Genomic DNA, 57,671 nt, shown 5'->3' with positions numbered 1-57,671 from the left:
GAATGCGGTGGACGACGTAACTCAGCACACGACCATGACCGACACAACCGGCCGGGACTCCGGGAGAGAGGAACCCGCCTTCCGTCTGGAAGGCCTGCACAAGGTCTTCGGGGACTACACGGCCGCGCACCAGGTGGACCTCACCGTCCGGCCCGGCTCCTTCTACGGACTCGTCGGACCGAACGGCGCCGGAAAGACCACCACCCTCTCGATGGCCGTCGGCCTGCTCCGGCCCGACGCGGGCACCGCCCGCGTGCACGGCGTCGACATCTGGCAGGACCCGCTGGAGGCCCGCCGCCTGCTGGGCGTGCTGCCCGACGGGCTGGCCATGCCCGAGCGGCTGACCGGCCGTGAACTCCTCACCTACCTGGGCCAGTTGCACGGCATCCCCGCCGACGAGGCGGACCGCCGCGCCGACGAGCTGCTCGCCGTGATGGAACTCGACGGCTCCGCCGAACGCACCCTGGTGGTGGACTACTCCACCGGTATGCGCAAGAAGGTCGGCCTGGCCACGGCCCTGCTGCACGCCCCGAAGATGCTGGTGCTGGACGAGCCCTTCGAGGCGGTCGACCCGGTCTCCGCCGCCACCATCAAGCGGATCCTGCGGCGCTTCGTCGACCACGGCGGCTCGGTGCTGATCTCCAGCCACGTCATGGCGCTCGTCGAGGAACTCTGCGACACCGTCGGAGTGATGGCCCGCGGTCGCGTCGTCGCCGAGGGACCGCTGGACGAGGTGCGCGGCGGCCGCTCCCTCGAGGAGACCTTCGTCGACCTGGTGGGCGTGACCATCGGCGGCGGGGAGGGGCTGTCGTGGTTGGCGTCCTGATCCGCATGAAACTGGCGGTGCTGCGCCACAGCACGTCGGACTCCAAGATGGCGATGAACAGCCTCGGCTGGTCCGTCGGAATCTGTCTCGCCGTCACCACCGTCATCCTGGCCTTTCTCGACTTCTCCCAGCCGCGGATGCTGATGGACGTCCTCGCGGTGACGTTCGCGCTGTGGGCGCTGGGCTGGATCGTCGGCCCGATCTTCGCGGGCGAACCCCCGCTGAACGGCGAGCACTTCCACCGCCAGCCGATCCCGCGCCGCACCCTGGCCATGGGCCTGCTCGCCGCCGCCATGGTCGCCGTCACCACCGCCGTCACCGTGGTGGCGTTCGGGGCGACCATCGCCTTCGCGGCCCGGCTCAGCTGGCAGGCCGTCGTGGTGTCGGTGCCGGCGGTGGTGCTGCTCCTGCTGCTGGTGGTGCTGCTGTCGCGGGTGGTCACCCTGCTGTTCCGCGCCCTGTCCCGGTCGCGGACGGGCGGTGTGATCACCGCGACGGTCACCGCCGCGATCGTCTCGCTGTGCTCGTTCTCGTGGGTCCTGATGATCGGGGTCTACCTGCTGCTGGAGTACGGCTTCCCACCCACCTTCTCCACCGTGGTGCGGGCCCTGCCGTCCAGCTGGGGGCTCCTCGCCGTGGAGGCGGCGGGACGCGGCGACTGGCTGTGGACGGCGGCGCCGCTGGCGGCGCTGGCCGCCCTGGTCGCGGCGCTGTTCGCCGCCTGGACGGCGCTGCTGGGGCCGCAGCGGCTGGCCCGCCCGGTCGTCCGGGGTTCCTCCGCGCGCGACGCCGTGCGGCGCCGCCGGCTGTTCGGCAGCGACGTGGGCGTGATCTGCCTCAAGGAGCTGCGGACCTGGTGGCGCGACCCGATGCGCACCCAGAGCATCGTGCTCGGCCCGGCCTTCGCGGTCATCACCGCGCTGTTCCCGCTGATCTTCGACTTCACCGCCGCGTTCCCGTTCGTCGGTGCGGCCGGAGCGCTGATGGCCGCCGCGACCTGCGCCAACCTCTACGGCCAGGACGGCACCGCGCTCTGGCTGACCCTCACCGTGCCCGGCAAGGAGAAGGCCGACGTCCGCGCCCGCCAGCTCGCCTGGCTGATCGTCTTCGGCCCGCTCACGCTGCTGCTGACGATCGCCGGATCCCTGCTGCACGGCGACACCGCCCTGCTGCCCTGGGCGCTCGCCGGCAACCTCGCCGCGCTGGGCGGCGGCTCCGGCCTGCTGATCTGGGCCTCCGTCGCGGTCCTGGTCCCGGGCCCGGACCCGCACCGGAGCAAGAACTCGCCGATGGACCACGGCGACGTCACCGGGCAGTCGTTCATGATGTTCTTCCTGGTCGCGCTCGCCATGTGCCCGGCGCTCGGGGTCGCCTGGGCGGGCCACGCCACGGAACAGCCCGCGCTGCTGTGGGCGAGCGTCCCGGTCGCCCTGCTCACCGGCGTGCTCAGCCACGTGCTGCTCGGCTCGGTGGCGGCGCGGAAGCTGCGGGACAACGGCCCGGAGCTGCTGCACCTGATGCGTTCCGGAGCCCCGGCGTCGGCCCCCGCCGACGAGGACGAGGTGGGCAAGTCCCCGTTCGAGACGATGTCCGCGGGACGCCAGACGCTCATGTGGGCCGCCGCGGCGGTCGGCATCGTCGGCCTGTTCCCGCAGGGCCTGGTGGCCATGGGCATCAAGCTCAACGGCTCCCCCGACAAGGTCTGGTTCCTCGCGCTCCACGTCCCCGACCCCTGGCAGTGGCCGGTGATCGTCGCCATGGTCCTGATCGGCCTCGCGGGCTTCTGGACCGCCTACCTGGTCTACCGGGCCGAGAAGGCGCGGACCGCCGTCCAGGTGGCCACGTGAGCCGCGCCGCCCACGCCGGCCGACCCTGAGCCGGCCGTGCGGCCGCCCTCTGGCCAGGTGGTTTAGGGGCGGCTGCACGGCGGCTAGGGGTTGGCCGCCCCGTCGGCCGCTGGCTAGCGTCCGGAGTGCTTCAGTCGAGGAAGCAGCCGGACCACACGGCGGGCACCCGCGCCCGCCCCGGCCGTCGGCCGGACATGGTTCCGGTGAAACTCGCGACGTCGAGTGATTCGGGGCATTCATGTCGGATACGTACACCGGTGGTTCCGAGGCCGTGGCGATCATCGGGTACGCGTGCAGGCTGCCCGGCGCACCCGGCCCGGCGGCCCTGTGGGAGCTGCTCGCCGCGGGCGCCGACGCCGTCACCGAGACCCCCGCCGACCGCGCGCGCGTGCCCGGCGTCCCCCGCGGCGGATTCGTCGACCACGTCGCCGACTTCGACGCCGCCTTCTTCGGCATCTCCCCCCGCGAGGCCGCCGCCACCGACCCCCAGCAGCGCCTGGCCCTCGAACTCGCCTGGGAGGCGCTGGAGGACGCCCGGAGCGTCCCGGCCGACCTACGGGGCAGCCGCACCGGAGTCTTCCTCGGCGCGATCTGGGACGACTACGCCACCCTCCTGCACCGCGAGGGCGACGACGGCGTCGACCGCCACACCATGCCGGGCCTGCAGCGCGGCGTCATCGCCAACCGCGTCTCCTACACGCTCGGCGTGCACGGCCCCAGCCTGACCGTCGACGCCGGCCAGTCCTCCTCCCTGGTCTCCGTCCACCTCGCCTGCGAGAGCCTGGCGCGCGGCGAGTCCGACCTGGCCCTCGCCGGCGGAGTCAGCCTCATCCTGGCGCCCGACAGCACCGTCGCCGCGCTGCGGTTCGGCGGACTCTCCCCGGACGGCCGCTGCTTCACCTTCGACGAACGCGCCAACGGCTTCGTACGCGGCGAGGGCGGCGGCGTCGTCGTCCTCAAGCCGCTCGCCCGGGCCCTCGCCGACGGCGACCGCATCCACGCCGTCGTCCACGGCAGCGCCGTCAACAACGACGGCGGCGGCCCCAGCCTCACCGCGCCCAGCGCCGCGGCCCAGGAAGCCGTCGTCCGCGCCGCCCACGCCCGCGCGGGCGTCGCCCCGGACGCCGTCGGCTACGTCGAACTGCACGGCACCGGCACCCCGGTCGGCGACCCCGTCGAGGCCGCGGCCCTCGGCGCGGCCCTCGGCGCCGCGCGCACCGCGCCGCTGCCCGTCGGCTCGGTCAAGACCAACATCGGGCACCTGGAGGGCGCCGCCGGCGTCGCCGGCCTGCTGAAGGCCGTGCTCACCGTCGAGCGGGGCCTCGTGCCGCCCAGCCTCAACTTCCGTTCCGCGCCCGCCGGCATCCCCCTGGAACGGCTCAACCTGCGGGTGCAGACCGAGACCGGCGCGCTGGGAGGCGAAGGCTTCGCCGGAGTCAGCTCGTTCGGCATGGGCGGCACCAACTGCCACCTGGTGCTCGGCCCCGCCCCCACCGCCTCCCCCGCGACCGCCGCCTCCCCCGCGACCACCACCTCCCCCGTGCCCGCCGCTACCTCCGTGCCCGCCGCTTCCCCCGCCCCCGCCCCCGCCGCCGACGGCGAGGCGCTGCCCACGCCGGTGGTGGTCTCCGGCCGCACCGCGCAGGCGCTGCGCGCCCAGGCCGCCCGGCTGAGGGACGCGGTCGAGGAGTCGGACCTGGCCGTCGCCGACGTGGCGCACTCGCTCGCCACCACCCGCACCCGCTTCGCCCGGACCGCCGTGCTCCTCGCCGAGGACCGCGAGCAGCTGCTCGAGCAGCTCGGCGCGGTCGCCGCCGGACTGCCCGCGCCCGGCGTCAGCGAGGCCACCGCCCGCACCGGACGCCTGGCCATGCTCTTCTCCGGCCAGGGATCCCAGTGGCCCGCCATGGCCGCCGGGCTCCTCGACGCCGACGAGGTGTTCACCCGCACCGTCCACGCCTGCGAGGCGGCGCTCGCCCCGCACACGGACTTCTCGCTGACCGACGTCCTGCGCGGCGCCGAGGGCGCCCCCACGCTGGACCGGGTCGACGTGGTGCAGCCCGCGCTCTTCGCCGTGATGGTGGCCCTCGCCGAGACCTGGCGGTCCCTGGGCGTCGAGCCCGACGCCGTCGCCGGGCACTCCCAGGGGGAGATCGCCGCGGCCTGCGTGGCGGGCGCGCTGTCCCTGGAGGACGCCGCCGCGGTGGTCGCCCTGCGCAGCCGTGCCCTGCGGGCCCTCGCCGGGCAGGGCGGCATGCTGTCCGTGCAGGCGGGCGCGGACCGGGTCCGCCAGTGGCTGGACGCCACCCCCTCGCTCTCCCTCGCCGCCGACAACGGGCCCGCCGCCGTCGTGGTCTCCGGCCCGGACGGCGACCTCGACGCCCTCGCGGCACGCTGCGCGTCGCACGGCGTCGCGACCCGGCGCATCCCCGTGGACTACGCCTCCCACTCGGCGCAGGTCGAACGCATCCGCGAGGAACTGCTGTCGGCCCTGGCCGGCATCCGGCCCCGCACCTCCGACGTGCCGTTCCTGTCCACCGTCACCGGCGAATGGACCGACACGGCCGGCCTGGACGCCGCCTACTGGTACCGGAACCTGCGCTCCACCGTCGAGTTCGCCGGCGCCGTCCGGCGACTGGCCGAGGAGGACTTCCGCTTCCTCGTCGAGGTCACCCCGCACCCGGTCCTGGTCCCCGCCGTGCGCGACACCCTGGCCGAACTGGACGTGACCGGCACCGCGGTCGTCGGCTCGCTGCGCCGCGGCGAGGGCGGCCCGGCCCGGCTGCTCGCCTCGGGCGCCGAACTGCTCGCCCACGGCCTGGACGTCCGGCTGCCCGCCCCGCCCGGCGAGGTCGTGGACCTGCCCACCTACGCCTTCCAGCGCGAACGCCACTGGCGGCCCGGCCCCGCCGCCGAGCGCTGGAACGGCACCACCGAGCCCGGCGGGAACACCGCCGCGGACGGGACCGCCGCCCACCCGACCGCTACGGACCGGACCGTCGCAGCCCCGGCCGTCGCGGCCCCGGCCGTCGCGGCCCCGGCCGCCGCAGGCCCGGAGGACGCGCTGCGCGAGCGACTGCGCTCCGCCTCCCGGCAGTCCGCCCGCGGCACCGTTCTCGAACTGGTCCGCTCCCACGCGGCCGTGGCCGGCGGGTTCGCCGACGCCTCCGCCGTCGACCCGGAACTCACCTTCAAGGACCTCGGGCTCGCCTCCCTGACCCTGGTCGAACTGCGGGACCGGCTCGCCGCCGCCACCGGCCTCACCCTGCCGCCCACCTACCTCTTCGACCGCCCCACCCCGGCCGAGGTCGCCCGCCACCTGTGCGACGCGCTGCGCGGCGAGGACACCGACGGCACGCCGCCCGGCACCGCCGCCCGCAACCCGGTGGACCCCGGCGAACCCGTCGCCATCGTCGCGATGGCCTGCCGCTTCCCCGGCGGCATCGACTCGCCCGCGGCGCTGTGGGACGTGCTGAGCGAGGGCCGCGAAGTGCTCGGCGGCCTCCCCGCAGACCGGGGCTGGCAGCCGTACCTCGACGCACTGGACACCGAACTCCCCGCCGCCGGCGGGTTCCTGGCGGACATCGCGGGCTTCGACGCCGGCCTCTTCGGCATCTCCCCCCGCGAGGCCCAGGCGATGGACCCGCAGCAGCGGCTCCTCCTGGAGACCTCCTGGGAGGCCCTGGAGAGACTCGGCACCGACCCGGCCGCCCTGCGCGGCAGCCGCACCGGCGTCTTCGTCGGCGCCACCGCCATGGACTACGGCCCCCGGATGCACGAGCCTGGCGAGGGCGCGGAGGGCTACCTGCTCACCGGCTCGACCGCCAGCGTGGCCTCCGGCCGCATCGCCTACACCTTCGGGTTCGAGGGCCCGGCCGTGACCGTGGACACGGCGTGCTCCTCCTCGCTGGTGGCGCTGCACCTGGCCGCCCAGTCGCTGCGCGCCGGGGAGTGCTCCACCGCCCTCGCGGGCGGCGTCACCCTGATGGCCACCCCCGGCGTCCTCGCCGAGTTCGCACGACAGGGCGGCCTCTCTCCCGACGGCCGCTGCAAGGCCTTCGGCGCCGAGGCCGACGGCACCGGCTGGTCCGAGGGCGCCGGCGTCCTCGTCCTGCGCCGCCTGTCCGACGCCCTCGCCGACGGGCAGCGCGTCCTCGCCGTGGTCCGCGGCTCCGCCGTCACCTCCGACGGCGCGTCCAACGGCCTCACCGCCCCCAACGGCCTAGCCCAGCAACGCGTCATCCGCGACGCCCTGGCCTCCGCGGGCCTGACGCCCTCCGACGTCGACCTCGTCGAGGCGCACGGCACCGGCACCCGCCTCGGCGACCCCATCGAGGCGCAGGCACTGCTCGCGACCTACGGCCAGGGCCGGGACCCCGAGCAGCCCGTGTGGCTGGGGTCCGTCAAATCCAACATCGGGCACACCCAGGCCGCCGCCGGCGTCGCCGGCGTCATCAAGGCGGTCATGGCGCTGCGGCACGGCGTGCTGCCCCGCACCCTCCACGCCGACACCCCCTCACCGCACGTCGACTGGTCGGCCGGCGCGGTGCGGCTGCTCACCGAGAACGTCCCCCTGGCCCCCGCGGACCGGCCCCACCGGGCCGCCGTCTCCTCCTTCGGCATCAGCGGGACCAACGCCCACGCGGTCATCGAGGCGGCACCCGCACCGGCCGGCCCCGCGACCGAGGAACCGGCAGCCGGACCGGCGCTGCCGGTGCTCCTCTCCGGACGCGGTGACACGGCGCTGCGCGCCCAGGCCGCCCGGCTCCGGAGCTTCCTGGACACCGAACCGTTCCTGCCGGTGACCGCGATCGCGCGGTCCTCGGCCACCACGCGCTTCACCCTGGACCGCCGCGCGGCCGTGTTCGCCGCCGACCGGGAGGAGTTGGCGGCACGCCTCGACGCGCTGGCCGCCGGCCACGACTCGGCGGGCCTGCTGAGCGGCGTCGCCGCACCGGGGCGCGTGGGGTTCCTGTTCTCGGGTCAGGGAGCGCAGCGGGTCGGGATGGGGCGCGAGCTGTACGAGGCGTTCCCCGTCTTCGCCGAGGCCTTCGACGCCGTGTGCGCGCGGGTGGAGCTCGAACTTCCGTTGCTGCGTGACGTGGTGTTCGGCGACGATGCGGAGCTGTTGGCGCGGACGGTGTACACGCAGCCCGCGCTCTTCGCGGTCGAGGTGGCGCTGTTCCGGCTGGTGGAGTCCTGGGGTCTGGCCCCCGACGTGCTGGTCGGTCACTCCATCGGTGAGCTGGCCGCCGCGCACTGCGCCGGGGTGTTGTCGTTGGAGGATGCCTGCCGGCTGGTGTCGGCGCGCGGCCGGTTGATGGACGCGCTGCCGTCGGGCGGCGCGATGCTGGCCGTGGAGGCCGCGGAGGACGGCCTGGAACTGCCCGACGGGGTGGACCTGGCGGCCGTCAACGGGCCCACCTCCGTCACGGTGTCCGGTGACGCCGAAGCGGTCGACTCGCTGGAGGAGCGGCTGCGCGCCGAGGGCGTGCGGGTGAAGCGGCTGACCGTCTCGCACGCGTTCCACTCGCGGCTGATGGAGCCGATGCAGGCCGAGTTCGCCGCCGTCGCCGAGTCGCTGACCTACCACGCCCCGGCGATCCCGGTCGTGACCACGGCCCCCGGAGACATCGCCACCCCTGCCTACTGGGTAGGCCAGATCCGCGAGCCCGTCCGCTTCGCCGACGCGATCGCCTCCCTCGGCGACACCCGGACCTTCCTCGAACTCGGCCCCGACGGCACCCTCTCCGCCCTCGTCCCGCTCGTCTCCGACGACGCCACCGCCGTGCCGCTGCTGCGCCGTGACCAGGACGCGGCCGGGTCGGCGCTCACCGCCGTCGCCGCCCTGTGGACGCGGGGGGTCGCGCCGGACTGGGCGGCCGTCGCCGGTCCGGGCGGAGGCCACCCCGTCGAGCTGCCGGCCTACGCCTTCCAGCGCACCCGCTACTGGACCTCCCAGGTCCCCTCCACCACCGCACTGGCCGGCGCCGGCCTCGCCGTGGCCCATCACCCGCTGCTGGGCGCCGAGGTGCCGCTGGCGGGCGACGGCGGACAGGTCTGGACCGGCGTCATCGGGCTCGCCACCCACCCCTGGCTGGCCGACCACGTCGTGCACGGCCGCGTCGTGCTGCCCGGCACCGCCTACGTCGACCTCGCCCTCCACGCGGGACGGCAGGCAGGACTGCCCGGACTCGCCGAGCTGATCGTGCACGAGCCCCTGGTCCTGCCCGAGCGGGGCGGCTGCCAGCTCCAGATGACCGTGAGCGGGCACACAGTCGAGATCCACAGCCGGCCCGACGGCGACAGCGGGGCGCGCTGGACCACTCACGCCGTCGGCACGCTGGAGCCGGACCGCCCGGCCGGGGAAGCCCCCCGCCCCGACGACGCCTGGCCCCCCACGTCCCCGTCCGTGGCACCCGAGTACGACGCACTCGCGGCCGCCGGCCTCGCCTACGGCCCCGGCTTCCGCGGCCTGCGCGCCGCCTGGCGCGAGGGCGACACCGTGCACGCCGAGGTCGAGCTGCCCGAAGGGCCGCAGGCCGTGCTGTACGACGCCGCGCTGCACGCCCTCGGCGCCACCGGACTGCTCCGCGAGGACGGCTCCGCTCTGCTGCCGTTCGCCTGGTCGGGCGTGACCCGGCACGCCGTCGGAGCCACCGCGCTGCGCGTCGCCCTGACCCGCCGCGGCCCCGACGAGTACACGGTGCGGCTCGCCGACCCGGCCGGCCGGCCCGTGCTGACGGCGCGTTCCCTGGCGTTCCGGCCCGTGACCGCCGACCGGTTGGGCGACGCGGCCACGGGCGTGCTCCACGGCATCGACTGGACGCCCGCCACCGAGGGAGAGGAAACGCGCGAGGCGCCGCTCGCGGCGCTGCCCGTGTGCACCGCCGATCTCCTCGACACCGTCGCGGGGGTGACCCGGTTCCCCGACCTGAAGGCCTGGGCCGAGGAGGGCGCCCACCCCGGCGTCGTCCTCGCCTGCGTGGGCTCCGGCCCGGAGCCGGCCGCGGTGGGCGCCGCCCTCGCGCGACGCACCCACGCCACGGTCGACGCCGTCCTCGCCCTGCTCCGCGACTGGGCGGACGACGAGCGGTTCGCCGACGGCCGGCTGGTCGTCGTCACCCGGAACGCCGTGGCCACCGCCGACGGCGAGCCGGTCGACCCGGCCGCCGCCGCGGTCTGGGGCCTGGTGCGTTCCGCGCAGACCGAACACCCGGGCCGCTTCGGCCTGGTGGACCTGGACGGCACGCCCGCGTCGGCCCAGGCGCTCGCCGGCGGCCTGCCCGGCGACATCCCGCAGACCGCTCTCCGCTCCGGCACCCCGCTGACTCCCCGCGCGACGCGGCTGCGCGGCGGCACCACGCCGACGTGGGGCCCGCGCGACACGGTCCTGATCACCGGCGGCACCGGCGCGCTCGGCGCCCGCGTCGCCCGCCACCTGGCCGCCGAGCACGGGGTCGCGGGACTGGTCCTGCTCTCCCGGAGCGGCCCCGACGCGCCGGGCGCCGGCGAACTGGTCGCCGAACTCACGGCCCACGGCGTCACCGCGACGGTCGTCGCCGGCGACGCCGCCGACCGGCGCGTCCTCGACCGCGTCCTCGCCGACCACCCGGTCACCTCCGTCGTCCACACCGCGGGCGTCCTCGACGACGGCCTGCTCACCTCGCTCACCCCCGAACGCCTCGCCGCCGTGCTGCGCCCCAAGGCCGGGACGGCGGCACTCCTCGACGAGGCGACCCGCCACCTCGGCCTGACCTCCTTCGTGCTGTTCTCCTCCGTGGCCGCCTCCTTCGGCACCGCGGGCCAGGCCTCCTACGCCGCCGCCAACGCCTTCCTCGACGGCCTCGCCGCCCGCCGCCGCGCCGAAGGACTGCCCGCCCTCTCGGTGGGCTGGGGTCTGTGGGGCGGGGCCGGAGGCATGGCCGACGGCCTCGGCGCGGCGGACCGCGCCCGCTTCGCCGCCCTGGGCGGCGCCCTCGAACCCGACCAGGGCGTGCGGCTGCTCGACGCGGCCGCCGCCGCCGGACCCGCGCACGTCCTGGCCATGGCCGCCCAGCCCGTCCCCGACGCGACCACCACCACGCCGCTGCTGCGTCACCTGGTCCGCGCCGAGCTCCGCCCGGCCGCGTCCGCCGCGTCCGCCGCGGACCCCGGCGGCCTCACCGCGCTGCCGGAACGCGAGCGGGCACGCGCCGTCGAGGAACTGGTACGGACCACGGTCACGGCCGTCCTGGGGCACTCCTCCGGCACCCGCCTGGACCCCGACCGGACCTTCAAGGACCTCGGGTTCGACTCCCTCACCGGCGTCGAGCTGCGCAACCGGCTCGCCGCCGCCACCGGGCTGCGGCTGGCCGCCACCCTCGTCTTCTCCCACCCCAGCCCCGCCGCGCTCACCGCCCACCTCCTCCAGGAACTGGGCGGAACGGCCACCACCGCCGCCGTGGCGCGGAGCCCCCGGCGCACCGCCACGACGGACGAGCCGATCGCCATCGTCGCGATGAGCTGCCGCTATCCGGGCGGCGTGGACAGCCCGGAGGAGCTGTGGCGGATGGTCCGCGAGGGCCGCGACGGCATCACCGGCTTCCCCACCGACCGGGGCTGGGACCTCGGCCGCCTCCACGACCCCGACCCGTCCCGCCCCGGCACCACCTACGCACGGCACGGCGGCTTCCTGCACGACGCCGCCGCCTTCGACGCCGGACTCTTCGGCGTCTCCCCGCGCGAGGCGCTCGCCATGGACCCGCAGCAGCGTCTGCTGCTGGAGCTGTCCTGGGAGACCTTCGAACGCGCCGGCATCGACCCGGCCACCCTCCGCGGCAGCGAGACCGGCGTCTTCGCCGGCGTCATGTACCACGACTACGCCGCCGCGGCCGAGACCCTGCACGAGACCGAGGGCTACCGGGCCACCGGCGGCGCCGGCAGCGTGGTGTCCGGCCGGATCTCCTACACCTACGGGCTCGAGGGCCCGGCCGTCACCGTGGACACCGCCTGCTCGTCGTCCCTGGTCGCCCTGCACCTGGCCGCCCGCTCGCTGCGGGCGGGCGAGTGCTCGCTGGCCCTCGTCGGCGGCGTCACCGTGATGTCCACGCCCAGCGTCTTCGTGGACTTCAGCAAGCAGCGCGGCCTCGCCCCCGACGGCCGCTGCAAGTCCTTCTCGGCGGACGCGGACGGCACCGGCTGGTCCGAGGGCGCCGGCATGCTCCTCGTCGAGCGGCTCTCCGACGCCGTGCGCAACGGCCACCGCGTGCTGGCCCTGGTCCGCGGCTCCGCCGTCAACCAGGACGGGGCCTCCAACGGCCTCACCGCACCGCACGGCCCCTCCCAGGAGCGCGTCATCCGCGCGGCCCTCGCCGACGCCGGCCTCACCCCCGGCGACGTGGACATGGTCGAGGCGCACGGCACCGGCACCAAGCTGGGCGACCCGGTCGAGGCCGAGGCACTGCTGGCCACCTACGGACGGGGCCGCAACCCCGAACAGCCCCTGTGGCTCGGATCGTTGAAGTCCAACATCGGGCACACCCAGGCGGCCGCGGGCGTCGGCGGCATCATCAAGACCGTGATGGCGCTGCGGCACGGCGTACTGCCCCGCACCCTGCACGCCGACGTGCCGTCGCCCCACGTCGACTGGTCGGCGGGCGCGGTGGAACTCCTCGCCGAGGAGCGGCCCTGGCCGGAGACCGGGCGGCCCCGGCGCGCGGCGGTCTCGTCCTTCGGCATCAGCGGCACCAACGCGCACACCATGATCGAGCAGGCGCCGGCCGAACCCGTCGCCGGTGAGCCGGTGCCCCGCGACCCGGACACGCTGATCCCCTGGGTCCTGAGCGGAGCCACGCCGGAGGCCCTGCGCGCCCAGGCGGCCCGGCTGCGCTCCTCGGCCACGGCCGAGGACCCGGCCGACGTCGGCCTCTCGCTCGCGACCCGGCGCGCGGCGCTGGAACACCGGGCGGTGGTCCTCGGGGCGGGACGCGAGGAACTCCTCGCCCACCTGGACGAGCTCGCGACGGGACGCGGCAACACGCCGACAGGCGTCGCCGTCTCCGGACGCACCGGGTTCCTGTTCTCGGGTCAGGGCGCGCAGCGGGTGGGGATGGGGCGTGAGCTGTACGAGGCGTTCCCCGTCTTCGCGGAGGCGTTCGACGCGGTGTGCGCGCGGGTCGATCTCGAACTTCCGTTGCGGGGTGTGGTGTTCGGGGACGACGCCGCGCTGCTGGCGCGGACGGTGTACACGCAGCCCGCGCTGTTCGCCGTCGAGGTGGCGCTGTTCCGGCTGGTGGAGTCCTGGGGGGTTACCCCGGACGTGCTGGTGGGCCACTCGATCGGTGAGCTGGCCGCCGCGCACTGCGCGGGCGTGCTGTCCCTGGACGACGCCTGCGCTCTCGTCTCGACGCGTGGCCGGTTGATGGACGCACTGCCGTCGGGTGGCGCGATGCTCGCCGTCGAGGCTTCCGAGGACGGTCTGGACCTGCCGGAGGGCGTGGACCTCGCGGCCGTGAACGGCCCGACCTCGATCACGGTGTCCGGTGACGCCGAGGCGGTCGGCGCGCTGGAGGAGCGGCTGCGTGCCGAGGGCGTGCGGGTGAAGCGGCTGACCGTCTCGCACGCGTTCCACTCGCGGCTGATGGAGCCGATGCAGGCGGAGTTCGCCGCCGTCGCCGAGTCGCTGACCTACCACGCCCCGGCGATCCCGGTCGTGACCACGGCCCCCGGCGACCTCGCCACCCCGGACTACTGGGTCGGCCAGATCCGCGAGCCCGTCCGGTTCGCCGACGCGATCGCCTCCCTCACCGACACCCGGACCTTCCTCGAACTCGGCCCCGACGGCACCCTCTCCGCCCTCGTCCCGCACATCACCGACGACGCCACCGCCGCACCCGCCCTGCGCCCCGAGCAGGGGGAGCACGCCAGGCTGCTGCGCGCCGTCGCCGAGGTGTACGTGCGGGGCGCCGCCGTGGCCTGGGAGACGTTCTTCGCGCCGCTCGGGGGCCGCCCCGTCGAGCTGCCGACCTACGCCTTCCAGCACGAGCGCTACTGGCCCGACGCGGTGGCCGACGCCGGGGCCGCGACCGCCCGCGACGAGGCGGAGGCCGACTTCTGGACGGCCGTCGCCGGACAGGACGTCGACCGGCTCGCCGACGCCCTGGGACTGCCCGACGACGACGCCCGGCGCGGACTGGCCGGACTCATGCCGCACCTCTCGTCCTGGCACGACCGCCGGCGCACCGAGGCGACCGTCGGCTCCTGGTACCACCGGGCGGTCTGGCGCCCCGTCGCACCGGCGCCCGCCGTGCTCGACGGCGTCTGGCTCCTGGTCGGCGCCGACCTCGACGAGGGACCGGGCGCGCGGATCGCCGACGCGCTACGACGCGGCGGCGCCACCGTCCTCGGCCTGCCGGACCCCGGCGACGACCGGACCGCCCTCGCCGACCGGCTGCGCGGGTACGGAGACCTGGCGGGCGTCGTCTCGCTGTGCGGAACGGACACCACCGCGCTGCGGGACGGCGGCGCCCTCGGCCGGGGACTCGCCGCCACCCTCCTGCTCACCCAGGCCTGTGCCGACGCCGACGTCCCGCTCTGGGCCCTCACCCGGGGAGCGGTGTCGACCGGCCGCGCCGACGGCCCGCCGGACCCCGCCCAGGCCCAGATCTGGGGATTCGGCCGTGTCGCCGCCCTGGAACTGCCGCACGTCTGGGGCGGGTTGATCGACCTGCCCGAGACCCTGGACGACCGCGCCGGGAACCGCCTGTGCGCCGTCCTCGCCGCCGGCAGGGACCGTGACGGCGACGGGGACGTCGAGGACCAGCTCGCGGTCCGGGCCGACGGCGTCTCCGCACGCCGTCTCGTCGCCGCCCCCGCGCCCCCGCCCGCCACCGGTCCCGGACCCCGCACCGACGGCACCGTGCTGGTCACCGGCGGCACCGGCGCGCTCGGCGCCCAGGTGGCCCGGCTGCTCGCCGCACGCGGCCACACCCGGCTGCTGCTCGTCGGCCGACGCGGACCGGACGCTCCCGGCGCGGCCGAACTGGTCGCCGAACTCGCCGCTGCGGGCGCCACCGCCACGGCCGTCGCCTGCGACGCCGCCGACCGCGACGCGCTCGCCGCGCTGCTCGCCGGCATCCCCGAGCAGCATCCGCTCACCGCCGTCGTCCACGCCGCCGGCGTCCTCGACGACGGCGTGCTGGACGCCCTGACCCCGGACCGCTTCGAACAGGTGCTCCGCGCGAAGACCCTGGCCGCCGAGAACCTCGACGCCCTCTCCGGGGACCTCCCGCTCGACTCCTTCGTCCTCTTCTCGTCCTTCACCGGCGCCGTCGGCACGGCGGGCCAGGCCAACTACGCCGCCGCCAACGCCCACCTCGACGCACTCGCCGAGCGCCGACGCGCCCGCGGACTGCCCGCCACCTCGATCGGCTTCGGGCCGTGGGCCGAGACCGGCATGGCCGAGGACGAGGCCCTCACCCAGCGCCTGCGCCGTTCCGGCCTCACCCCCCTCGACCCGGACCTCGCCATCGGCGTCCTCGGCCGGACGCTCGACGGCACGGACGCGACGGCGGACGGCGCGGCCGTCGTCGTCGCGGACGTCGACTGGCGGCGGTTCGCGACCGGGTTCACCGCCGCCCGCCCCAGCCGCCTGCTCCGCGAACTCGTCCCCGCCGGCCGGCCGGACGAGGCCGGGGACCCGGCCGGAGCCACCGGCCTCGCCGCCCGCCTCGCCGCCGCCGGCGAGGGCGAGCGGCGCCGGATCACCGAGGACCTGGTGCGCACCCTGGCCGCCTTCGTGCTCGGCCACGGCACGGCCGCCACCGTCGCGCCCGACAAGGCCTTCCGTGACCTGGGCTTCGACTCCCTCACCGCCGTCGAGCTGCGCAACGCCCTGCGCGCGGCCACCGGCCTCCCCCTCCCGGCCGGCCTGATCTTCGACCACCCGACGCCGGCCGCGCTCGCCGCCCGCCTGCGCGCCGACCTCACCGGCGCCACCGAGGCCGTCGCCCCCGCCGGAGCCCCCGGCCCCTCCGCGTCCGCCGCCGCCGACGACCCCGTAGCCGTCGTCGCGATGGGCTGCCGGTTCCCCGGGGCGGCCACCCCGGAGGAGTTCTGGGAGGTGCTGACCCAGGGCCTCGACCTGGTGGGCGACCTCCCCGCGGACCGGGGCTGGGACCTGCGCGACGCCCCCGACTTCGCCCGCCGCGGCGCCTTCCTGCCCGACGCCGCCGGATTCGACGCGGACCTCTTCGGCGTCTCCCCGCGCGAGGCGCTCGCCATGGACCCCCAGCAGCGGCTGATGCTGGAGACCTCCTGGGAGACCTTCGAGCGGGCCGGACTGGACCCCGCCACCCTCCAGGGAAGGCGCATCGGCGTCTTCGCCGGCACCAACGGACAGGACTACGCCGGTCTGTTCCCGGCCGTCGGCTCGGGCGTGGAGGGCCACGTGGCCACCGGCAGCGCGGCCAGCGTGCTGTCGGGCCGGATCTCCTACACGTACGGCCTGGAAGGCCCGGCGATCACCGTGGACACGGCGTGCTCGTCGTCCCTGGTCGCCCTGCACCTGGCGGCGCAGTCACTGCGGTCGGGCGAGTGCTCGATGGCGCTCGCGGGCGGCGTCACGGTCATGACCGGGCCCACCGCGTTCGTCGAGTTCGCCCACCAGCGCGGACTGTCGGCCGACGGGCGCTGCAAGGCGTTCGCCGCCTCCGCCGACGGCACCGGCTGGGGCGAGGGCGTCGGACTGGTGCTGCTGGAGCGGCTGTCGGACGCGCGGGCCAACGGCCGACGTGTCCTCGGACTGCTGCGGGGCAGCGCGGTCAACCAGGACGGCGCGTCCAACGGCCTCACCGCCCCCAACGGCCCCGCGCAGCAGCGGGTGATCCGCGCCGCCCTGGCCTCCGCCCGGCTGTGGCCGTCGGAGGTGGACGCCGTCGAGGCGCACGGCACCGGCACGCGGCTGGGCGACCCGATCGAGGCGGAGGCGCTCCTCGCCACCTACGGCAAGGACCGGACGGAACCCCTCCACCTCGGCTCGGTGAAGTCCAACATCGGCCACACCCAGGCGGCGGCGGGCATCGCCGGCGTCATCAAGATGCTCCTGGCGATGCAGCACGGCGTGCTGCCCCGCACCCTGCACGCGGCGGAGCCGACCCCGGCCGTCGACTGGGACACCGGCAGCCTGCGGCTGCTCGACGAGGCAACCCCGTGGACGCCACGGGACGGCCGGCCGCGCCGGGCGGCCGTCTCCTCCTTCGGGATCAGCGGCACCAACGCCCACGTCGTCCTGGAACAGGCCGACGACGCCGCACCGTCGGCGCCCGACCAGCGGTCCGTGCTGCCCTGGGCCTTCTCGGCCCACTCCGGCACGGCCCTGCGCGCCCGGGCGGAGGCGCTGAAGGCGCTGTGCGACACCCCCGGAACCTCCGCCGTCGCCACCGGACGGACGCTCGCCACGACGGCACGCGGACAGGCGCACCGCGCCGTCGTCCTGGCCGAGGACCTCACCGGCTACGCCACCGGCCTGACGGCCCTGACGGCGGACGAACCCGCCGCCGGGACCGTACGGGGCACCGTGCGCGAGGGCCGCACCGGCTTCCTGTTCTCGGGTCAGGGCGCGCAGCGGGTGGGGATGGGTCGTGAGCTGTACGAGGCGTTCCCGGTGTTCGCGGACGCCTTCGACGCGGTGTGCGCGCGGGTGGACCTGGACCGGCCGCTGCGTGAGGTGGTGTTCGGAGACGGCGAGGCGCTGAACCGGACCGTGTACGCGCAGGCCGGGCTGTTCGCTCTCGAGGTGGCGCTGTTCCGGCTGGTGGAGTCGTGGGGGGTGACCCCGGACGTGCTGGTGGGCCACTCCATCGGCGAGCTGGCCGCCGCGCACTGCGCGGGCGTGCTGTCCCTGGACGACGCCTGCCGGCTGGTGTCGGCACGCGGCCGGCTGATGGACGCGCTGCCGTCCGGCGGCGCGATGCTCGCCGTCGAGACCGCGGAGGACGGCCTGGAGCTGCCCGACGGGGTGGACCTCGCGGCCGTCAACGGCCCGACCTCGATCACGGTCTCCGGCGACGCCGACGCGATCGGCACGCTGGAGGAGGGACTCCGGTCCGAGGGCGTGCGCGTCAAGCGGCTCACCGTCTCGCACGCGTTCCACTCACACCTGATGGAACCCATGCAGGCCGAATTCGCGGCCGTCGCCAAGGCGTTGACCTACCACACCCCGTCCGTGCCGGTCGTGACCACGGCCCCCGGCGACATCGCCACCCCCGACTACTGGGTGGACCAGATCCGCGAGCCCGTCCGCTTCGCCGACGCGATCGCCTCGCTCACCGAGCACACCCGCTTCCTCGAACTCGGCCCCGCGGGCGCCCTGAGCGCGCTCGTCCCCGGCGCGGTCCCCGCGATGCGCCGCGACCGCCCCGAGGCGGAGTGCCTGTTCGCCGCCCTGGCCCGGCTGTGGGTCGAGGGCACGGACGTGGACCTGGCGGCCGCGTTCCCGCAGGCGCCGCCCGTCACCCTGCCGCCCTACCCGTTCCAGCACACCCGCTTCTGGCCCGAGGCGACCCCCGCCGCCCACCGCGCCGCGCCCGACCGGGGCCGGTACGAGGTGATCTGGACCCCGGTGGCCGAAGGAGCCGCACGGCCGGCCGGCACCTGGCTCCTGGTCACCCCGCCCGGCGGGGGCGCCCGGGCCGACGTCGCCGCCGACCGGGTGGGCCGCGCGCTGGAGGGCGCCGGCGCCCGGGTCGTCGCCGTCCCCGGCGGCACCGACCGCGCCGCCCTCACGGCGCGGCTGCGCGCCGCGACCGAGGGGAGCACCCCGGCCGGGGTGCTGGCACTGGCGTCCGGCGCGGGCTCCCTGCCCTCCGTGGTGGTCCTCGCGCAGGCGCTCGACGACGCCGGCGTGCCGGGACCGCTGTGGTGCGCCACCCAGGGCGCCGTGCGGGTCTCCACCGACGACCCCGGGCCCGACCCGGACCAGGCCGCCGTCTGGGGCTTCGGCCTCACCGCGGCCCTGGAGATGCCCCGCACCTGGGGCGGACTGGTCGACCTGCCCGCCGAGTGGGACGACCGGACCGGCACACGCCTGGCCGCACTGCTCGGGTCCGCCGACGCCGAGGACCAGGCGGCGATCCGCCGGACCGGCGTGCTCGGCCGCCGTCTCGTCCAGGACGCCCCCCGGCGCGCGGACGGCACGCCCGACGGATGGCGGCCGACCGGCACCGTGCTGATCACCGGCGGCACCGGCGCGCTCGGCGCGCACACCGCCCGCCGCCTCGCCCGGCGGGGCGCCCCCCATCTGCTGCTCGTCGGACGCCGCGGCCCGGACGCCCCCGGCGCCGCCGAACTGGCCGCCGAACTGACCGCGCTCGGCAGCCGCGTCACCCTCGCCGCCTGCGACACGGCCGACCGCGACGCGCTCGCCGAACTGCTCGCGCACCTCCCGGAGGACCTGCCGCTCAGCGGCGTCGTCCACGCGGCCGGGACGGTGCACGACGGAGTGATCACCTCGCTCACCCCCGACGGCGTCGCGGACCTCCTCGACACCCGACTGGCCGCCGCCCGCCACCTCGACGAGCTGACCGCGGAGCACCGGCTCGACCACTTCGTGCTCTTCACCTCCTTCGCCGGTGTCGTCGGCAACCTCGGGCAGGCCGCCTACGCCGCGGGCAACGCCGCGCTGGACGCCTTCGCCCAGCGGCGCCGTGCGGCCGGACGCGCCACCACCGCCCTCGCGTGGGGCCCGTGGGCCGGTACCGGAGTGGGCGCGGCCACGGCGGCCGGTGAGCAGCAGCAGCGCACCGGCGTGACACCGCTCTCCCCCGACGAGGCCCTCCTCGCGTTCGACGAGGCCCTCGCCGAGGACCGGACCACGGTCTGCGTGGCCGGCATCGACTGGAACCGCTTCGGCTCCCTGCTGCGGGCCGGGCGCGGCGGGCGGCTGCTCGACCTGCTGCCCGCCGCACCCCGGCCCGCCACGCCCGCCACCGACGGGCAGGGGCAGGGGCAGGAGCAGCCGGACCTCGCCGGACGGCTCGCCGGGGCGTCGCGGGCCGAACAGGAGCGCGTCCTCGTCGACCTGGTCGTCTCCAGGACCGCCGCCGCGCTCGGCCACCGCACCACGGCGGCCATCGACCCGGACCGGCAGTTCCGCGCCCTGGGCACCGACTCGGTGATGGCCGTCGAGCTCCGCAACCTGCTCGACGCCGCCACCGGGCTGTCCCTGCCCGCGACCCTCGTCTTCGACCACCCGACCCCCGCGGCTCTCGCCGCCCACCTGCGCGGGCGCCTCCTCGGCGAGGACCCGGCCACCGACCCGGCGGACACGGAGAGTGCCGTCGTCCGGCTGGAGAAGTTCGAGCTCGGGCTCCTCGAGACCCCGCCCGACGCGGAGGAGACGGCTGTCCTGCTCGCCCGGCTCCGCGACCTCACCGACCGGCTCCGCTCCGCGGCGGCCCCCGCCCCGGCCCGTTCCGGGCCCACGGGCGCGGCCGACGAGATCGATCTGGAGGCGGCGAGCGCGTCCGACCTCTTCGATCTGATCCACAAAGAATTCGGCAAGTCCTGACATGTACGGTCCCGCCTGCTGGGAGTCACGCTGATGGCGAATGAAGAGAAGCTGCTCGACCACCTGAAGTTCGTCACGGGTGAGCTCCGACAGGCGCACCAGCGGCTGCGCGAACACGAGGAGCGGGACACCGAGCCCATCGCCATCGTGGCCATGGCCTGCCGCTTCCCCGGCGGGGTCCGCACCCCGGAACAGCTGTGGGAGCTGGTCACCGAGGGCCGGGACGCCATCGGTCCCTTCCCGGCGGACCGGGGCTGGGACCTGGACGCGCTGCTCGACCCCGACCCCGAGCGGCCGGGCGGCAGCTACGCCCACGAGGGCGGATTCCTCCACGACGCCGCCGAGTTCGACGCCGGGCTCTTCGAGATCTCGCCGCGCGAGGCCGTCGCCATGGACCCGCAGCAGCGGCTGCTGCTGGAGACCTCCTGGGAGGCCTTCGAACGCGCGGGCATCGACCCGAAGTCGCTGCGCGGCAGCCGCGTCGGCGTGTTCGCCGCGACCAACGGCCAGGACTACGCCGCCGCGCTCGCCGCCGACCCGGCGGCGGCCGAGGGCTACCTCGCCACCGGTGCGGTCGCGAGCGTCCTGTCCGGCCGCCTCTCCTACGTCTTCGGCCTCGAAGGCCCCGCCCTCACCGTGGACACCGCCTGCTCGGCGTCCCTGGTGGCGCTGCACCTCGCCGTGCAGTCGCTCCGCAGGGGCGAGTGCACGATGGCGCTGGCGGGCGGCGTCACGGTGATGGCCACCCCCGCCGCCTTCGTCGAGTTCAGCCGCCAGCGCGGGCTGGCCGCCGACGGCCGCTGCAAGGCCTTCGGCGACGGCGCGGACGGCACCGGCTGGGGCGAGGGCGTCGGCGTGCTCCTGGTCGAACGGCTCTCGGACGCCGTGCGCAACGGCCACCAGGTGCTGGCCGTCGTGCGCGGCTCGGCCGTCAACCAGGACGGCGCGTCCAACGGCCTCACCGCCCCCAACGGGCCCTCCCAGCAGCGGGTCATCCGCGACGCGCTGGCCTCCGCGGGCCTGGCGCCCTCCGACGTGGACCTGGTCGAGGCGCACGGCACCGGCACCCGCCTCGGCGACCCCATCGAGGCGCAGGCACTGCTCGCGACCTACGGCCGCAACCGTCCCGCCGACCAGCCGCTGTGGCTGGGATCGGTCAAGTCCAACATCGGGCACACCCAGGCCGCCGCCGGTGTGGCCGGCGTCATCAAGGCGGTCATGGCGCTGCGGCACGGCGTGCTGCCCCGCACCCTGCACGCCGACCGGCCCTCCCGGCAGGTGGACTGGTCGGCCGGCGCCGTCCGGCTGCTCGCCGACAACCGGACCTGGTCCGGCTCCGGCCGCACCAGACGCGCCGCCGTCTCCTCGTTCGGGGTGAGCGGCACCAACGCGCACACCGTGCTCGAGCAGGCCCCCGAGCCCGACCCCGCGTCCGAGGAGGCCCCCGCCGCGCCGTCCCCCACGGCCGCCGAGCCGCCGCTGATCCCGCTGCCGCTCTCCGCCCGCACCCCGCGCTCCCTGCGCGAGCAGGCGGCCGGTCTCCGCGCGCTCCTCACCGAGCGGCCCGGGACCCGGCTGGCCGACCTCGGCCACTCCCTGGCCACCACCCGCGCGTCGCTGGCCGCCCGCACCGTGGTGCTGGCGGCAGGACACGACGACGCGCTCCGCGCCCTCGCCGGGCTCGCCGAGGGCACGGTCCCGCCGGAGGCCGAGTCCGGCATGGTGGTCCCCGGGCGCACCGCGTTCCTGTTCTCCGGTCAGGGCGCGCAGCGGGTCGGGATGGGGCGTGAGCTGCACGACGCGTTCCCCGCGTTCGCCGAGGCCTTCGACGCGGTGTGCGCGCGGGTCGACCTCGAACTGCCCCTGCGGGACGTGGTGTTCGGCAACGACGCCGAACTGCTGGCGCGGACCGCGTACACGCAGCCCGCCCTGTTCGCCGTCGAGGTGGCGCTGTACCGCCTGGTGGAGTCCTGGGGCCTCACCCCGGACGTACTGGTCGGCCACTCCATCGGGGAGCTGGCCGCCGCGCACTGCGCGGGCGTGCTGTCCCTGGACGATGCCTGCCGGCTGGTGTCGGCGCGCGGCCGGCTGATGGACGCGCTGCCGTCCGGCGGCGCCATGCTCGCCGTCGAGGTCGCCGAGGACGGCCTGGAACTGCCCGACGGCGTGGACCTCGCGGCCGTCAACGGCCCCACCTCGATCACCGTCTCCGGTGACGCCGACGCGGTCGACGCGCTGGAGCGGCGCCTGCGCGCCGAGGGCGTCCGCGTGAAGCGGCTGACCGTCTCGCACGCGTTCCACTCGCACCTGATGGAGCCGATGCAGGCGGAGTTCGCCGCCGTCGCCGAGTCGCTGACGTACCACGCCCCGACCGTCCCGGTCCTGACCACCGTCTCCGGCGACCTGGCCACCCCCGGCTACTGGGTCGGGCAGATCCGCGAGCCCGTCCGGTTCGCCGACGCCGTCGGCCGGGCCCACCAGGCCGGAGCCACCCGCTTCGTCGAACTCGGCCCGGACGGCACGCTGTCCGCCCTTCTCCCGCACATCGTCGACGACGTGACCGCCGTCCCCACCCTGCGTTCCGGCCGCGACGAGGCCACGGCCCTCCTCCACGGCATCGCGCGCGCCCACGTCCACGGCGCGCCCGTCGACTGGTCGGCCCCCCTGGCCGCCGCCGGCGCCCGGCCCGTGGAGCTGCCCACGTACCCGTTCGAGCGGCAGGCGTACTGGCCGAGCGCCCGCATCGGCACCGGGGACCTGACGTCCGCCGGGCTGGGCGCGGCCGGCCACCCGCTGCTGGGGGCCGCCGTGTCGCTGGCCGCCGGCGGCGGGGTGCTCCTCACCGGCCGGATCACCGCCGCCACCCACGGCTGGCTCACCGACCACACCATCCACGGCAGCGTCCTCCTTCCGGGCACCGCCTTCGTCGAACTGGCCTGGCAGGCCGGGGAGTACGTCGGCTGCGGCACCGTGGAGGACCTCACCCTCACCGCGCCCCTCGTGCTGCCCGCGCGCGGCGGCGTGCAGATCCAGGTCAGCGCCGGGGCCGAGAACGAGGACGGCACCCGCCGCCTGGAGATCCACTCGCGCCCCGACGGCGAGGAGGAGTGGACCGGCCACGCCGTCGGCGTCCTCGCCGCCACCGCGGCCGACCCGGCCGGCGCACCGATGGTGTGGCCGCCGGACGCCGAGCCGGTGGACCTCGACGGCTTCTACGGGCGGGCCGCCACGGCCGGCTTCGCGTACGGCCCCGTGTTCCAGGGCCTCAAGGCCGCCTGGCGGTCCGGCGAGGAACTGTACGCCGATGTGGAACTGCCCGCCGCCGCCCACCGCGACGCCGGCCGCTGCGGACTGCACCCCGCCCTCCTCGACGCGGCGCTGCACCTGACCGGTCTCGACCCCGACCGGGCCGGGCTGCCCTTCGGTTGGGAGGGCGCCACCCTGCACGCGACCGGCGCCACCACGGTCCGCGTCCACCTGGCGCCCACCGGGACGGACACCTGGACGCTGCGGATCAGCGACCCCGAGGGCGGCCCCGTCGCCACCGTCGAGTCGCTCACCCTGCGCGCCGCGACCGCCGTCGGCCCGCGCCACGACTCGCTGTTCACCCTCGACTGGACGGCCGTGCCCGTGCCGGAGCGGACCGGCACCCTCGCCACCGCCGCCGACGGCCTCGAAGCCTTCCTGGCCGGGCACAGCGGCCCGGCGCCCGACGCCGTCGCCTGGCCCGTGCCGGACGCGGACGTGGCCGCCGGCACCGCCGTCACCGGCACCGCCGCCGTCGGCACCGCCGTCGCCGGGGTCCTGGCCGGCCTCCAGGCATGGCTCGCCGACGAACGGTTCACCGGCTCCCGCCTGGTGCTGGTCACCCGCTCCGCCGTGGCCGCCGCGACCGGCGACGACGTCACCGGTCTGTCCGGCGCGGCCGTCGGCGGACTCGTGCGCTCCGCGCAGGCCGAACACCCCGACCGGTTCGTGCTGCTGGACGCCGACACCACCCCCGACGACGCCCTGCTCGCCGCGCTCGCGCACGGCGACGAACCCTGGCTCGCCCTGCGCGGCGGCGCCCTGCTCGCCCCCCGGCTGGCCCGCGCGTCGGCGTCCGGCGCCCTCGCCGTCCCCGACACCGGGGCGTGGCGGCTCACCTCCGACCGCGCGACCGGATCCCTGCGCGACCTGGCCCTCACCCCCGCCCCCGGGACGGCCGCGGAGCTCGCGCCGGGCGAGGTGCGGGTCGCGGTCCGCGCGGCCGGCGTCAACTTCCGCGACGTGCTCATCGCGCTCGGGCAGTACCCCGACCCGTCGGCCCTGATGGGGTCGGAGGGCGCCGGCGTCGTGGTCGAGGTAGGCCCCGGCGTCGGCGACCTCGCACCCGGCGACCGCGTGTTCGGCCTCTTCGCGGGCGGCTTCGGACCCCTCGCCGTGGTCGACCGGCGGATGCTCGCACCGGTGCCGCCGGAGTGGACGTTCACCGACGCGGCGACGGTGCCGATGGCCTTCCTGACGGCGTACTACGCCCTGGTGGACCTGGCCGGCCTCGAGCCCGGCGAACGGGTGCTGATCCACGCCGCCGCCGGCGGCGTCGGCATGGCGGCCGTACAGATCGCACGGCACCTCGGCGCCGAGGTGTACGGAACGGCCTCGCCCGCGAAGTGGGCGGCCACCGGCCTGGACACCACCCACCTCGCCTCCTCCCGCGACCTGGGCTTCGAGGCGGCCTTCGCCGAACGCACCGCCGGACGCGGCGTGGACGTCGTCCTCAACGCGCTGGCCGCCGAGTTCATCGACGCCTCGGCACGGCTGCTCGCCCCCGGCGGCCGGTTCGTCGAGATGGGCAAGGCCGACCTGCGCGACCCGGAATCCTTCGGCGACCGCAGCTACCGCGCCTTCGACCTCGGCGACGCGGGACCGGACCGCCTCCAGCAGATGCTGCTGGAGGTCCTCGACCTGTTCCGCGCCGGCAGCCTCACCCTGCTGCCCGCGCGGACCTGGGACGTCCGTCAGGCACCCGACGTCTTCCGCCACGTCGGCGCCGGCCGGCACGTCGGCAAGAACGTGCTCACCCTCCCGCGCGCCCTCGACCCGGACGGCACCGTCCTCGTCACCGGCGGCACCGGCGTCCTCGGGCAGCGGCTCGCCCACCACCTGGTCGAACGGCACGGCGTCCGCCACCTGCTGCTGGTGAGCCGCAGCGGCCCCGCCGCGCCCGGCGCCCAGGAACTCGTCGACCGGCTCGGCGCGCTCGGCGCACAGGTACGGGTGGCGGCGTGCGACGTCGCCGACCGGGAAGCACTGTCCGCACTCCTGGCCGGCCTCCCCGCCCGGCACCCCCTCACCGGCGTGGTGCACGCGGCCGGAGTCGCCGACGACGGCGTCGTCGACGCGCTGACACCCGAGCGGATCACCGCGGTCCTGCGCCCCAAGGCGCACGCCGCGCTCGCCCTGCACGAGCTGACCGCCGGCCACGACCTGGCCCTGTTCACCCTGTACTCCTCGGCGTCCTCCGCCTTCGGCTCACCCGGCCAGGCCAACTACGCCGCCGCCAACGCCTTCCTGGAGGCCCTCGCCCAGCACCGCCGCGCCCGGGGACTCGCCGGAACCGCGCTCGGCTGGGGCCTGTGGGCGGAGGAGAGCGCCATCAGCGGCGGCCTCGACACCACCGGTGTCTCCCGCGCCACCCGCGTCGGCGGCGCGCTCACCACGGACGAAGGGCTCACCCTCTTCGACGCCGCCCACGACACCGGGCTGCCCCACCTGCTCCCGCTGCGCTTCGACCTGTCCGCGGCCCGGACACTGCGGCCCGTGCCCGCCCTGCTCCGCGGCCTCGTCCGCGCGCCCGCCCGCCGCGTCGCCGGCGCGGTCACCGGCGGCTCCGGGCTCGCCGAACGCCTCGCCGCGCTCCCCGCCGCCGAACAGCACCGCCTGCTCACCGGGCTGGTGCGCGCCGAGGCCGCCGCCGTCCTCGGCCACTCCGGCGTCGACGCGGTCGCCCCCGACCGGGTCTTCCGCGAACTCGGCTTCGACTCGCTGACCTCCGTCGAACTCCGCAACCGCGTCAACGCGGCCACCGGGCTGCGACTGCCCGCCGGCCTCGTCTTCGACTTCCCCACCCCCGCCGCCCTCGCCGCCCACCTGCGTGAACTCCTCACCGCCGGCAGCGGCGACGCGCCCGTCGCCGCCACCGTCGCCGCCCCCGCCGACGAGCCCATCGCCGTCGTCGGCATGGCCTGCCGCTTCCCCGGCGGGGTGGGCTCGCCCGAGGACCTGTGGCGGCTGGTCTCCGAAGGCGGCGACGCCATCGGCCCGTTCCCCACCGACCGCGGCTGGGACCTGGGATCGCTGTACGACCCGGACCCCGACCGCGTCGGCACCACCTACGCCCGCGCCGGCGGATTCCTCTCCGACGCCGCCGAGTTCGACGCGGGCCTCTTCGACATCTCGCCGCGCGAGGCGCTGGCGATGGACCCGCAGCAGCGCCTGCTCCTGGAGACCTCCTGGCAGACCTTCGAACACGCGGGCATCGACCCCCACCAGCTGCGCGGCAGCCGGGCCGGCGTCTTCGTCGGCGCCGCCTCGTCCGGCTACGGAGTGGGCGTGCGCCTGCCCGAGGGCGTCGAGGGCCACTTCCTCACCGGCAGCTCCACCAGCGTCGCCTCCGGCCGCCTCGCCTACACGTACGGGCTCGAGGGCCCGGCCGTCACCGTGGACACCGCCTGCTCGTCGTCCCTGGTCGCCCTGCACCTGGCCGTGCAGTCGCTGCGCAACGGCGAGTGCACCATGGCGCTGGCCGGCGGCGTCAGCCTGATGGCCACGCCGGCGATCTTCACCGAGTTCTCCCGCCAGCGCGGCCTGTCCGTCGACGGCCGCTGCAAGTCCTTCTCGGCGGAGGCGGACGGCACCGGCTGGAGCGAGGGCGTCGGCATGCTCCTCGTCGAGCGGCTCTCCGACGCCGTGCGCAACGGCCACCGCGTGCTGGCCCTGGTCCGCGGCTCCGCCGTCAACCAGGACGGCGCGTCCAACGGGCTCACCGCGCCCAACGGGCCCTCCCAGCAGCGGGTGATCCGCGCCGCGCTGGCGTCGGCGGGGCTGGAGCCCTCCGACGTGGACGCGGTGGAGGCGCACGGCACCGGCACCCGGCTCGGCGACCCCATCGAGGCGGAGGCACTGCTCGCCGCCTACGGCCAGGGCCGCGACCCGGAACAGCCCCTGTGGCTCGGCTCGGTGAAGTCCAACATCGGCCACGCGCAGGCCGCCGCCGGTGTCGGCGGCATCATCAAGACGATCGAGGCGCTGCGCCACGAGGTGCTGCCCCGCACCCTGCACGCCGACCGGCCGACCCCGCACGTGGACTGGTCCGCCGGCGCCATGGCGCTGCTGACCGAGGCCCGCCCCTGGCCGTCGACCGGACGGCCGCGGCGCGCGGGCGTGTCCTCGTTCGGCGTGAGCGGTACCAACGCGCACGTCATCATCGAGCAGGCGCCCGACCAGCTCGCACCGGCCGCACCGGCCGCGGTGCCCGACGCGCCCGGGGCGCCCGAGCTCGCGCGCCCCGTGCTGGTGACGCTGTCCGCACGGTCCGCACCCGCACTCGCCGGCCAGGCCGACCGGCTGCTCGGCCTGCTGGAGCGCGACGACACGCTGCGCCCCGTCGACCTGGCCCACTCCCTGGCCGTGTCCCGCCCCGCCCTGGACCACCGCGCCACCCTGGTGGCCACCGACCGCGCCGAACTCGTCGCGGAACTGACGGCACTCGCCAGGGGCGAGGCCCGCACGGACGTCGCACGCGGCGGCGGCACCGGCTTCCTGTTCTCCGGTCAGGGCGCCCAGCGCGTCGGGATGGGGCGTGAGCTGTACGAGGCGTTCCCCGTCTTCGCCGAGGCGTTCGACGCCGTGTGCGCGGCGGTGGAGCTCGAACTGCCACTGCGTGACGCGGTGTTCGGGGACGACGCGGAGCTGCTGGCGCGCACGGTGTACACGCAGCCCGCGCTCTTCGCGGTCGAGGTGGCGCTGTACCGCCTGGTGGAGTCCTGGGGCCTCACCCCGGACGTGCTGGTCGGGCACTCCATCGGTGAGCTCGCGGCCGCCCACTGCGCGGGCGTGCTGTCACTGGAGGACGCCTGCCGGCTGGTGTCGGCACGCGGCCGGCTGATGGACGCGCTGCCGTCCGGCGGCGCGATGCTCGCCGTCGAGGCCGCCGAGGACCGCCTGGAACTGCCCGACGGCGTGGACCTCGCGGCCGTCAACGGTCCCACCTCCGTCACGGTCTCCGGCGACGCCGAAGCGATCGACACCCTTGAGCAGCGCCTGCGCGCCGAGGGTGTGCGGGTGAAGCGGCTGACCGTCTCGCACGCGTTCCACTCGCATCTGATGGAGCCGATGCAGGCGGAGTTCGCCGCCGTCGCCGAGTCGCTGACCTACCACGCCCCGACCGTCCCGGTCGTGACCACGGCCCCTGGCGACATCGCCACCCCTGCCTACTGGGTCGGCCAGATCCGCCGGCCCGTCCGCTTCGCCGACGCCATCGCCTCCCTCACCGAGCACACCCGCTTCCTCGAACTCGGCCCCGACGGCACCCTCTCCGCCCTCGTGCCGCACAGCGTCGAGGCCACCACCGTCGTCGTCCCCGCCCTGCGCGACGGACACGGCGAGACGGCGAGCCTGCTGCGCGCCCTCGCCCGGCTGCACAGCCACGGCGCACCCGTCGAGACCACCCGCCTCACCGCGGGCGGACGCCTGGTCGAGCTGCCCTCCTACGCCTTCCAGCGCGAGCGGTACTGGCTCGACGCCACGCCAGCCCAGGCCGTGCGCGGCACGACCGGTGAGGCCGAGGAACGGTTCTGGGACGCCGTCGACGCGGCCGACCGGGACGCGGTGGCCGCCGCGCTCGACCTCCACGACGGCGACACGGGCCTCGACACCGTGCTGCCCGCGCTCACCGCCTGGCGCCGCGAGAGCCGCAAGCGCTCCGTGGTCGACACCTGGCGGTACCGCACCGCCTGGACGCCGCTGGAGAGCCTGCCCGACACCGCGCTCACCGGCACCTGGCTGCTGGTCGGCGAACCCCTGCCCGACGTGGCCGACGCGCTGCGGGCCGCCGGGGCCCGGGTGACCGAGTGCGCGCCCGCCGACGTCCGCCCCGAACTGTTCCTCGCCGACGACCTGGCCGGAGTCCTGGCCCTGAACCCCGACGCGGGCGGCCTGCTGACGCTCCTCCAGGCGCTCGCGCAGGCGGACGACACCGGCGCGCGCTGCTGGGCCGCCACCCGCGGCGCCGTCTCCACCGGACGCCTCGACCCGCTCACCGACCCCGCCGCCGCCCGGGTCTGGGGGCTCGGCCGGACCGCCGCGCTGGAGCACCCCGGCCGGTGGGGCGGACTCGTCGACCTCCCCGAGACCCTCGACCGCCGGGCGGGCGCCCGGCTGGCCGCCGTCCTGGCCGGCGCCGGCGACGAGGACCAGCTCGCCGTCCGCGACGCCGGTGTCTTCGCCCGCCGACTGCGTCACGCCGCGCCCGAGCCGGCCGCCGCGCCCTGGCGGCCGGACGGCACCGTCCTCATCACCGGCGGAACCGGCGCCCTGGGCTCCCACCTCGCCCGGACCCTCGCCGCGCGCGGCGCCCACCGCCTGATCCTCACCGGCCGCCGGGGCCCCGACGCCCCCGGCGCCACCGACCTCGTGGCCGAACTGCGGGCCACCGGAGCCGAGGCCGAGGTCGTGGCCTGCGACGCCGCCGACCGCGACGCGCTCGCCGCCCTGCTCGCCGGCATACCCGCGGCCCACCCGCTCACCGCGGTGGTGCACGCCGCGGGAATCGGCGACGACACCCCCCTCACGGACCTCACCGAGGAGCGCCTGGGCGCCGTACTGCGCGCCAAGGCCGACGCCGCCGACGTCCTCGACGAACTCACCACCGCACTCGGCACCGTCACCGCCTTCGTCACCTACGCGTCCATCTCCGGCATCTGGGGCAGCGGCGGCCAGGCCGCCTACGCCGCCGCCAACGCCCACCTCGACGCCCTGGCCGAACGCCGCCACGCCGCCGGACTGCCCGCCACCTCCATCGCCTGGGGCCCCTGGGCGGAGGCCGGCATGGCCGCCGGCGACGAGGCGGTCGCCCACCTGCGCCGCCGCGGACTGCGCCCCCTCGACCCCGAGCTGGCCGTCACCGCGCTCGACCGTGCCGTCGCCTCCGGCGACGCGTGCGTGACCGTCGCCGACGTGGACTGGGAGCGATTCGCCGCCACCTTCACCGCCACCCGGCCGAGCCCCCTGCTCACGGACATCCCCGAAGTGGGCGACACCGCCACCGCCGTCGCGCCCGCGGCCGGCGCGGCCCTCCGCGACCGGCTCACCGCACTGCCCGCCGCCGAACGCGAGCGGGCCCTGCTCGACCTCGTGACCGGCACGGTCGCCGGAGTCCTCGGACACCGTGACCGCGCCGCCGTCGACCCCGAGGCCGCCTTCCGCGACCTCGGCCTCGACTCGCTGACCGCCGTCGAACTCCGCGACCGGCTCACCGCGGCCACCGGACTGCCCCTGCCCGCCGCCCTGGCGTTCGACCACCCCACCGCGTTGCTGCTCACCGCCCGCCTCCGGGACGAACTGCTCGGCGACACGGGCACGGACACGGCGGCGCTCCCGCACGCCGGGCCCATCGGCACCGACGAACCCCTCGCCATCGTCGCCATGAGCACCCGGCTGCCCGGCGGCGTGCGCTCGCCCGAGGACCTGTGGCGGCTCGTCGCCCAGGGCGGCGACGGCATCTCCGGCTTCCCGACCGACCGCGGCTGGCACCTGGACGGCCTCGACCACACCACCGAGGGCGGCTTCCTCCACGACGCCGCCGAGTTCGACGCCGAACTCTTCGGCATCTCGCCGCGCGAGGCGCTCGCCATGGACCCGCAGCAGCGGCTGCTGCTCGAGGCCTCCTGGGAGGCGTTCGAACGGGGCGGCATCGACCCGACCTCGCTGCGCGGCCGCCACGCCGGCGTCTTCGTCGGCGCCTCCAACAGCGGATACGGCACCGGCGGCACCCCGCCGGAGGAGGTCGGCGGCCACCTGCTGACCGGCACGTCCAACAGCGTGCTGTCCGGACGCCTCGCCTACACGTACGGGCTGGAGGGCCCCGCCCTCACCGTGGACACGGCCTGCTCGTCGTCCCTGGTCGCCCTGCACCTGGCCGCGCGTGCCCTGCGCGCCGGCGAGTGCGACCTCGCCGTCGTCGGCGGCGTTGCCGTCATGCCCACCCAGGCGGGCTTCAGCGAGTTCGCCAAGCAGGACGGCCTCGCCGCCGACGGACGGTGCAAGTCCTTCGCCTCCGCGGCCGACGGCACCGGCTGGTCCGAGGGCGTCGCCGTCCTCCTGGTGGAACGGCTCTCCGACGCCGTCCGCGACGGCCACGAGGTCCTCGCCCTGGTACGCGGCTCGGCCGTCAACCAGGACGGCGCGTCCAACGGGCTCACCGCCCCCAACGGCCCCGCACAGCAGCGCGTCATCCGTACCGCACTGTCCTCGGCGGGACTCGAGCCCTCCGACGTCGACGCGGTGGAGGCGCACGGCACCGGCACCCGGCTCGGCGACCCCATCGAGGCGGAAGCCCTGATCGCCACCTACGGCCGCGACCGGGACCCGCGACGCCCCCTGCTGCTCGGCTCCCTCAAGTCCAACATCGGCCACACCCAGGCCGCCGCCGGACTGGCCGGCGTCGTCAAGATGGTCATGGCGCTGCGCCACGCCGAACTCCCCAGAACCCTGCACGTGGACGAGCCGACGCCGCACGTGGACTGGTCGGCCGGCACGGTCGCCCTGCTCACCGAGCACCGGCCCTGGCCCGAGACGGACCGGCCCCGCCGGGCGGCCGTGTCGTCGTTCGGCATCAGCGGCACCAACGCACACGTCGTCGTCGAACAGGCGCCGGACACCGCGCCGGACACCCCGGCCGGTGCGCCGGACGGGGGGCCCGCGCCGGTCGCCGTCCCGCCTGTGCTCGCGTGGCCCGTCTCCGGGCGGACCCCCGCCGCACTGCGCGCCCAGGCGGCCCGACTGCGCCAGGCCCTCGACGAGCGCCCCGAGGCCGACCTCGTCCGCCATGCCCGCGCCCTGGCCGCCGGCCGGGCCGCCCTCGACCACCGTGCCGTCGTCCTCGGCTCCGGCCGGGACGACCTCCTCGACGGCCTCACCGCCCTCGCGGAGGACCGCACGTCCCCGGCCGTCGTCCGAGGCGCCGACGGTTTCGGCCGGGCCGCCTTCCTGTTCTCGGGTCAGGGCGCGCAGCGGGTGGGGATGGGGCGTGAGCTGTACGAGGCGTTCCCGGTGTTCGCGGACGCCTTCGACGCGGTGTGCGCGCGGGTGGACCTGGACCGGCCGCTGCGTGAGGTGGTGTTCGGGGACGGTGAGGCGCTGAACCGGACCGTGTACGCGCAGGCCGGGCTGTTCGCTCTCGAGGTGGCGCTGTTCCGGCTGGTGGAGGCCTGGGGCGTGACCCCGGACGTGCTGGTCGGTCACTCCATCGGGGAGCTGGCCGCCGCGCACTGCGCGGGTGTGCTGTCGCTGGACGACGCCTGCCGACTGGTGTCGGCGCGCGGCCGGCTGATGGACGCGCTGCCGTCCGGCGGCGCGATGCTCGCCGTCGAGACCGCGGAGGACGGCCTGGAACTGCCCGACGGGGTGGACCTCGCGGCCGTCAACGGCCCGACCTCGATCACGGTCTCCGGCGACGCCGACGCGATCGACACTCTTGAGCAGCGCCTGCGCTCCGACGGCGTACGCGTCAAGCGGCTGACCGTCTCGCACGCGTTCCACTCGCACCTGATGGAACCCATGCGGGCGGAGTTCGCCGCCGTCGCCGGGTCGCTGACCTACCACGCCCCGACGATCCCCGTCCTCACCACCGCCCCCGGCGACATGGCGACCCCCGGCTACTGGGTGGACCAGATCCGCGAGCCCGTCCGCTTCGCCGACGCCGTCGGCCGGGCCCACGACGCCGGGGCCGACGTCTTCCTGGAGCTGGGCCCGGACGGCACCCTCACCGGGGCCACCCTGCGCTGCCTCGACGGGCGCCCCGTCGTGGGCACGCCCGCCCGGCGCACCGAGGGCTCCGAGCCCGAGGCGCTGCTGCGGGCCGTGGCGGTGCTGCACGTCAACGGCGTGTCCGTGGACCTGTCCGCCCCCCTCCCGGCCGGCGCCGTACGGGCCGACGGACTGCCCACCTACGCGTTCCAGCGGGAGCGCTACTGGATCGAGCCGGCCCCGCAGTCCGCGGCCGGCGCCGACGACGCGGCGGAGGGCCGGTTCTGGGAGGCCATCGAGCGGCAGGACGCCGCCGAGGTCGCCCGGACCCTCGGCCTCGACGCCGACACCCTCGACGCCGTCCTGCCGGCGCTGTCCGCCTGGCGCGGCGGCCGGCGCGAGCGGGCCGTGCTGGACTCGTGGCGCTACCGCGCCGTGTGGCAGCCGCTGCCCGAGCGGCCCGCCCTGCCCACCGGGACCTGGCTGGTCCTCACCGCCGACGGCTCCGTCCCCGAGGACCTCGCCGCCGCCTTCTCCGGCCACCTCGTCGGCGCCCGGTTCGACGCCGACCCCGCGTCCTTCACCGATGTCGCGGGAGTGGTCTGCCTTCCGTCGGCCCCCGACGACCTGCTGCCCCTGTTCCGTGCCGAACTCCCCGCCCCCCTGTGGGTGCTGACGCGCGGCAGTGTCGCGGTGGGCCGCGCCGACCGGCTCACCGACCCGTCCGGCGCCCTCCTGTGGGGCCTCGGCCGCGTCGCCGCCCTCGAACTGCCCCGCAGCTGGGCGGGTCTCGTCGACCTGCCCGCCACCCTGGACCGCCGCGCCTCCGCCCGGCTCCTCTCCGTCCTCACCCAGCCGTCCGGCGAGGACCAGGTGGCGATCCGGGAAACCGGCGTGCTCGCCCGGCGCCTGCGCCGCGCCCCGCTGTCCGCCACGTCCGACGCCGCCGAGCCCTGGCGGCCGTCGGGCACCGTGCTGGTCACCGGCGGCACCGGCGGCCTCGGAGCACGGGTGGCGCACTGGCTGGCGGACCGCGGCGCCCGCGACCTGGTGCTGACGAGCCGTCGCGGACCCGGTGCGCCGGGCGCCGCCGGCCTGGTCGCCGCGCTCGCGGAGCGCGGCGTACGGGCCGAGGCCGTCGCCTGCGACGTCGCCGACCGCGACTCCCTGGCCGCCGTGCTGGCCGCCCACCCCGTCACGGCGGTGGTGCACACCGCGGGCGTGACCGCGACGGGACCGCTGGAGACGGTCACCGGCGAGGAGTTCGCCGAGGTCCTGCGGGCCAAGGTGGTGGGCGCGACCCACCTGCACGAACTGCTCGCCGGCACCGACCTGGACGCGTTCGTGCTGTTCTCCTCCATCGCCGGGGTGTGGGGCAGCGGCGGCCAGCCGGCGTACGCCGCGGCCAACGCCTACCTCGACGCCCTCGCCGAGCACCGCCGCCACCTGGGCCTGCCCGCCACCTCCGTGGCATGGGGCCCGTGGGCCGGGTCCGGCATGCTGGCCGACACCGACGCCGAGGACGCCCTGCGCCGCCGCGGCCTGAACGCCCTCGACCCCGACCGCGCGCTGGCCGCGCTCGGCGAGGCCGTCGACGCGGGCGACACCTGCGTCACCGTCGCCGACGTGGACTGGAGCCGCTTCGGCGCCGCCTTCACCAGCGGGCGCCCCAGCCCGCTGCTGGAGGAGTTCGTCACCCCCGCAGACCAGGCGGAGACCGGCAGCGGCGCCGCGACCGAGTTCGCCGCCCGGCTGCGGTCCGCGCCGCCCGCCGAGCGCATCCGGCAGCTGACCGACCTGGTCCGCGCCGAGGCCGCCGCCGCCCTCGGCCACCGCTCCGCCGACAACGTCTCCGCGCAGCGGGCGTTCGCCGATCTCGGCTTCGACTCGCTGACCTCCGTCGAACTCCGCGACCGCGTCAACGCGGCCACCGGGCTCCGGCTGCCGGCCGGCGTCGCCTTCGACCACCCCACCGCCGCGTCCCTCGCCGCCCGCCTCGCCGAGCTGCTCGGCGAGCCCGCCGACCCGGCCCCCGCCGGAGTCCGCGGCACGGTCGCCGCCGACACGGACGACCCGGTGGTCGTCGTCGCCATGGCCTGCCGCTTCCCGGGCGGTGTGACCGACCCCGAGAGCATGTGGCGGCTGGTCGGCGAAGGCCGTGACGCGGTCCGGTCCTTCCCCACGGACCGGGGCTGGGACCTGGAAGCCCTCGCCGCAGGTGACGGCCCCGGCACCTCGTACGTCGACCAGGGAGCCTTCCTGGACGACGTGAGCCGCTTCGACGCCGCCCTGTTCGGCATCTCGCCGCGTGAGGCGCTCGCCATGGACCCGCAGCAGCGGCTCCTCCTCGAGACCACCTGGGAGGCCCTGGAGCGCGCCGGCATCGACCCGCTGTCCCTGCGCGGCAGCCGTACCGGCGTCTTCGCCGGCACCAACGGCCAGGACTACACCCGGCTCACCCTCGCCGACTCCGGCGAACTGGAGGGCCACGTCGCCACCGGCGGCTCCGCCAGCATCCTGTCCGGGCGCGTCGCCTACGCCTTCGGGCTCGAGGGCCCGGCCGTCACCGTGGACACGGCCTGCTCGTCGTCCCTGGTCGCCCTGCACCTGGCCGCGCAGTCGCTGCGCAACGGCGAATGCGACCTGGCGCTGGCCGGCGGTGTCACCGTCATGGCCACCCCCGGCGCGTTCGTGGAGTTCAGCCGCCAGCAGGGGCTGGCGGCCGACGGCCGCTGCAAGCCGTTCTCCGACGACGCCGACGGCACCGCCTGGGGCGAGGGCATCGGCCTGCTCCTGGTCGAGCGGCTGTCCGACGCGCGCCGCCACGGCCACCCCGTGCTCGCGGTGGTCGCCGGCTCCGCCACCAACTCGGACGGCGCGTCCAACGGGCTCACCGCGCCCAACGGCCCTTCCCAGCAGCGGGTGATCCGCGCCGCGCTGGCGTCGGCGGGGCTGGAGCCCTCCGACGTGGACGCGGTGGAGGCGCACGGCACCGGCACCCGGCTCGGCGACCCCATCGAGGCGGAGGCGCTGCTCGCCGCCTACGGCCAGGGCCGCGACCCGGAACAGCCCCTGTGGCTCGGCTCGGTGAAGTCCAACATCGGCCACACCCAGGCCGCCTCGGGCGTCGCGGGCGTCATCAAGATGATCGAGGCGATGCGCCACCGGCTGCTGCCCGCGTCCCTGCACGCCGACCGGCCCGCGTCCGCGGTCGACTGGTCGACCGGAGCGGTGCGACTGCTCGACAGCCCCCGCCCGTGGCCCGGCACCGGACGGCCGCGCCGCGCGGGCGTGTCGTCGTTCGGCATCAGCGGAACCAACGCGCACGTCATCCTGGCGGAACCGCCCGCCGCCGAGGAGCCGGAGCCGGTCGTCGCCGCCCCGGCGCCGCAGCCGGCCGTGGTGCCCTGGCCGCTGTCCGGGCACACCGCCGACGCCCTCGCCGCCCAGGCCGGCAGACTGCTCGGCGCGCTCGACGCACGACCGGCCGACGTCGGTCGCACCCTGGCCACCGGCCGGGCCGCGCTCACCCACCGCGCGGTGGTGCTGGCGCACGACCCGGACCGGGCCGCCCAGGCGCTGACCGCCCTCGCCGAGGGCCGCCCCGACCCGGCGGTCGTCCGGGGCACCGCACGCGAGGGCAGGACCGGGTTCCTGTTCAGCGGGCAGGGCGCCCAGTACGCCGGCATGGGACGCGAGCTGTACGACGCGTTCCCCGTCTTCGCGGACGCCTTCGACGCCGTGTGCGCCCGGGTCGACCTCGAACTTCCGCTGCGTGAGGTGGTGTTCGGCGACGACGCCGCGCTGCTGGCCCGGACGGTGTACACGCAGCCCGCTCTCTTCGCGGTCGAGGTGGCGCTGTTCCGGCTGGTGGAGTCGTGGGGTGTCACCCCGGACGTGCTGGTCGGCCACTCCATCGGTGAGATCGCGGCGGCGCATTGCGCCGGCGTGCTGTCGCTGGACGACGCGTGCGCCCTCGTCTCGGCGCGCGGCCGGCTGATGGACGCGCTGCCGTCCGGCGGCGCGATGCTCGCCGTGGAGGCCGCCGAGGACGGCCTGGAACTGCCCGACGGCGTGGACCTGGCGGCCGTCAACGGCCCGACCTCCGTCACGGTGTCCGGTGACGCCGACGCGATCGGCGCGCTGGAGCAGCGGCTGCGCGCCGAGGGCGTGCGCGTGAAGCGGCTGACCGTCTCGCACGCGTTCCACTCGCGGCTGATGGAGCCGATGCAGGCCGAGTTCGCCGCCGTCGCCGAGTCGCTGACGTACCACGCCCCGGCGATCCCGGTCGTGACCACGGCCCCCGGTGACCTCGCCACCCCGGACTACTGGGTGGGCCAGATCCGCGAGCCCGTCCGGTTCGCCGACGCGGTCGCGCCGCTCACCGACGTACGGGTCTTCCTCGAACTCGGCCCCGACGGCGTGCTGTCGGCGCTCGTGCCGCACCTGCACGACGGCACCCCCGCCGTGCCGCTCCTGCGCCGCGACCGCGACGACACCGAGTCCGCGCTGACCGCCCTCGCCCACGCCCACACCGCCGGCGTCACCCCCGACTGGGCCGCCGTCTACGCCCCCTGGACGCCCCGCCGGATCGACCTGCCCACCTACGCCTTCCAGGGCGAGCGCTACTGGCTGCGTCCCGGCCACGACGCCGGTGACCTCGGCGCCGCCGGGATGCGGGCCGCGGGCCACCCCCTGCTGAGGGCCGAGGTCTCCCCGGCCGTCGGCGGCGGACTGCTGCTCTCCGGCCGTCTGTCCACCGCGGTCCAGCCCTGGCTCGCCGACCACGTCGTGCACGGCGGCATCGTGCTGCCCGGCACCGCGTTCGTCGAACTCGTCCTGCACGCCGGCGCGTCCGCCGGACTCGCGCGGCTCGACGACCTGACCCTGCACACCCCGCTCGTCCTGCCCGAGCGCGGGGGAGTGCAGGTCCAGGTGCGCGTCGCGGCCGACGGCGCGGTCGACGTCCACGCCCGGCCCGAGGCCGACGAGGACGGTCCGTGGACCCGCCACGCGAGCGGCCTGCTCACCGCCGAGGAACCCGCCCTCCCGGCGCACGACACCGCCTGGCCCCCCGCCGGCGCGGAGCCCGTCGTCCTCGACGGCCACTACTCGGCGCTGTCGGACGCCGGACTGTCCTACGGCCCCGCCTTCCAGGGCCTGCGGGCCGCCTGGCGGTCCGGGGACGTGCTGTACGCCGAGGTCGCGCTGCCCGGACAGGGCACGCCGGACGGGTACGGCCTGCATCCCGCCCTGCTCGACGCCGCGCTCCAGGCGCTCGCCGCCGGCCCGCTCGGCGACGACGGGGCGGCCCGGGTGCCGTTCGCGTTCGGCGGTGTCTCGCTGTACGCCACCGGAGCCTCCGTACTGCGGGTCCGCCTGACCCCGGCGGGCCGGGACACGGTGTCGGTGGCGGCCTTCGACGAGACCGCCCTGCCGGTGCTGACCGTCGACGCGCTGACCCTGCGCACCCTCGACGGGCCGCCCGCGCAGGCGTCCGCCCCCCTGTACGAGGTGACGTGGACACCGCTGGGGGCCAAGGGAGAGCCCTCCACCGCGCGGACGGAAGCGGACCCGGTGGTCGTCGACGACCCCACGGCTCGGCACGCGGCCGGTCCGGTGGTGTGGCGGGCGCCCGCCGACGCCGTGGAGGCGCTGGCGGGCCTGCAGGCCTGGCTGGCCACCGAGCCGCTGGACGACGCGCCGCTGGACGACGCGCCCCTGGTGGTGCTCACCCGTGGAGCCGTCGCCGTCCTGGACGACGGCGAGATCACCGACCCGGCGCGGGCGGCGGTCTGGGGACTGGTCCGCTCCGCGCAGACCGAACACCCCGGCCGACTGGCCCTGCTGGACGTGGACACGGAGGACGGCCTGACCACCGCCGTCGGAAGGCTGCTCGACTCGGGAGAGCCGCAGGCGGCCCTGCGCGACGGCGCCCTGCTGGCGCCCCGGATCACCCGGGCGCGCACCCCGGAGGAGCCGAGCGAGCCGCGCCCCGCCCTCGACCCCGAGGGCACCGTGCTCATCACCGGCGGCACGGGCGCCCTCGGCTCCCTCCTCGCCCGCCACCTGGTGGAACGCCACGGAGCCCGGCACCTGCTGCTCACCGGCCGGCGCGGCGCCGAAGCGCCGGGCGCCGCCGAACTCGCCGCCGAACTGGCGGACGCGGGGGCCTCGGTGCGGTTCGCGGCCTGCGACACCGCCGACCGCGACGCCCTCACGGCCCTGCTGGCCGACGTGCCCGCGGAGCACCCGCTCACCGGCGTCGTGCACGCCGCGGGCGTCGTCGACGACGGCATGGCCGACGCCCTGACCCCCGAACGGCTGCGCGCCGTCCTCGCCCCCAAGGCGGACGCCGCGATCGTGCTCGACGAGGCGACCCGGGACCTGGACCTGTCGTTCTTCGTCCTCTACTCGTCCGTGGCCGCCACCCTCGGCACCCCCGGACAGGCCAACTACGCGGCGGCCAACGCCGTCCTCGACGCCGTGGCACGGCGCCGCGCCGCGCTCGGCCTGCCGGCCGTGTCGGTGGCCTGGGGCCTGTGGGCCCGGTCCAGCGCCATCAGCGGCCACCTCGACGCGCAGGCCCTCGCCCGGGCGAGCCGGCTCGGCGCGCCCCTGACCGACGCGCAGGGCCTCGCCCTCTTCGACGCGGCCCTCACGGCGGCCCGCCCGCACCTGGTGGCGGCGGCCGTGGACCGGGGCCGGCTGCGCGCCGCCACCGAGGTCCCCGCGATCCTGCGCGCCCTCGCGGGCGTCACCCGCGGCCAGGCCGGACGGGCCGACGGCCGGCGCGGCCGTGAAGGACTCGCCGCGACCCTGGCCACCGCCGCGGACCCGGTGCGCCTGCTGCTGGACCTCGTCCGGGCCGAGGCCGCCGCCGTCCTCGGCTTCGCCTCCGCCGACGAGGTGACGGCGGACCGCGCCTTCCGCGAGCTGGGCTTCGACTCGCTCACCGCGGGCGAACTGCGCAACCGCCTCAACACGGCCACCGGCCTCAGGCTCCCCGCCACCCTCGTCTTCGACTACGCCAACCCCACCGCCCTCGCCGAACACCTGCTGGTCCAGCTGGGCGGCGCCCGGGAGACCGTCGCGAAGCGCCGCACCACCGCCGTCCGCGACGACGAGCCGATCGCCATCATCGGCATGGCCTGCCGCTACCCCGGCGGCATCGCCTCCCCCGAGGACCTGTGGCGGCTCGTCACGGCAGGCGACAGCGTCGCGATGCCGTTCCCCGAGGACCGCGGCTGGGACCTCGAGGCGCTCTACGACCCCGACCCGACGCGCCGCGGCAGCTCCGACGTCCGCCTCGGCGGGTTCCTCGACGGCGCGGGCGACTTCGACGCCGGCCTGTTCGGCATCTCGCCCCGCGAGGCGCTCGCCATGGACCCGCAGCAGCGGCTGCTCCTGGAGACCTCCTGGGAGGCCTTCGAGCGGGCCGGCCTGAACCCCGCCGGACTGCGGGGCACCCAGGCGGGCGTCTTCGTCGGCGCCACCAACGTCGGCTACGCCAGCGGCCCCAACCTCCCCGAGGAGGTGGACGGGCACCTGCTCACCGGCATGTCCGGAAGCGTCGTCTGCGGCCGGATCGCCTACACCTTCGGGCTGGAGGGTCCCGCCGTCACCGTGGACACCGCCTGCTCGGCGTCGCTGGTCGCCCTGCACCTGGCGGTGCAGTCGCTGCGCAACGGCGAGTGCGACCTCGCCCTCGCGGGCGGCGCGACCGTGCTCGGCGCCCCCGACGTCTTCACCGAACTGAGCAAGCAGAAGGGGCTCGCCCCCGACGGCCGCTGCAAGTCCTTCTCGGACGACGCGGACGGCACCGGCTGGTCCGAGGGCGCGGGCATGCTCGTCGTCGAGCGCCTCTCCGACGCGCGGCGCAACGGCCACCGCGTCCTCGCCGTGGTCCGCGGCACCGCCGTCAACCAGGACGGCGCCTCCAACGGCCTCACCGCGCCCAGTGGCCCCGCCCAGCAGCGGGTCATCCGCGCCGCGCTGGACGCCGCCGGCCTCGCCCCCTCGGGCGTGGACGCCGTCGAGGCCCACGGCACCGGCACCCGGCTCGGCGACCCCATCGAGGCCCAGGCCCTGCTGGCGACGTACGGGCAGGAACGGGAGGACGACCAGCCGCTCTGGCTCGGCTCGCTGAAGTCGAACATCGGCCACACCCAGTGCGCGGCGGGCGTCGGCGGCGTCATCAAGATGGTGGAGGCGATGCGGCACGGCGTCCTGCCGCGGACCGTCAACGTCTCCGAGCCGACCGGGCAGGTGGACTGGTCCGCCGGCTCCGTCGCGCTGCTCACCGAGGAGCGGCCGTGGCACCGCGGGGAGCGGCCGCGCCGCTCCGCCGTCTCCTCCTTCGGCATCGGCGGCACCAACGCGCACGTCATCCTCGAGGAGGCCCCGGCCCCCCGCGCGCTGCCGCCCGCCCCGCGGCCCGGAACGGCTCCCGGCGGCGCCGAGGCCGCGCGGCCCGTCGCCTGGCCGGTCTCCGCCCGCGGCACCGAGGGCCTGCGCGCCCAGGCCGCCCGCCTGCGCGCGTACGCCGCCGACCGGCCCGGAGCGGACCCGGCGCGGATCGCCCGGACCCTGGTCACCGCCCGCGCCGCGCTGGACCAGCGGGCCGTGGTGCTCGGACGCCACGACGACCCGGACGGCCTCCTCGCCGGACTCGACGCGCTCGCCGCCCAGACCCCGGCCGCCTCCGTGATCCAGGGCACCGCCGTCCAGGGGCGCACCGCGTTCGTCTTCACCGGCCAGGGCGCCCAGTACGCGGGCATGGGGCGCCAGCTCCACGCCGCGCACCCGGCGTTCGCCGAGGCGTTCGACGCGGTCGCGGCCCGGATCGACATCGGGACCCCGCTCGCCGACCTGCTCTTCGAGGACGGCCACCGGTTCGAGCGGGCCGGCAACGCCCACGCCTGCACCTTCGCCCTGCAGGTGGCCCTCGCCCGGCTGCTGGAGTCCTGGGGCGTCACACCCGACGCGGTGCTCGGCCACTCCACCGGCGAACTGGCCGCCGCGCACATCGCCGGCATCCTCTCCCTCGACGACGCCTGCGCCCTCGTGGAGGCACGCGCCCGGCTCCTGCTCGACCTGCGCGAGGACGGCAGGATGCTCGCCGTCGAGGCGCGCGAGGAGGACGTGCTCCCGCTGCCCGACGGCGCCGACCTCGCCGTGGTCAACGGGCCCGAGGCACTGGTCGTCTCCGGCGACGCGGACGTCCTGGAGGCGCTCGCGGAACGCTGGCGCGAGGAGGGCCGGCGCGTGAAGGACGTCTCCGTCTCCCTCGCCGCCCACTCCCACCACGTGGACCCGGCCCTCGCCCCGCTCGCCGCCGTGGCCGCCGGGCTCACCCACCACGAGCCCGCCGTCCCCATGGTGGCCACCGGCCCCGGACGGCTCGACACACCGGAGTACTGGGTCGGCCAGATGCGGCGCACCGTCCGCTTCGCCGACGCCGTGCGCCGCCTGGACGGCGTGCGCAGGTTCGTCGAGATCGGCCCGAGGAGCGGCCTGTCGGCGATGGTGCAGCAACTGGTCGAGGACGCGGTCACGGTGCCGACGCTGCTGCCCGACATGCCCGAGACCGAGGCCCTGCTGCGGACGCTGGCCGGGCTGCACGTCTCCGGCGCCCGCGTCGACTGGCCGCTGGAGCCGGTCGAGGGCGCCGACCTGCCCACCTACGCCTTCGAGCACCGCCGCTACTGGGCGCTCCCCGAGTCCGGCCCCGCCGACGTGGAGGGCGCCGGACTGGCCGGCGTCGACCACCCGCTGCTGGGCGCCGCGGTGGCGTCCGCGACCGACGACGGCCTGGTGCTCACCGGCCGGCTGTCCACCTCCGCGCACCCCTGGCTCGCGGACCACCGCCTCCGCGGCACGGTCCTCGTCCCCGGCACCGCGCTCCTCGAACTCGCCCTGCAGGCCGCCCGGGCGACCGGCGGACGGCTCGTCGAGGAACTGACCCTCCACGCGCCGCTGGTCCTGCCCGAGCGGACCGCCGTCAGGTTCCAGGTCGTGGTCGGCGCCGAGGACGGCGCGGTCGGAGGCCGCGAGGTCGCCGTCTACGCCCGCCCCGAGTCCGGCGCCGACGGCCCCTGGGTCCGGCACGCCTCGGGCGTGCTCGCGCCCGACCTGCCGGCGGAGCCGGAACCGGCCGCGGTGTGGCCCCCGGCGGACGCCGAACCCGTCGACCTCGACGGGCACTACGCGCTGCTGGAGGCGGCGGGCCTGGAGTACGGGCCGGCCTTCCGCGGGCTGCGGGCCGCCTGGCGGACCGGCGACGTGCTGCACGCCGAGGTCGCCCTCCCGGAGCAGCAGCGCGGCGGCGCCTACGGCGCCCACCCCGCGCTGCTGGACTCCGCGCTGCACGCGCTGGCCCTGGCCGGCCCCGAGGGCGACGGGCCGCCGCGACCGCGGCTGCCGTTCTCCTGGTCCGGGGTCGCGCTGCACGCGGTCGGCGCGGGCACGCTGCGGGTGCGCCTCACCCCCGCCGGGCCGGACGCCGTGACGCTGGACGCCTTCGACGACGCGGGCCTGCCCGTGCTGTCGGTCGCGTCGCTGACCCTGCGGGAGGCCACCGGGCGTATCACCCCGGAACCCGCGGACGACTCGCTGTTCGAGGTCACGTGGACCGAGCCCGACCGGCACGGCGCGACCGACGCCGGCACGGCGTACGTGACGGTGGACGACCCGGCCGGTCTCGCCGAGGTGCCACCGGTCGCCCTGTGGCGGGCCCCGGCCGACCCGGCGGCGGTGCTCGCCGGCGTGCGGGCCTGGCTCGCCGACGACCGCACGGCCGACGCGCGCCTGCTGGTGCGCACCCGCGGCGCGGTCGCCGCCGTCCCCGGTGACGACATCGCCGATCCGCTCACCGCCGCCGCCTGGGGCCTGGTGCGCACGGCGCAGACCGAGCACCCCGGACGCTTCACGCTGGTCGACGCGGACACCGACGAGGAGGCGGCCGCGGTCCTCGGCCCCCTCGCCGAGGCGGACGAGCCGCAGGCGGCGGTCCGCGACGGCCGCGTTTTGGTGCCCAGGCTGACCCGCTTCCGGCACGGCACCGCCGCCGGCACCGCCGACCGCAACGGCACCGACATCGCCGACCCCGCCACCGACACAGGTACCGCCGCCGACACCGCGGACGGCACCGGCACCGCCGCCGGCGCCGCCGTGCGCCTCGACCCCGACGGCACCGTGCTCGTCACCGGGGGCACCGGTGCGCTGGGCGCCATGCTGGCCCGGCACCTGGTCACCCGGTACGGCGTCCGGCACCTGCTGCTGACCGGCCGCCGCGGCCCGGACGCCCCCGGAGCACGGGAACTCGTCCAGGACCTCGCCGGCCTCGGCGCCGACGCCCGCGTCGTCGCCTGCGACGCCGCCGACCGCGAGGCGCTGGCCGCGCTGCTCGCCTCCATCCCGGCCGCGCACCCGCTGACGGGCGTGGTCCACACCGCCGGCGTCCTCGACGACGGCGTGCTGGAGGCGCAGACCCCCGAGCGGCTGGCCACGGTGTTCGCTCCGAAGGCCGAGGCCGCCCTCCACCTGCACGAACTGACCGCGGGCCGGGACCTCGCCCTGTTCGTCCTGTACTCCTCCCTCGCGGCGACCGTCGGAGCCGCCGGGCAGGCCAACTACGCGGCGGCCAACGCCGTCCTGGACGCGCTCGCCGAGCACCGCGCCCACCGCGGCCTGCCCGCCCTCTCGCTGGGCTGGGGGTTGTGGGAGCAGCCGGGCGCGATGGCCGAACACCTCGACGGCACGGCCGTCGCCCGGCTCACCCGGCTCGGCGACGCCCTGGGCGCCGAGGAGGGCCTGGCCCTCTTCGACACCGCGCTGACCGCGGGACGGGCCCACCTGGTGCCCACCCGCTTCGCGCCCGCCCCGGTCCGCGCGGCCCACGAGGTGCCGCCCCTGCTGCGCGCGCTGGTGCGGGTCCCCGCCCGGCTCCGCAAGGCCGGCGCGTCCGGCGCGGACCGCGGGAACGGCCTCGCGCGGCGACTGGCGGCCGCCGCAGACCCGGCCACCCTCCTGCTCGACCTGGTCCGCGACGAGGTCGCCGCGGTCCTGGTCCTCGCCCCGGGCGAACGGGTCGCCCCCGACCGGGCCTTCCGCGAGCTGGGCTTCGACTCGCTCACCTCCGTGGAACTGCGCAACCGGCTCTCGGCGGCCACCGGCCTCAAGCTGCCCGCCACCGTCGTCTTCGACCACCCCGCGCCCCGGGCCCTGGCGGAGCACCTGCGGGAGCGGCTCGCCGTCGCCGTCGGCTCCGCCGCGTCGGCCTCGGCGTCCGCGCCCGTGCCCGCCCCGTCCGCGTCGGCCGAGGCGCCGTCGGGCGAGCCGATCGCCATCGTCGCCATGGCCTGCCGTTACCCGGGCGGGGTGAACAGCCCCGAGGACCTGTGGCGGCTGATGGCCGAGGAACGGGACGCGGTCGGCCCGTTCCCCACCGACCGCGGCTGGAACCTCGGCGCCACGGGCCGCGGCGACGTCCGTGCCCGCGGCGGCGCGTTCGTCGACACCGCCGGCGAGTTCGACGCGGCGCTCTTCGGCATCTCCCCGCGCGAGGCCCTCACCATGGACCCGCAGCAGCGCCTCCTGCTGGAGACCGCCTGGGAGACCTTCGAGCGCGCCGGCATCGACCCCGCCGCCCTCCGCGGCAGCCGCACCGGCGTCTTCGCCGGCGCCATGGGATCCGGCTACGGCACGGGCCTGCGGATGCCCGAGGACGCGGAGGGCCACCTGGTCACCGGCAGCGCCGGCAGCGTCGCCTCCGGCCGCATCTCCTACACGTTCGGGCTGGAGGGCCCCGCCGTCACCGTGGACACCGCCTGCTCGGCGTCGCTGGTCGCCCTGCACCTGGCCGCGCAGGCGCTGCGCGCCGGGGAGTGCACCATGGCACTCGCCGGCGGCGTCACCGTGGTCGCCGCCCCGGACGTCCTGATCGGCTTCGACCGGCAGAACGGCCTGGCCGCCGACGGCCGCTGCAAGGCGTTCGCCGCCTCCGCCGACGGCACCGGCTGGGGCGAGGGCGTGGGCCTGGTGCTGCTGGAACGGCTCTCCGACGCCCGCCGCAACGGGCACCAGGTGCTCGCGGTGGTCCGCGGCTCCGCCGTCAACCAGGACGGGGCCTCCAACGGCCTCACCGCGCCCAACGGCCCCTCCCAGCAGCGCGTCATGCGCGAGGCGCTGGCCGCCGCCGGCCTGCGGCCGTCCGAGATCGACGTGGTGGAGGCGCACGGCACCGGCACCCGGCTCGGCGACCCGATCGAGGCCCAGGCCCTGCTCGAGGTCTACGGCCAGGACCGCGAGGAGCCGCTGCGGCTCGGATCGGTCAAGTCCAACATCGGCCACACCCAGGCCGCCGCCGGCGTCGCCGGCGTCATCAAGACCGTCGAGTCGATCCGCCGCGGCATCCTGCCGAAGACGCTGCACGTCGACGAGCCGACCCCCGAGGTCGACTGGACGGCCGGCGCGGTGGAACTGCTCACCGAGGCCCGGCCCTGGCCGAGCACCGGCCGCCCGCGCCGGGCGGGCGTCTCCTCGTTCGGGATCAGCGGCACCAACGCCCACGTCCTCGTCGAGGAGGCCCCGCCCGAGCAGCGGCCGGAGCCGACCGCCCCGGACGACCGGTCCGCCCCGGCCGCCCCGGCAGGCCCGGGCGAGGCGCCCGCCGTGCTGCCCTGGCTGCTCTCGGCCGGTTCGCCCGCCGCCCTGCGCGGCCAGGCGGCACGGCTGCTCGCCTTCGCCGACGCCCACCCCGAGGTCCCGGCCGCGGACGTCGCCCGCGCCCTCACCGGCTCCCGCGCGCAGCTCACCCACCGCGCGGCGTTCCTCGGCACCGACCGCGAGGCGCTCCTCGCCGCCCTCCGGGCCTTCACCGAAGGCGTGCCGGGCGCCCCCGTCGGCAGGGCGGACGCCTCCCGCACCGCGTTCCTCTTCGCCGGCCAGGGGGCGCAGCGCGCCGGCATGGGCCGGGAACTGTACGAGACCCACCCGGCGTTCGCGGAGGCGTTCGACGCGGTCTGCTCCCGGTTCGCACTCGACCGGCCGCTGCGGGACGTGGTGTTCGGCGGCGACGACGACATCCTGGCCAGGACCGAGTACACCCAGCCCGCCCTGTTCGCGCTGGAGGTGGCGCTGTTCCGGCTGGTGGAGTCGTGGGGCGTCCGGCCGGACGTCCTGGTCGGCCACTCGATCGGCGAACTGGCCGCCGCGCACGTCGCCGGCGTGCTGTCGCTGGACGACGCCTGCACCCTGGTGGCCGCCCGGTCGCGGCTCATGCAGGCCCTGCCGGCCGGCGGCGCCATGCTCGCCGTCGAGGCCGCCGAGGACGAGATCGCGCTGCCCGACGGCGTGGACCTCGCGGCGGTCAACGGCCCGAAGGCGCTGACCGTCTCCGGCGACGAGGACGCGATCGCCGACTGCGAGGAGCGCTGGCGCGCGGAGGGCCGCAAGGTACGGCGGCTGGTCGTCTCGCACGCCTTCCACTCGCACCGCGTGCAGCCGATGCTCGACGCCTTCCACGAGGTCGCCGCGCGGCTCACCTACCACGCGCCGTCCGTCCCGCTGGTCTGCACGGCGCCGGGCGACCCGGCGACCCCCGAGTACTGGGTGCGCCAGGTCCGCGAGCCGGTCCGGTTCGCCGACGCCGTCGCCGAACTGGGACGCCGCGACGTCGGCGCCTGCGTCGAGCTCGGCCCCGACGGCGTGCTCTCCGCGCTGGCCGGTGCCACCCTCGGCCAGGACGTCGCCGCGGTGCCCGTCCTGCGGCCCGGCCGCGCCGAACCCGTCACCCTGCTGGCCGCCGTCGCCACCGCGCACACCCGCGGCACCCGCGTCGACTGGCGGGCCGTCCTCGGCTCCGGCCCCCGGGCCGCGCTGCCCACCTACGCGTTCGACCGCACCCGCTACTGGCCGGAGCCCCGCGCGGAGGAGACCGGCACGGCCGACACCGAGTTCTGGGCCGCCGTCGACTCCGGCGACCTCGGCTCCCTGGCCGGGCTCGACCCGGCCACCGCCGCCGCGCTCGCCGAGGCGCTGCCCGCCCTCGCGACCTGGCGCCGCACCCGCGCGCTGAGCGGGACCGCGGCCGGCTGGCGGTACCGCGTCACCTGGGCCGACGTCCCCGCGGCCCGGCCCGCCGGCGGCCACTGGCTGGTCGCCGCCGACGACGAGAACACCGGCCTCGCCGCCGGCGTGGCCGCCGCCCTGCGGGACGGCGGAGCCGGGGCGACCGTCTGCACCCCGGACGACCTGTCCGCGGCCGACCCCGCCGACGGCGTGCTGCTGCTGTCCGGCGACCCGGAGACCGTGCTCTCCGTGGTCCGCACCGGCCTCGGTTCGCCGCTGTGGTGCGTGACGACCTCGGCGGTCGGCGCCGCCGGCACCACCGCCGACGCCCGGGCGGCCCAGGTGTGGGGGCTGGGACGGGTCGCGGCCCTCGAACTGCCCCGCCGCTGGGGCGGACTCGTCGACCTGCCGGAGCGGCCCGGCGCGGACACCCTCGCCCTCCTCCCGGCCGTCCTCGGCGGAACGGAGGACCAGGTGGCCCTCCGCGACGGCCGCATCCTGGCCCGACGCCTGGACCGGGCGCCGCTGGCACCCGGCGGGGCGTGGACCCCCGCCCGCGCCACCCTCGTCACCGGCGGCACCGGCGCCCTCGGCGGGCACGTCGCCCGCCTGCTCGCCCGGCAGGGGGCCGAGAAGCTGGTCCTCACCAGCAGGTCCGGAGCCCGGGCACGAGGCGCCGCGGCCCTGGTCGCGGAACTCGCGGAGCTGGGCTGCACCGCCGTCGTGGAGGCCTGCGACGTCGCCGACCGCGACGAGCTCGCCGCCCTGCTGACACGGCACCCGGTCCAGGCCGTCGTCCACACCGCCGGAACCGACACCGCCCGCCCGCTCCAGGAACTCGACGCGGACACCTACCGCGACGTCGTCCGCGCCAAGGTCCTCGGCGCCCGGAACCTCGACGAACTCCTCCCCGACGCCGAGCAGTTCGTGCTGTTCTCGTCCATCGCCGGGGTGTGGGGCAGCGGCGAGCAGGCCGCCTACGCGGCCGGCAACGCCTCCCTCGACGCGCTCGCCGAACGCCGCCGCGCCCAGGGCCGCCCGGCCCTCTCCGTCGCCTGGGGACCCTGGGCCGGCCAGGGCATGGCAGCCGCCGGACTCGGCGGGGGCGACGGCGACGCCGCCGCCTACCTCGCCCGCCGCGGACTGGGCGCGATGGAACCCACCACGGCACTGCGGGCCCTGGCCGACGCGCTCGGCGCGCAGGACACCTGCGTCACCGTCGCCGACGTCGACTGGAGCCGCTTCCTGCCCGCCTTCACGGCGAGCCGCCCCGCCCCGCTGTTCGCCGTGCTCGCCGAGAGCGAGGGACAGGGCGAGGAGGCCGCGGAGGCCGTCGAGGAAGGCCTCACCGCCTACGCCGCCGGCCTCGCCGACTTCTCCCCGGCACGGCGCGAACGCGCCCTGCTCGACCTGGTGCGCCGGCAGGTCGCCGACGTGCTCGGTCATCAGGGCCTCGACGGCGTCGCCGCCAGGAGCGGATTCGCCGACCTCGGCTTCGACTCGCTCACCGCCGTCGAGATCCGGGGCAGGATCGCGGCCGCCACCGGGCTGGCGCTCCCCAACTCGATGATCTTCGACTACCCGACGCCCGCGGCGCTCGCCGCACACCTGTCGGAGGAGATCGCCGCCGAGGCCGCGGGAGGCGCCGACCCGGCCCCGCCCGCCGCCACGGATATCCCCGCGGACGACCACGAAGAGGGGCCGTCGGAGAACGACATCGACCTGATGGACGTCGACGCCCTCATCCAGGCCGCGTTGGAGAATCCGGACGACTGAGCCCCTTTCCCGTCCGCTCCGACAGCCCCGCCGATGCCACCGGCCGGCCCGGCCCCCTAAGGGGTCGGGCTAGGGGTTGTCCACGCCTCGGAGCCGTTCGTAGGCTCAGCGAGAGTTTCCGCACGGAATTTCGATTGCCTGCCGAGAACGCCCTTTCCGCATCGAGGAAAAGGCAGACGGAATTCTTTTGTCGCGCGGTCCTGGTAATTCAGCGAATTTCCGCCGCGAAAGTGCGCTGCGGGGTCCGGAGAAGGTGACAGCGAGTGGCCGACGACCAGAAGTACCTCGACTATCTCAGGCGGCTCACCGCGGACCTGCGGCAGACGCGTCGCCGCCTGCGGATCGCCGAGGCGCGCGGCAGCGAGCCCGTGGCGGTCGTCGGCATGGCATGCCGCTACCCCGGGGACGTCCGCTCCCCCGAGGACCTCTGGGAGATGGTCTCCGAGGGCCGCGACGGCATCTCCGCCTTCCCCGTGGACCGCGGCTGGGACACCGCCGCCATCTACGACGAGGCACCGGACGCCGCCGGCACCACCTACGTGCGCGAGGGCGGATTCGTCCACGAGGCCGGCGAGTTCGATGCCGGCCTGTTCAGCATCTCGCCGCGCGAGGCGCTCGCCATGGACCCGCAGCAGCGGCTGTTCCTGGAGACCTCCTGGGAGGCCCTGGAGCGCGCGGGCATCGACCCGCTGTCCCTGCGCGGCAGCCGCACCGGCGTCTTCGTCGGCTCCTCCTCGTCCGCCTACGGCGCCGGGCTGCGCGCCCTGCCCGAGGGCGTCGAAGGACACCTGCTGACCGGCAGCGCCCCCAGCGTCGTCTCCGGCCGGGTCTCCTACGCCCTCGGCCTCGAAGGCCCCGCCGTCACCGTCGACACCGCCTGCTCGTCGTCGCTGGTCGCCATCCACCTCGCCGTGCAGGCGCTGAGGTCGGGCGAGTGCGACGCCGCCCTCGCCGGCGGCGTGACCGTGATGACGAGCCCCGGCATCTTCACCGAGTTCAGCCGGCAGCGCGGCCTGGCCGCGGACGGCCGGTGCAAGCCGTTCTCCGCGGACGCCGACGGCACCGGATGGGCCGAGGGCTCCGGCACGATCGTCCTGCGCCGCCTCGCCGACGCCGAGCGGCGCGGCGACCGGATCCTCGCGGTGATCCGCGGATCGGCGGTCAACCAGGACGGCGCGTCCAACGGCCTGAGCGCCCCCAACGGCCCCTCCCAGGAGCGGGTCATCCTCGCGGCCCTGGAGAACGCCCGCCTGAGCCCCGGCGACGTGGACGCGGTCGAGGCGCACGGCACCGGCACCAAGCTGGGCGACCCGATCGAGGCCCAGGCGCTGCTCGCCACGTACGGTCAGGGCACCCGCCGCGAGCCGCTGCGCCTCGGCTCCGTCAAGTCCAACATCGGGCACGCGCAGGCCGCCTCCGGCGTCGCCGGGCTCATCAAGATGGTGCTCGCCCTCGGCAACGAGCAGCTGCCGCCCACCCTCCACGTCGGCGAACCCACCCCGCACGTCGACTGGTCCCAGGGCCAGGTCCAGCTGCTCACCGAGCCGGTCGCCTGGCCCCAGGACGCGGAACGGCCCCGCCGGGCGGGCGTCTCCTCGTTCAGCATCAGCGGCACCAACGTCCACATCATCCTGGAGGGCCCCGACGCGACGGCCGAACGGGCCGCCGCCGACGGCACCGACGGAACCGTCGACGCCGAGGACGGCGTGGGCGGCGAGGAGGCCGACAGCGGCAGCGCCCCGGCGACGACCGCCGACGCCGGCCGGCCGGTGCTCCCCGTGGTCCCCTGGGTGCTGTCCGGGCACACCGCCGAAGCCCTCGCCGCCCAGGCCGCCCGGCTCACCGCCCTCGCCGACACCGACCCCGCCTCCGTGGGCCGCTCCCTCCTCTCACGTGCGGTGCTGGAGCACCGTGCGGTGGTGGTGGGGGAGGACCGTGCCGGTGCGTTGCGTGCGCTGGCGCGGGACGTGGCGCATCCGGGTGTGGTGCGGGGTGTGGCGCGGTCCGGTGGTGCGCCGGTGCTGGTGTTCCCTGGTCAGGGGTCGCAGTGGCTGGGGATGGGGCGGGAACTGGCGGTGTGGTCGCCGGTGTTCCGGGAGTCGTTGGAGGAGTGCGCGGCGGCGTTGGAGCCGTTCGTGGACTGGTCGTTGTGGGAGGTGCTGGAGAGCGAGGACGAGAGCCTGTGGGGCCGTGTCGATGTGGTCCAGCCGGTGCTGTGGGCGCTGATGGTGTCCCTGGCGAAGCTGTGGCGGTCGGCCGGTGTGGTCCCGTCTGCGGTGGTGGGGCACTCGCAGGGTGAGATCGCCGCCGCGGTCGTGGCGGGTGCTCTGACCTTGTCGGACGGGGCGCGTGTGGTGGCGCTGCGTTCGCGTGCGCTGCGGGCTCTGGCCGGACGCGGGGGCATGGTGTCCCTGGCCGCCGGCTCGGACATCGCGGAGGAACTGGTGGCGGGCTCCGAAGGCCGGGTGTCCGTGGCCGCGGTGAACGGTCCCGGTTCGACGGTCGTGTCGGGTCAGCCGGAGGCGCTGGACGCGCTGATGACGGCGTGTGAGGAGCGGGGCGTGCGCGCCCGCCGGATTCCCGTGGACTACGCCTCGCACTCGGTGCAGGTGGAGGAGCTGCGGGAGCAGATCCTCACCGAGCTCGCCCCGATCACGCCCGTGTCGTCGACGGTCCCGCTGTACTCGTCGCTGACGGGCGGTCGGATCGACACCGCCGAGATGGGCGCCGAGTACTGGTACGACAACCTCCGCTCCCTGGTCCGGTTCGGCGACGCGACCGAAGCACTCCTGGCCGACGGCCGCTCCCTGTTCCTGGAGAGCAGCCCGCACCCGGTGCTCACCCCCGGCATCGAGCAGACCCTGGAGGCGTCCGATCGACAGGGCGCCACCCTGGCGTCCCTGCACCGCGACCGCGGCGACGCGACGCGCTGGCTGACCGCGCTCGCCGAGGCCCACGTCGCCGGTGTCCCCGTCGACTGGGCCACCGTCCTGCCGGAAGCCCGGCCCGTCGACCTCCCCACCTACGCCTTCCAGCACACCCACTACTGGATGACCGAACCCCCCGAGGTCGCCCGCGCCCTGGACGCGGCCACGGGCGGCGATCCGGACGAGACCGAGTTCTGGGACGCCGTCGACCGGCTCGACTACGACCAGGTCGCCGGCACCCTGCACCTCGAGTCCGGCGACGGTCTGGAGACCGTGCTGCCCGCCCTCTCGGTGTGGCGGCGTGGCCGCGCCGAACGCTCCACGGTCGACGCCTGGCGCTACCGCGTCGCCTGGCAGCCCGCCGAGCGGGCCCCCGCCACCGCACTCGACGGGCACTGGCTGCTGCTGCGCACGGAGGGGACGGACGCCGACCACGCCGCGCTCTGCGCCCGGGCGCTGCGCGAGGCCGGCGCGGACCTGACCGAACTGACCGTGCCCGACGACGGCCTCGACCGGTGGGGCCTCAGCGAACTCCTGCGCGGGGCGGCCGGATCCGCCGCGCGGATCAACGGCGTCCTGTCGCTGTCCGCCGACGACCGCAGGCCGCACCCCGAGGACCCGGCGGTCTCCGTCGGACTCGGCGCCACCCTCACCGTCGTCCAGGCGCTGGCCGACGCCGAGATCACCGCACCGCTGTGGTGCCTCACCCGCGGCGCCGTCGCCGCGCACCGCGCCGACCGGATCACCGACCCCGCCGCCGCCCGCGTCTGGGGCCTCGGCCGCGTCGCCGCCCTGGAACACCCCGAGCGCTGGGGCGGTCTCGTCGACCTGCCCGCCGACGCCGAACCCCGCGCGCTGGCCCGCCTCGCCGCCGTACTGACCGGGGCCGAGGACCAGGTGGCCGTACGGGCCGAAGGGGTCTACGTACGCCGCCTGCTCCACGCCCCCTCCACCACCACCGGTGAGCCGGCCCCCCGGCCCGCCGCACCCGAAGCCGTCCTGATCACGGGCGGAACCGGCGCGCTGGGCGCGGAAACCGCCCGGATGCTCGCACGCCGGGGCACCCGGAAGCTGGTGCTGTGCAGCAGACGGGGCGGGGACGCCCCCGGCGCCGCCGACCTCGTCGCCGAACTGGCGGGCCTCGGGGCGGCGGCCACCGTCGTCGCCTGCGACGTCGCCGACCGCGACGCACTCGCCGCGCTGCTCGCCGAACACCCGGTCACCGGCGTCGTCCACGCCGCGGGACTCGACCCGGTCCTCCCGCTCGACGCCACGTCGGTCCCGGAGCTCGCCGACGGCCTGCGGGCCAAGGCCCTCGGCGCCGAACACCTCGACGCGCTCCTCCCCGACGCCGAACTGTTCGTCCTCTTCTCGTCCATCGCCGGCATCTGGGGCAGCGGCGGACAGGGCGCCTACGCCGCCGCCAACGCCCAGCTCGACGCCCTCGCCACCGCCCGCCGGGCAGCGGGCCGGGCCGCCACCGCCGTCTCCTGGGGCTCCTGGGCGGAAGCCGGCATGGCCGCGCGGGACGGCGCCGACGAATACCTCCGACGCCGAGGGCTGCGCCCCATGGCCGCGGCCCTGTGCATCGCCGCGCTGGAGCGCGCGATCGACTCCGAGGACGCCTGCCTGACCGTCGCCGACGTGGACTGGGCACGCTTCACGCCCGCCTTCACCAGCCGCCGGCCCAGCCCGCTGCTGACCGCGCTGCCCGAGGCGGCCGACGCCCTCGCGGAGACCGCGGACGGCGGCGAGACCTCGTCGGACGCCCCGGGCGCCTCCGCGGCCGTGCGGTCCCTGCTGGCCGGGGTGCCCGAGTCGGAACGCGGCCGTACGCTCGCCGACCTGGTCCGCCGCGAGACCGCCACCGTCCTCGGCTATCCCGAACCCGTCGAGGCCGACCGCCCGTTCAAGGACCTGGGCGTGGACTCCCTCACCGCGCTCCAGGTCCGCAAGCACGTCGCCGAAGCCGTCGGTCTGCCGCTGCCCGCGACCCTCGTCTTCGACCACCCCACCCCCGCCGCGGTCGCGCGCCACCTGCTGTCGCTGATCAGCGAGGACGAGCGCGCGGACGCCACGGACGGCACGACGGCCGTGGCGTCCGACGAACCGCTCGCCATCGTCTCCACGGCCTGCCGCTACCCCGGCGGGGTGGACTCGCCCGAGGCCCTGTGGGACCTCGTCGCCGAGGGCCGGGACGGCGTCGGCGCCTTCCCCACCGACCGAGGCTGGCGGGCGGCTCCCGGCGCGAGCGTCGACTTCGCCCTCGAGGGCGGCTTCGTGCACGACGCCACGGAGTTCGACGCCGGACTGTTCGGGATCTCGCCGCGTGAGGCGCTGGCGATGGACCCGCAGCAGCGGCTGCTGCTGGAGACGGCCTGGGAGGCGCTGGAGCGGGCGGGCATGAACCCGCGCGCGCTCCAGGGAACGCCGACCGGCGTCTTCGTCGGCGCCTCCCCCTCCGGCTACGGCGTCGGAGCCACCGACTCCGGCTCCGAGGGGCACTTCCTGACCGGCATGTCGGGCAGCGTGCTGTCCGGCCGCGTCGCCTACACCTTCGGCCTGGAGGGTCCCGCCGTCACCGTGGACACGGCGTGCTCGTCGTCGCTGGTGGCCCTGCACCTGGCCGCCCAGTCGCTGCGCGCCGGCGAGTGCTCCATGGCGGTCGTGGGCGGCGTCGCGGTGATGAGCACCCCCGGTGTCTTCGCCGAGTTCGACCGCCAGGACGGTCTGGCGTCCGACGGCCGGTGCAAGGCGTTCGCGGCCGCCGCGGACGGCACCGGCTGGGGCGAGGGCGTCGGCGTCCTGCTCGTGGAACGGCTGTCCGACGCCCGCCGCAACGGCCACCAGGTGCTCGCGGTGGTGCGGGGATCGGCAGTCAACCAGGACGGTGCGTCGAACGGTCTGACGGCGCCGAACGGTCCGGCGCAGCAGCGGGTGGTGCGGGCCGCGCTGGCGGCAGCCGGGCTGGAGGCGTCCGAGGTCGACGCGGTGGAGGCGCACGGCACCGGTACCCGGTTGGGTGACCCGATCGAGGCGCAGGCGCTGCTGGCGACGTACGGGCAGGACCGTGAGGAGCCGCTGTACCTGGGCTCGGTGAAGTCCAACATCGGTCACACGCAGGCCGCTTCGGGCGTCGCCGGTGTGATCAAGATGGTGGAGTCGCTCCGCCGGGGCGTACTGCCGCGGACGCTGCACGTGGACGAGCCGACGCCGCACGTGGACTGGTCCGCGGGCGCCGTGTCGCTGCTCACCGAGGACCGGCCCTGGCCGGAGGCGGGGCGTCCGCGTCGAGCGGGTGTGTCGTCGTTCGGCGTGAGCGGGACCAACGCGCACGTGATCCTGGAGCAGGCCGCCGAGGCAGCCGAAGCCGCCGAGGTGGCACCGGTGGGGTCCGGGGCGGCGGGGCCGTGGATGTTGTCGGCCCGGTCGCGGGGTGCCCTGGTCGCGCAGGCCGGGCGCTTGGCGTCCTTCCTGGCCGAGCGTCCCGAGGCGGATGCCGCGGCGGTGGCGCACACGCTGGCGACCGGTCGTGCGGCGTTGGAGCACCGGGCGGTCGTGCTCGGTGACGACCGGGACGAACTGCTCACCAGCCTCCGGGCCCTCGCCGCCGACGAGCCCTCACCGGGTGTCGTCAACGGCACGGCACGCAGTGGCCGCACGGGCTTCCTGTTCTCGGGCCAGGGCGCGCAGCGGGTCGGGATGGGCCGTGAGCTGTACGACGCCTACCCGGTCTTCGCCGACGCCTTCGACGCCGTGTGCGCCCGGGTCGACCTCGAACTGCCGCTGCGGGACGTGGTGTTCGGCGAGGACGCGGAGCTGCTGGCGCGGACCGTGTACACGCAGCCCGCCCTGTTCGCCGTCGAGGTGGCGCTGTTCCGCCTGGTGGAGTCCTGGGGCGTGACCCCGGACGTGCTGGTCGGCCACTCGATCGGCGAGATCGCGGCGGCGCACTGCGCCGGCGTGCTGTCGCTGGACGACGCGTGCCGACTGGTGTCGGCGCGGGGGCGCCTGATGGACGCGCTGCCCGAGGGCGGCGCGATGCTGGCGGTGGAAGCCGCCGAAGAGCTGGAGCTTCCGGAGGGCGTGGACCTGGCGGCCGTGAACGGGCCGACCTCCATCACGGTCTCCGGGGACGCCGACGCGGTCGGCGCGCTGGAGGAGCGCCTGCGCTCCGAGGGCGTGCGCGTGAAGCGGCTGGTCGTCTCGCACGCGTTCCACTCGCACCTGATGGAGCCGATGCTCGACGAGTTCGCCGCCGTCGCGAAGTCCCTGACCTACCACGCCCCGACCGTCCCCGTCGTCGCCACCGCTTCCGGCGACCTGGCGACCCCCGACTACTGGGTGGGGCAGATCCGCGAGCCCGTCCGGTTCGCCGACGCGATCGCCTCCCTGACCGACGCCGAGACCCGGACCTTCCTCGAGATCGGCCCGGACGGCACCCTCGCCGCCCTCGTCCCGCACATCAGCGAGGACGCGACCGCCGTCCCGGCCCTGCGCAAGGGAGCGGGGGAGACGGCCGCCTTCGGACGGGCCCTGGCCGGCCTGTTCGCCCAGGGCACCGCCGTGGACTGGGGCCGGTATCTGTCGGGGCCGGGTGTGGGTCTGCCGACGTATGCGTTCCAGCGTGAGCGGTTCTGGCTGGAGGCGGTGGGGGCCGCGGGGGA

Annotated in this window: 5 protein-coding genes; all 5 read left to right on the top strand. The window is 76.5% G+C overall.

Features of this window, described 5'->3' with window-relative positions; genetic code table 11:
* Positions 1-34: 34 nt before the first annotated feature.
* Complete coding sequence (locus tag ABZ836_RS28005) at positions 35-826, top strand: ABC transporter ATP-binding protein (RefSeq protein ID WP_356137602.1); 792 nt, start codon at positions 35-37, stop codon at positions 824-826.
* Entirely contained in the window at positions 811-2,673 is a 1,863-nt protein-coding gene (locus ABZ836_RS28000) for a hypothetical protein (protein ID WP_361146722.1), read from the top strand. The genes ABZ836_RS28005 and ABZ836_RS28000 overlap by 16 nt, the downstream gene beginning before the upstream one ends.
* 238 nt (positions 2,674-2,911) lie before the next feature.
* Positions 2,912-20,221 carry a type I polyketide synthase gene (locus tag ABZ836_RS27995; protein ID WP_361146719.1) on the top strand — a complete coding sequence of 5,770 codons (17,310 nt, stop codon included), beginning with the start codon at positions 2,912-2,914 and terminating at the stop codon, positions 20,219-20,221.
* Positions 20,222-20,254: 33 nt separating this feature from the next.
* Complete coding sequence (locus ABZ836_RS27990; protein ID WP_361146716.1) at positions 20,255-50,077, top strand: type I polyketide synthase; 29,823 nt, start codon at positions 20,255-20,257, stop codon at positions 50,075-50,077.
* 263 nt (positions 50,078-50,340) lie between these two features.
* The coding region (locus ABZ836_RS27985) for a type I polyketide synthase (RefSeq protein WP_361146713.1) at positions 50,341-57,671 on the top strand (7,331 nt) is incomplete at its 3' end.

The sequence above is a fragment of the Streptomyces sp. NPDC047130 genome, from assembly GCF_040643475.1.
Taxonomy (GTDB): Bacteria; Actinomycetota; Actinomycetes; order Streptomycetales; family Streptomycetaceae; genus Streptomyces.
Note: the sequence above shows the minus strand (reverse complement) of the source record. Positions and strands in the feature narration are given on the sequence as shown.

Coding starts and splice junctions, on each gene's coding strand:
- ABZ836_RS28005 (WP_356137602.1), top strand. CDS start 35: ATGACCGACACAACCGGCCGGGACTCCGGGAGAGAGGAACCCGCCTTC.
- ABZ836_RS27995 (WP_361146719.1), top strand. CDS start 2,912: ATGTCGGATACGTACACCGGTGGTTCCGAGGCCGTGGCGATCATCGGG.
- ABZ836_RS27990 (WP_361146716.1), top strand. CDS start 20,255: ATGGCGAATGAAGAGAAGCTGCTCGACCACCTGAAGTTCGTCACGGGT.